Consider the following 56678-nt stretch of genomic DNA (forward strand, 5'->3'; position numbering starts at 1 on the left):
GGTTTGATCGCGGGCAGCCTGGGCAAGTTGGGGCGCGATATCAGCCTGTTGATGCAGACCGAAGCGGCAGAGGTCTTCGAACCTTCGGCGCCGGGCAAGGGCGGCTCGTCCACCATGCCGCACAAACGTAACCCGGTGGGCGCGGCGGTGCTGATCAGCACCGCCACCCGTGTGCCGGGCCTGGTATCGACGATGTTCAGTGCCATGCCCCAGGAGCACGAACGCAGCCTGGGCCTGTGGCATGCCGAATGGGAAACCCTGCCGGAGATTTGCCGCTTGGTGTCCGGTGCGTTGCAACAGGCCTTGCTGGTGAGCGAAGGCTTGGAAGTCGACCCGCAACGCATGGCGCAAAACCTCGACCTGACCCAAGGGCTGGTGCTGGCCGAAGCCGTCAGCATCGTGCTCGCTCAACGGCTGGGGCGCGAAACGGCGCACCATCTGCTGGAGCAATGTTGCAAACGCGCCGTCGCCGATGGGCGCCATCTGCGCGCGGTGCTGGCAGATGAACCGCAGGTCACCGCCGAGCTGTCGGCGGCCGAACTGGACCGCCTGCTCGACCCGGCCCACTACTTGGGCCAGGCGCACACTTGGGTGACCCGCGCTGTGACCGAACACTTTGCATTGACCGCCTAAGGAGGCCGCTGTGGCATTTGTACAACTCGCCGAGGGCGAACTGCATTACCAATTGGATGGGCCCGTGGATGCGCCAGTGCTGGTGCTGTCCAACTCGTTGGGCACCGACCTGCATATGTGGGACATCCAGATCCCGGCCTTCATCAAGCATTTTCGTGTGTTGCGTTTTGACACCCGTGGCCATGGCAAATCCCTGGTCACGGCGGGGCCCTACAGCATCGAGCAACTGGGGCACGATGTGCTCGCACTGCTGGATGCGCTGGCTATTCAGCGCGCACATTTCTGCGGCCTTTCCATGGGCGGCCTGATCGGCCAATGGCTGGGCATCAACGCCGGCGAGCGTCTGCAGCGCCTGGTGGTGTGCAACACCGCCGCCAAGATCGGTACGCCGGAGGTGTGGAACCCGCGCATCGAAACGGTGTTGCGTGATGGCGCGGCGGCGATGGTCGCGCTGCGCGATGCATCGATTGCGCGCTGGTTCACCGCCGATTTCGCGGCGGCCAACCCGCACCAGGCCAAGCAGATTACCGACATGCTCGCGGCGACGTCGCCCGAAGGTTATGCCGCCAATTGCGCAGCGGTGCGCGATGCGGATTACCGTGAGCAATTGGCCCGGATCAAAGTACCGACCCTGGTGGTCGCCGGCACCGAAGATGCGGTCACCCCGCCTGCTGGCAGCCACTTTATCCAGAACCATGTGCAGGGCGCCGAATACGCCGAGTTTTATGCGGCGCACCTGTCGAATGTGCAGGTCGGCGCGGCGTTCAGTGACCGTGTGCTGGCATTTTTGCTGGCGCACTAAACCTGTGGCGAGGGCGCTCACCACCAGTAATCGATGTGAATACGGAGAGTTTTTTTGGACGAGAAACAACGTTATGACGAAGGCCTGCAGGTGCGCCGCGAAGTGCTGGGCGACGCCCATGTCGACCGCAGCCTCAACGCCCTGACCGAGTTCAACAGCGAGTTCCAGGAAATGATCACCCGCCACGCCTGGGGTGATATCTGGACCCGCCCCGGCCTGCCGCGGCACACCCGCAGCCTGATCACCATCGCCATGCTGATCGGCATGAACCGCAGCGAAGAACTCAAGCTGCACCTGCGCGCCGCCGCGAGCAATGGCGTGACCCGCGCCGAGATCAAGGAAGTGTTGATGCAAAGCGCGATCTACTGCGGGATTCCGGCGGCGAATGCGACGTTCCACCTGGCGGAGTCGGTGTGGGATGAGCTGGGCGTCGAGTCGCGCCAACCAGACTGAATTGAAGTGCAGTCAAAAACGTGGGAGCGGGCATCAGACGTCAGTGAGAATCGGCGTCCCACACCCAATTCCACACACCCGGCAGATGCACAGGCTCGCTGACATCCTTTACCGTCCTCGCCAGCGCCGCGCGCTGAAGCTGGGCAGTGTTGGTATAGAACGGTTCAACGGCGGTCTTCATGCCGTTGATCCGCGCGCTGTTCAGCAGGATCTGCAAATATTCCTGCATATGCCGGGCGGTGTAGCGGTTGATGTCGTGGAAGGTCACCACCACAGGTATCACCCCGTCCACCGTGGGCAACTCCCCCAGGGCGATGCGCTCGCGCACCACCGAGAGTTGCCGGTACAAGTTGGCCCGGCGGCGGGGGCTGCCGTTGAAGCCCCAGATCTTGCCGTCATTGGCGCTCAAGTCCGTCAGCAACACCTGCATGCCATGACGCTGGTAAGCGGCGAAGGTACGGCGGTCGTAATTCCAGAACGGCGGTCGGACCAGTACGGGCGGTGAGCCCGTGATCGCGGCAATGTCGGCGGCGCCCTGGGTGAGGGTGCGTTCCAGCTCGGCGTTGCTCAGCCAGCGGTGGTTGGTATGAAACGCGGTGGCGGTGTGGAAAGCCAGGATGTGGCCGGCCGCATACTCGCGCTGCATGGTCTTGTGGCCCCGTGAACTGCCGCCGGAGCGTGAGGCTTCGGTCTGCAAAAAGAACACCGCCTTGATCCCCGGCAGCACGGGGTTTTGCGCCAGGTCAGCCACTACTGAGCGGCTCGGGTTGTTATAGCCCGATGCACTGGGGCCGTCGTCGAAGGTCAGCAGGAAACGGATCGGCGCCTGGTTTTGCAGGCGTTGTGCGGTCTGCGGGGTAAGGGCGATGGGCGCGCTTATGCAACCGCTGAGCAGAATCGACAGAATGACAATCAGGTATTTCATGGCGGCCTGGGTAAAAAGGTGGTCATCCGTGTCGCTAAGTTCCCTGTGCCGGGTAAAGGGCGCGTGCACGATACAGCATGATTGCGCCTGTCATCATCGGTAAATCCCGCCGTTGGTCTTAAGGCGGGGCGGGCCGCTGCGTGAGCCCGCTTTCAGGTGTCAGTAGCGTTGTCGCAATGGCGTGCCCATTTCGTGGTTAAGCGAGTTCTCAGTAAACGGCGCGGGGTTGGTCGAGGTGGGGGGCGTGGAGGGGTCGTTATCGAAGTCGAACGGCGGCGCATTGGTTGCCAGGCCCACGGCTTGCAGTTCCGAGTTGGGTGGGCCGGGAAGCTCAGGATGCGCTGCGGTCGGATCGCTCAGGCCTGGCAGGAATGTGCCATTGGCGCCGTTCCAGGCGTGCGCCATCTCATGGTAAAGGAGCAACAGCGGCAAGAGCAGGTCGCCGCCCTCGTAGATATGAGCTGGGTTGTAGGAAATCGTGGCTCTATTCGCGCGCGCCCCGGCTACCCCGTCCTTGATGAAACCGTACATTGGGGCATTTGGCTCATAGGTAAGCTGATGAGCGTCTTTCAATGTTTGCAGATCAGTGTTCCAGTAATCGTAATAATCGTTGCTCTCTGCGAATGGCACAATGTATACGGGGGCACCATTTTGCACCGCGGCCTTGTCCAAAGCCTCGAGCATTTTTTGCCCTTGGGGCGATGCGCGAAGCAGCGCCAGGTCGTCTTCGACTCGCTGAATGAAATCGGGTGCCCCGTCGATAACGAAGGCGAGTCGTCCCGCGTCGGAAGGCTTCACGTAGGTGACAGTTGAACCTTGGGTGCCGATCAGACGATCCGTCTCTTGTGCATAGATACGTGCCTGAGTGGTGTTGGTCACGACTGTGTCGCGTCCCTCACCGGTGTAGAAGGTGGTGTGGGTGTAGCCAACCAACGTGTCGTCACCCTGGCCGCCATTGAGTACCGAATACCCATCGCCCGCGTAGAGCTTGTCGTCGCCCGTACCGCCATCGAGGTGGCTGTGTTTACTGTTCGGTCCGTGACTTGCGTACAGGCGATCGTTGCCATTGTTGCCGTACATGACCGCGTGGCCGGTGCCTCCAATTATCGTGTCGTCGCCCTCATTGCCTTCTGCATAGCCTATGCCGCTGCCAAGGCGGATATGGTCATTGCCGCGCCCGCCATAGATGCTGGTGTTGCCGCCACCTGCCTGGATAACGTCATCGCCGTCTTCGGCTTCGATCTCCACGGGTACGGTGACAGTGGGGTCGATGGTAATACGGTCGTCACCCGCCCCGGTTTTGATGTGGAGAAAGGTCGGAACGTTTGAATGGCCGTCACCGGTATTGAAGGTGTAGTCGCGACCGTTCACTTGCGCGTACAGCTGGCCGTCAGGGCGTTGGCTGATATGGATCTGGTCCGATTTTTCGCCGGTTTCGAGGTACAAAATGTTAGCCAGCGTTTCTGGCCGTTCAGGGTTCTTGAGACCCTGGGTCAACAGCTGGCCTGCACGTAGGTTGCCGTCATCCACCAGCATTTTTCTTTGGGTTTGAGTACGGGGTGCGTCGGGGGGGTCAGAGGGGGGATTGCTGGCAGAAGGGTGGGGGGATGGTGGCATAGAGTGGTTTTGAGGTGGGTTTATTGCGCTCACGGACGGTCACCTTTCTGTCAGATTATGTGATCTTTGTCGCCAGCATTTACCGCGCAGGCGCACCTATCCTTCTGTCGAGCGAGCACAGGTAAATGTTCCTATTCCAATTGAGGCCAGTTGCTACAAAAGCAGCCGCGATCAATCAGGGCGCGGCTGTACGTGGGCAGCCCAGTTCGCCGGCGCGGGCGCTGCGGTCTTCCTTGCCGCAGAAAAAGCCGAGGTTGGCGCCCGGGGTCCAGTCGCCGATGGGCTGACAAACGCCATCGGGTTCATCCTGCGTATTGTTTGCGCAGTGGCCTACCCATTTCTTCGTTCAAGGCGTTTTCGGTGAAGGCCTTGGGGTTGCTCGCGGTCGGTGGGGTGGCCGGGTCATTGTCGAAATCAAACGGTTGCGCGGTAGTGGGCAGCCCCACTGCTTGGCGTTCACTGTTGTGGATGTCGTGGGGCTGGCCTTCAACGTCTTCCTGCGTGGTGCCTGTGAAGGTTGTGCCATTGCCGGCGTTATAGGCGTGGACCATTTCGTGGTAGAGCCCGACGATGGGCAACTGAGTCACGCCCGCCAATACGTTCAGGTGTGACCGGTTGTAGTGAATCTGAGCGCGGTCCGCACGAGACCCCGGCACACCGTTGATCATGAATCCCCATTTTGGATCCTCGTCGGACACGGGCGCGCGTTCGTCCTGCAGCAACGCCTTGAGTTCCTGGCTGCCATAGACGTAGCTGGACTCCGTGTCGCTCGGGTCTTCCACGATCGTCACCGGGGCGCCATTGCGCAGCGCAACGGCCTCCATCTCGGCGAGCATCTGCTGGCCTTGGGGGGAGGTGCGAAGTAACGCCAAGTCGTCTTCGACGCGTTGGATGAAGTCGGCAGACCCGTTGATCACAACACCCAGGATCGGGCCGTCATGGGCAGATACAGCGGTCAACACCGATCCATTGAGGTGCTTGATCGTGTCGCTGGGTGTGGTGTAGATCGCGTCGCCTGGGCAATTGGCGATGACGGTATCGGCGCCGATGCCGGTGTAGAAGGTCGTCTGGTCGTGGCCGATCAACCGATCATTTCCGGTGCCGCCCTGCAAGACGGTATGGCCGTTGCCGGCGTAGAGCTGGTCGTTGCCATTGCCACCGTCCATATAGCTCTTTTTGTGGCGGGGGCCCGCACCGGCATAGAGGCGGTCATTGCCATTATTGCCATAGACCACATTATCGCCGGGGCCGCCCATGATGATGTCGTCACCGTCGTTGCCTTCGGCATATCCCATGCCGCTGCCCAGGCGCACGACATCGTTACCGTTGCCGCCGAACACGCGGGTATAGCCGCCACCGGCCCTGACCCAGTCATCGCCGTCACCGGTTTCAATCGTGATGGGCTGCATGACGTTGGCGTCAATGCTCACGTTGTCATTGCCGCCGTGGGTTTTCAGGTGGAACTTCAACGCTTGGCCTTCTTTATCGTGGCTGGCGAAGTGGTACAACTGTTCGTTGACCCGAATATTCAACTGACCGTAGTGAGTTTGGCTGATGTGGACCTGGTCCGCCTGATCGCCGGTTTCAAGCACCAGGCGTTGGTTGAGGGGGGAGGGATAACCGTGTTCCCATAACGATTGCCCACTGGCTTTCACATTGCCGTCATTCAGAAACACATGTTGATGGGCCTGGATCGGCGGGACTGTGTGGAATTTTAGATGGGGTGGTTTGGCGAGCCCGTAGTGACGGTCGTCAAAGGTCGCTACGGGGGCTTGCGATACGCGCACGTTGCCGTGCGCAAGGGGCGAGGGAGAGCGGGTAAGGCCGTTCGAAACGTCCATGGGTGATCCTACGTTGAGAGACCGGTGTTATTCATGCCCATGGACAGTGGCCGCCCGCGCCAAAACGTTCCCTCCAAGCTGTCAGTCGGCTTTACAACAGACTGATCGGGTAACTGACGATCAACCGGTTCTCATCGAACTCGTTGTTGCTGTAGTCGCGACGCATGCTGGAATTGCGCCAGCGCACGTTTAGGTTTTTCAGGCTGCCGCTTTGCACGGTATAGCCCAGTTCGCTTTCGCGGCCCCACTCCTTACCGTCGGTGATTGAACCTGTATGCACGTTGCTGCCGCTGATATAGCGGTTCATCAAGGTCAGGCCAGGCACGCCAAGGGCGACGAAGTTGTAGTCGTGGCGCACTTGCCAGGATTTCTCCTGAGCGTTGTCGTAGCTGGCGTTGTAGCTGTCGTTGGCCAGGGTGCCGCCGCTGGTGCCGTTGACCCGCATCCAGGCACTGCTGCCGGTGAGTTTTTGCAGGCCGACGTAGAAGGTGTTGCCGCCGTATTTGGCCGAGAACAGGCCGGACCAGGTCTTGTTGTCCAGGTTACCGGCGCGGGCGCTGCCGTCTTCCTTGCCGTAGAAAAAGCCGAGGTTGGCGCCCAGGGTCCAGTCGCCGATGGGCTGGCTGTGGATCAAGTTGACGAACTGTTGGCTGTAGATGTCCTTGAGTTGCGCGTTCCATAGGCCGATCTGGGTGCGCTTGTCGTTGAACGCGTATTCGCCGCCCTGGAAGTTGAAACGGTCGGAGGTGAAGGCGGTTTTACCGACCATCGACATGTCCGTCATGCTGCTGTCGTCACGCGGGCTGTTGGCGCGGAACTGGCCGCCGTAGAGGGTCAGGCCGTCTATTTCCTTGGACGTTATCTGGCCGCCCCGCAGGGTTTGCGGCAGGGAGCGGCCGTCGTCCGAACGCAGGATCGGCAGCACCGGCATCCATTCGCCAACCTTCACTTCGGTCTTGGAAATACGCGCCTTGAACGCTACGCCCAGACGCCCGAACTCATCGGCGGGGCGGCCGTCACGGTCCAGCGGCAACAGTTGGGTACCCCCGGTGCCGCGCCCGCCATCCAGCTTCAACGCGTACAGACCGAGCACATCCACACCGAAACCCACGGTGCCTTGGGTAAAGCCGGATTTGGCGTCGAGGATAAAACTCTGCGTCCACTCCTGCGCGCCGCCCTGGGCCTTGGTGGGGTTGGTGAAGTTGCGGTTGAAGAAGAAATTGCGCAGGTTGAGGTTGGCGCTGGCGTCTTCGAGAAAGCCGTGTTCTTCGGCGACGACGGGCAGGGCAAGACTGGCGACAGCGGTGGCCAGCAGCAGCCGGCGCGGGTGGAAAGTATTCATGGCGTAAGGACCTGTTGTTATTGGGTTTATGCAGGTGGCGGCCATGGTGCGGGGCGGTGCGGGGGCGATGAAAGTAGGGCGGGGCGGGTTGTGGGCGATGATCGAACGCAAGTTGCCGGGCGCTCGGGCCCGGCATGAGGGGTTAGCGCTTGGGCAGGTCGAAGTGGGTCCAAGGCACTTGCGGCAAGTAGTGCTGCGCAGCCACGATCAGCGCCACCATCGCCAGCAGGAACACCGCTTGCAACGGGCTCCAGAAGGCCCAGTGCAAGCCATTCAGCCACGGGTAGCCTTGGCTGAATTTAACGCTCATGTGACCGATGCGTTTTTTGTGCAGCAGGTTGATCACGACCATGCCGGCGTAGGTAACCATACCCAGCACGCCAAGCATCAAGCCGCAGACTCCCAGCATGACCAACTGTGGCACGCCGTGGCGAATCACCAACCAGTAGTCGTTGGGGTTGAGCTGTTTGGGGATCAGGTACTCGCTCAGCCACACATCCACAACCCGGTAGGTAGAGCTCATTGTGGCCCACAGTTGAGTGACGCGAAAGCCAATGGCCGCTAGCACGAACGCCATCAGCATGAAAATCACCAGTGACATCCCATCCATTCGGTCGGGGTTGTCGTGGGCGATGCTCAGGCCAAGCCCCAAGGCGAAAACGGCCCACAGCCGGATGAACACCTGGGTGTAGATCGGCCGGGGTACGTATTTGCGCCAGAAGAACAGGTCGGTCCGGGGCAGGCGCTCGACCAGTTGCGGGTAGCGCCAGGTCAGGGTTTCGGCCAGGTGCTGGCAGGCATTCCACTCGTTTTCGCCAAACCCGTCGATCATGCGTTTGTGTTGGGTGGCGGTCATGGGCGTCAGTAACAAGCGCGCCGCCAGGGCATCGGCTGAGGTGCGCCGCGGGTCCTGTGCTTTCTCCTGCAAGTGGGCGTAGAAACTTTCCTGCTCACAGCGCGACACCAATTCGCGCCACATCCACGCCGGTTCCGGGTACACACCTTTCTGGTCGTCCCAGCCGAACGCCTGGCACACGCGTTCGAACAGCGGCACGCTCCACTGTGTGTCATGCAGCAGCTGCAGGAGGATGCGTTGCCACTGCTGCTGCAGGTCGAACACCCGCAGCCAGGGCTGGTTGTTGTACTGCGTCAGTTGGGTGATGAACTCGCGCTCGGCCTTTTGCTCCAGCAGTTCCTGCAAGGTGCGGCGGTAGTCCTGCAGCAGTTCGCCGCTCAGCGCGTCGTGCTGCCACGGCGTCATGGCGACCTGTTGCCAGGGCGTCAGCCATTCCAGATGGTTCGCTGCCCAACGGGCGATGGCGCTGCGTTCGCCTGGCGCTTCGAAACAATGGCGCAACAGGCCGGCCTGGAACGCATCGGCACAATTTTGTTGCCGGGCCTGGGCCCAGCGTTCATCGAGGTTGTGCGCGTTAAGGCCGTCGAGCAACGCCTGGGCCGGGTCCGGTGCGGGCGTCTGGAAAGGCGCAGGGCTGACGGGGCTGATGTTCATCAGCTCGGCCAGGTCATTCAGGTTGCCGTAGGTTGCTTCGACCACGGGCGCCTGGACGCTCTCTTGCTCTTCGTCACAGTCAGCCCGCCAGCGTGCGTAGGCCAGTGCTTGTTCATAGGCTTCGCGCAGTCGCTGGAAGCCGGCCGCATCGTCATCCGGGCGGCAGTTTTTCAACAGCCGCGCATAGGTGCGCTTGATGGTGCGCTCGTCGGCGTCTTCCGGCAGTTGCAGTACGGTCCAACACTCCATGTCGTATTCCCTCAGCGCCAGAACCCGTTGTCGAGCTGCTCAAGTTGTCGGGTCAGTTCGCTGCGGGCTTCGCGGATGCGGCGTTCGTCCTGGGTGTCGAGCACTTGCTGGAACTGTGCGGCCCAGTGCCCGAGCTGCTCGCGCAGTTCGCCGAGATTTTCCTGGTAGAGGCGTTCGAGGCGCGCCGTCAGCACGGTGTTGACCTGCTGGTCGCGCGGGTGAACCTTCAACTGCGCCAGCGCTTGCAGGCGTTGCTGGATCTCGTCGGGGCTGAGCACGCCGGGGTTGTTCTCGATCACCAGCGAGTGCTGCTCGCCGGTCAGCGGGATATTCACCTGGGCTTCCAGCAGACCGTTGTTGTCGTAGGTGAAGCGCACGTCCAACGACACTTCACCGGCCTTGCGCTTGGGCACTGGGATGTCCAGTTGGCCCAGCTCGATGTTGTCTTTGACCAGGCGGCTTTCGCCCTGGTAGATCTTCAGCAGGACGCGGGTCTGGTCGTCGTACAGGGTGACCACGCTTTTGACCCGGCTCACCGGCACGCTGCTGTTGCGTTCGATCAGCGGCAGGTAGTGGCCGCTTTCGATATGGCCGCCGTACTGGTTCGAGGTTTCGATGCCGAGGGTATAGGGGCAGACGTCGGTCAGCACCACTTCTTCCAGTGCTGCGGAGCGCGCCTTGAGTGCCGCTTGGATCGCGGCGCCGTGGGCGACCACTTGGTCCGGGTCGAGGCTGATGGACGGGAAGCGGCCGAACAGACCGGCGGCGAGCTTGCGCACCAACGGCATGCGCGTGGTGCCGCCCACCAGCAGGATTTCATCCAGGTCGCTGACACGAATCCGCGCATCCCGCAGGGCCCGCTCAATCGGCGCACGCAGGCGCTCCAGCAGCGGCGTGTAGAGCTTGGCCAGCTCCTGCTGGGTGATGGTTTTTACCCACTGCTGGCCGTCGACACGCAGGGCGAACTCGGCGCTGTCATCCTGGCCAAGGGCTTTGCGCACGCGTTCGGCTTCGCGGCGCAGGGCTTGCAGCACGCTGCTGGTGGGCGGGAAGCCTTGGGCATTGCGTTGGCTGTCGACGAAGTGTTCCAGCAACAGGGTGTCGAAGTCTTCGCCGCCGAGGAAGTTGTCACCGGCGCTGGCGCGCACTTCCATCACGCCGTCGAACAGCTCGATGATCGACACGTCGAAGGTGCCGCCGCCGAGGTCGAAGACCAAGAACGAGGTTTCTTTATCGCGCTGATGCAGGCCGTAGGCGAGGGCGGCAGCGGTGGGTTCGTTGATCAGTTTTTCAACGTTGAGCCCCGCCAGTTCACCGGCAATGCGTGTGGCTTTGCGTTGGCCGTCGCTGAAATAGGCGGGCACGCTGATCACGGCGTCGGTGACGGTGTGGCCGTAGGTGCGCTCGATGTCCTCCTTGAGGCTTTTGAGCACCAGCGCGGAGAGTTCTTCCGGGCGAAACGAGCGATCGCCCAGGCGCACTTCGGTGGCACTGCCCATGTAGCGCTTGAACAGCGAAGTGGTCAGGTGCGGGTGGGTGTGCAGGCGCTCTTTGGCTGCCTGGCCTACCAGGACACGGCCTTGATCATCCAGCCCGACCACGCTGGGGGTCAGCAACTGGCCAAGGGCATTGGGCACTAATTCGGCGGCATCACCGCGCCAGACGGCCGCGAGACTGTTGGTGGTCCCCAGGTCGATTCCTACGATCATTACGACAAGCTCCCTCTGTGGTCTGTAAGAATCTGTAACCAATTTTATCCTGAAAGGTTGGGCGAAAAGCAAGGCAACCTGCGTTCGCGCCAAAAACGGGCATAAAAAAACCGCTTCCGGTGAAGGAAGCGGTTTTTTGTTTACGCCAGCATCAGAACAACTTCATTGCCGGTGCTTCTTCTTTCAACGGCTCGTTCTTCGCGGTCTGCTCGTTCCAGCCACCGCCGAGGGCCTTGTACAGGTTGACCTCGCTGGTCAGCTGCGCCAGGCGGTCGGTGATCAGCGATTGCTGGGCACTGAACAGTTGGCGCTGGGCATCGAGGAACGTCAGGTTGCTGTCGACACCAATGCGGTAGCGACGCTCGGCCAGGCGGTAGTAATCCTGGTTGGCCGCGACGAAGCCACGCTGGGCCTCCAGCTGCTGCTTGTAGGTTTCACGCGAGGCGAGGCCGTCGGAGACTTCCTGGAAGCCGGTCTGGATCGCCTTCTCGTAGTTCGCCACGTTGATCTCTTTCTGGATCTTCGAGTAGTCCAGGCTGGCGCGCAGGCTGCCGGCGTTGAAGATCGGGATGTTGATCTGCGGGGCGAACGACCAGGTGCCCGAGCCGCCTTTGAACAGGCCGCCGAGGTCCGGGCTCAGGGTGCCGGCGTTGGCCGTCAAGCTGATGCTCGGGAAGAACGCGGCACGGGCCGCGCCGATATTGGCGTTGGCGGCCTTGAGGTTGTACTCGGCCTGCAGGATGTCGGGACGACGTTGCAGCAGGTCTGACGGCAACCCGGCCGGCACTTCGCTGAGCAGGTCATCCGACAGCGGCTTGCTGGCGATATTCGCCGGCAGGCCGGTGCCCAGCAGCAGGATCAGGCTGTTTTCATCCTGGGCGACCTGGCGGGTATACCGGGCAAGCTGCACGCGGGCGTTTTCCACCGAGGTACGCGCCTGGCTCAGGTCGAGGGCCGAGGCCACGCCGACTTCGTTGCTGCGCGAGGTGAGCTTGAAGCTCTGCTCGAACGCGCCCAGGGTGTCCTGGGTCAGCTTGAGCAGTTCCTTGTCGGCCTGCCAGGTCAGGTAGGCGTTGGCCACGCTGGCCACCAGGCTGATCTGGGTGCTGCGGCGTGCTTCTTCAGTGGCGAAGTACTTCTGCAGCGCTTCTTCACTCAGGCTGCGCACACGGCCGAACAGGTCCAACTCATAGGAGCTGATCCCGAGGGTGGCCGAATACTGGCTGGTGATGTTCGCTTCGCCGGTCTGCGAGGCCCGTGCCGGCACACGCTGGCGGCTGCCGCTGCCATTGGCCGACACGGCCGGGAACAGGTCGGCACGCTGGATGCGGTACTGCGCGGCATACGCGTCGATGTTCAGGGCCGCGACGCGCAGGTCACGGTTGTTCACCAGCGCGGTCTGGATCAGCTGTTGCAGGGCAGGGTCATGGAAAAACTGCTTCCAGCCCTGCTCGGCAGCGGCCTGGCTCGGCGCCTGGGCCGACGAATACGCCGGCCCCTGCGGGAACTGTGCCGCTACCGGCGCTTCAGGGCGCTGGTAGTCAGGTATCAGCGAGCAGCCACTGAGCACGAATGCCGTGACGGCTAGGGAAAGTAGCGACTTGCTCATTGGCCAGCCTCTTTAGGAGTTTGCTTGGTTTCTTTCGGTTTACGGTCGCCGATGGCGGACACGGTTGCGAAGAACAACGGTACCCAGAAGATCGCCAACACAGTAGCCGTGATCATACCGCCAATTACGCCAGTACCGATTGCGTGCTGGCTGCCTGAACCGGCACCCGAGGAGATCGCCAGCGGCAGTACGCCGAGGACGAACGCCATGGAGGTCATGATGATCGGGCGCAGACGCATGCGGGATGCTTCGATGGCCGCCTCGACGATGCCTTTGCCTTGTTCGTGGAGTTCTTTGGCGAACTCCACGATCAGGATGGCGTTTTTCGCCGCCAGGCCCACCGTCACCAACAAGCCCACTTGGAAGAACACGTCGTTGGACAACCCGCGCATGCTGGTTGCCATCAACGCACCGACAACCCCTAGCGGCACTACCAAAATCACCGCAATCGGGATCGACCAGCTTTCGTACAGTGCTGCGAGGCACAGGAACACCACCAGCAGCGACAAGGCGTACAACGCAGGTGCCTGGGAGCCGGACAAACGTTCTTCGTACGACAGGCCGGTCCACGCATAACCAATACCCGCAGGCAGTTGCTTGGCGATACGCTCGACTTCGGCCATGGCGTCACCGGTACTGTAGCCCGGTGCCGGGGTGCCGAGGATTTCCATCGCCGCTACCCCGTTGTAGCGTGAGAGTTTCGGCGAACCGAAGATCCACTTGCCCGACGCGATGGCCGACAGCGGCACCATCTTCCCGGAGTCGCTGCGCACGTACCATTTGTTCAGGTCTTCAGGCGACATGCGGCTGGCGGCTTCACCTTGCACGTACACCTTCTTCACTCGACCACGGTCGATGAAGTCGTTGACGTAGCTGCCACCCAAGGCAATCGCCAGGGTCTGGTTGATGTTCGACAGCGTGATGCCTTGGGCGCTGGCCTTCTCGTCGTCAACAGTGAGCTCGTATTGCGGCTCATCGTTGACGCCGTTAGGGCGCACACCGGCCAGGATCTTGCTCTGGGCCGCCATGCCCAGGAACTGGTTACGGGCCGCCATCAATTTTTCATGGCCGACGCCGCCCTGGTCTTGCAGGAACACGTCGAAACCGGTGGCGTTGCCCAGTTCCAGTACAGACGGCGGAACGATGGCAAATACCATGGCGTCCTGGAATGTCTGCATGAAGTAGCCCTGGGCGCGCTTGGCAATCTCGAACACCGAGTTGGACGCATCGCGTTCATCCCACGGCTTGAGCATCACGAAGGCCAGGCCCGAACTTTGGCCACGACCGGCGAAGTTGAAGCCGTTGACGGTAAACACGGACTTAACGCCTTTGCCTTCGCCCGGCTCGCCTTCCTTGTCATTGAGCAGGTAGGCGCGCATGTCGTCGATGACTTTTTGCGTACGCTCAGCCGAGGAGCCGACCGGTGTCTGTACCTGGGCAAAGATCACGCCCTGGTCTTCGTCCGGCAGGAACGCGGCAGGAATGCGCATGAACAGCCAGATCATGCCGACGATGATCAGCGCGTACACCAGGAACGCTGGGATCTTGTGCTTGATCATGTTGCCCACACCGCGCTCGTAGCTCAGTACGCCACGGTCGAAGGTGCGGTTGAACCAGCCGAAGAACCCACGCTTGGGCTGGCCGTGTTTTTCCGGATCAATCGGCTTGAGCATGGTGGCGCACAGGGCCGGGGTGAAGATCAGTGCAACCAGTACCGACAACGCCATAGCCGAAACGATGGTGATGGAGAACTGCTTGTAGATCACACCCGTGGAGCCGCCGAAGAACGCCATGGGCAGCAGTACCGCCGACAGCACCAGGGCAATACCTACCAGGGCGCCCTGGATCTGGCCCATGGACTTGACCGTCGCCTCCTTGGGCGACAGGTGTTCCTCGGCCATGACCCGCTCGACGTTTTCCACCACGACGATGGCATCGTCCACCAGCAAGCCGATGGCCAGGATCATGCCGAACATGGTCAAGGTGTTGATGGTGAAACCGAACGCCGCCAGGATCCCGAAGGTACCCAGCAATACCACCGGTACGGTCATGGTGGTGATGATGGTGGCGCGGAAGTTCTGCAGGAACAGGAACATCACCAGGAACACCAGTACGATCGCTTCGACCAGGGTGTCCACTACGCCGGAGATCGATTCCGTCACTACCGGTGTGGTGTCATAGGGCACCACCGCCTTCATGCCTGGCGGGAAGAACGGTTCGAGCGACGCAACGGTTGCACGAATGGCCTTGCCGGTGTCCAGGGCGTTGGCGCCCGAGGCCAGCTTGATCGCCATACCGGACGCCGGCTTGCCGTTGAACTGCGCACTGATGCTGTAGTTCTGGCCACCCAGTTCGATACGGGCGACGTCATGCAGGCGAACCTGGGAACCGTCGGCATTGACCTTCATCAGGATGTTGCCGAATTGCTCGGCCGTCTGCAGACGGGTCTTGCCGATGATGGTTGCGTTCAGCTGGTTGCCGGGCAGGGCAGGCAGGCCGCCCAATTGACCGGTGGCGACCTGGACGTTCTGCGCGGAGATGGCGGTGCTGACGTCGACCGGGGTCAGCTGGAAGTTGTTCAGCTTGGCCGGATCCAGCCAGATACGCATGGCGTACTGCGAGCCGAAGACCTGGAAGTCACCCACACCCGCGGTCCGCGAGATCGGGTCCTGGATGTTGGACACGATGTAGTTGGACAGGTCGTCCTTGGTCATGCTGCCGTCTTCCGACACCAGACCAATCACCATCAGGAAGTTCTTCACCGACTTGGTGACGCGGATACCCTGCTGCTGCACCTCTTGCGGCAACAGCGGCGTCGCCAGGTTCAGCTTGTTCTGCACCTGAACCTGGGCGATGTCCGGGTTGGTACCCTGGTTGAACGTCGCGGTGATGGTCATGCTGCCGTCGGAGTTACTGTCCGAGGCGACATAACGCAGGTTGTCGATACCGTTGAGTTGTTGCTCGATCACCTGCACCACGGTGTCCTGCACGGTTTGTGCGGACGCGCCTGGGTAGGTCACCTGGATATCGATGGCGGTTGGCGCGATGGCCGGGTACTGGTTGATGGGCAACTTCAGGATCGACAGTGCCCCGACCAGCATGATCACCAGGGCAATTACCCAGGCGAAAATGGGACGGTCGATAAAAAATTTCGACATGGATTACTCCCCTTTGCCAGCAGCGGCAGCGGGAGCAGCAGTACCGGCAGGCTTGGCGTTGTCAGCCTCCTTGACCTTGACCTCGGCGCCCGGCTTGACGTACTGCAAGCCTTCGGTGATCACACGGTCACCGGCGTTCAAGCCTTTTTCCACCAGCCAGTAGGCGCCGGCGGTACGGTTGGCCACCAGTTCACGCTGCTCGACCTTGTTGTCGGCATTGACGATCAGCGCCGTCGGGGTGCCCTTGAGGTCGCGGGTCACGCCCTGCTGTGGCGCCAGGATGGCCTTGCTGTTCACGCCGGCTTGCAACTGGGCGTGCACGAACATGCCCGGCAGCAGGGTGTGGTCAGGGTTGGGGAACACAGCGCGCAGGGTCACGGAACCGGTGGTCTGGTCGACCGACACTTCGGAGAACTCCAGCTTGCCGTCCTGGCCGTAGTCGCTGCCGTCTTCCAGGGTCAGCTTGACCTTGGCGGCATTGGCGCCGGCTTTTTCCAGTTGGCCGCTTTCCAGGTCGCGGCGCAGCTTCAGCATTTCAGCGGAAGACTGCGTGACGTCGACGTAGATCGGGTCCAGTTGTTGGATGACGGCCATAGAGTCGGCCTGGCCGTTGCTGACCAGCGCGCCCTCGGTCACCGAAGAACGGCCGATACGCCCGGAGATCGGCGCGAACACTTTGGTGTAGCGCACGTTGATCTGGGCGGTTTGAACGTTTGCTTCCGCGGTCATGCGGTTGGCGACGGCGGTGTCGTATTCCTGGCGGCTGACGGCTTGCTCATCGACCAACTGCTTGTAGCGGTCGGAGATGGACTTGGTCTGCGTCAGGCTGGCCTGTGCGCTTTTCAGGGTGGCTTCATACACCGACGGGTCGATCTGGTAGAGCTGTTGCCCTTCCTTCACGTCCGCGCCTTCCTTGAATAGACGCTTGAGAATGATGCCGTTGACCTGCGGGCGAACTTCCGCGATGCGATAGGCCGTGGTGCGGCCTGGCAACTCGGACGTCAGGGTAAAGGCTTGCGGTTGAATAGTGACCACGCCGACCTGAGGGGTTTGAGCGGGCGGAGCCGCTTCTTCCTTTTTACATCCGCTGAGCAGCGATGCCAGGGCGACGGCAGTGACCAGAGCGGTAACAGCTGGCTTAAGTTGCATGAAGATCCTCGGGTCAGGCGCGCAGGGTGCGCACAAGAAGTGTGGAAGGGTAAAAAACAAGCTGTGAGTGGATAAGTAGCTTGCTACGCAATATACTTACGTTCATGGTTGTTTGTAAACTCTTGACAGGCTTCGCGGAGTGTTGACAAAGCAACGCCCGAAGCCTCGATTCCATTACGTTCGGCACCCATGACGGTGTCGTCCCACAAATATTCGGATGATCGTTTACGTCTATTAACGTTGCGTTAACGATAGCCCCCAGTGTCCTGATTGAGGTTTTACTGCCATGGTTCGTCGCACCAAAGAGGAAGCTCAGGAAACGCGCAGCCAAATTCTCGACGCCGCCGAGCAAGCCTTCTATGAACGCGGCGTTGCGCGCACCACGCTGGCGGACATTGCCGCGCTGGCCGGTGTGACGCGGGGCGCCATCTATTGGCATTTCAGCAATAAATCCGATCTGTTGCAGGCGCTGCTCGATACCTTGCATGAGCCGCTGGACGAACTGGCCCGCGCCAGTGAAAGCGAGGATGAACTCGACCCGCTGGGCTGCATGCGCAAGCTGTTGATTCATCTGTTCCATCAAGTGGCCCTGGACCCGAAAACCCGGCGCATCAATGAGATCTTGTTTCATAAGTGCGAATTCACCGATGAAATGTGCGACATGCGCCGCCAACGCCAGACCCACAGCCTGGAATGCAACCTGCGCATCGGCCTGACATTGCGTAACGCGGTCCATCGCGGGCAACTTCCGGAAAACCTCGATACCACCCGTGGCGCGGTGTGCATTCACGCCTACATCAATGGGCTGATCGGCCAGTGGCTGCTGGTCCCCGACAGCTTCCAGTTACATCAGGAGGCGGAACGCTGGGTGGATGCAGGGCTGGACATGCTGCGCTGGAGCCCCAGCCTGCGCAATTGAGACAAAATGCGTAATTGCATCAGGGTGTGTCAACAGTAAAGCCCAAGGACCGTCAATCGTCCTTCTGCCTGATGGTGGGGTGACTTTATATACGGGCTGGCGGGCGGTTGATAGGTAGCCGCCTAAGTATTTTGTAGCGATTTTGTTGCAGGGCTGTGAAGGAGTGTTTCCAAGGGCAACAGAGTGTCAAACATGTGGGAGGGGGCTTGCTCCCGATGGCTAGGGTTCAGTGAGAACATCTCTGACTGACACACTGCCATCGGGAGCAAGCCCCCTCCCACATTTTTTTTGCGTCTAAGGCGATTACAGCGCCAGGGTCGGGTAGTCGATGTAGCCGACCGGGCCTTTGCTGTAGAAGCTGTCCGGACGTGCTTCGTTGAGCGGCGCATCGGCTTTCAAACGCGCTGGCAAATCCGGGTTGGCAATGAACGGCACGCCCCAGGCCACGGCATCGGCTTTACCTTCGGCCAACCAAGCGTTGGCGCTGTCCTTGGTGAAACGTTCGTTGGCGATGTACGCGCCGCCGAAGGCTTTTTTCAGTTGTGGGCCGAGGCTGTCGGCGCCTTCTTTTTCACGCGAGCAGATGAAGGCGATACCACGTTTGCCCAGTTCACTGGCGACGTAGGTGAAAGTTTCCGCCAGGTTGTCGTCGCCCATGTCGTGGGAGTCGGCACGGGGTGCCAGGTGCACACCAACGCGGCCGGCGCCCCAGACTTCGATGGCCGCATCGGTCACTTCCAGCAGCAGGCGTGCACGGTTTTCCAGGGAGCCGCCGTACTGGTCAGTGCGCTTATTGGTGCTGCTCTGCAGGAACTGGTCGAGCAGGTAACCGTTGGCGCCGTGGATTTCCACGCCGTCGAAGCCGGCGGCCTTGGCGTTCTCGGCTCCGGTGCGGTAGGCGTCGACGATGTCGGCGATTTCAGCGGTCTCCAGGGCGCGTGGGGTCGGGTAGTCGGCCAGAGGGCGCACCAGGCTGACGTGGCCTTTAGGCTGGATCGCGCTGGGGGCAACCGGCGTTTCGCCGTTCAGGTAGGACTCATGGGAAATACGGCCCACATGCCACAGTTGCAGGAAGATCTTGCCGCCCGCGCCATGCACCGACTTGGTCACGTTGGCCCAGCCGCGCACTTGGTCGTTGGACCAGATGCCCGGGGTGTCCGGATAGCCCACGCCCAGCGGCGTCACCGAGGTGGCTTCGCTGAGGATCAGCCCGGCGGAAGCGCGCTGCACGTAGTACTCGGCCATCAGCGCGTTGGGCACGCGACCGGCGTCGGCACGGCAGCGGGTCAGCGGCGCCATGATGATGCGGTTCGACAGTTCCAGGTCGCCCAGTTTGATCGGATCGAAAATAGTCGTCATGGGATAACACCCTTCTCTTTAAGTGGTTGATCAGTGGGTCGCAGGGGCCAGGTCGGCATCGCCGCTCTGACGGAAAGTAATCAAGGTCACCAGCAGCGCGAGAATCGCCAGGGCCGCTGCGGCCAACGGCACGCTGGTCAGGCCGAAACCGTGGGCGATCACACTGCCGCCGACCCAGGCGCCGAGGGCATTGCCGATGTTGAAGGCGCCGATGTTAAGGGTGGACACCAGGTTCGGTGCGGCTTTGCCGAAGGTCACCACGTTGATCTGCAGCGCGGGTACGGCGGCGAACGAGGCGGTGGCCCAGAGGAACAGGGTGATTTCGGTCGGAATCACCGCGACGCTGGTCCAGGTCAGGGCCGTCGAGACCACCGCCATGCTGACGAACACGCCGATCAGGGTGGCCGCCAGGCGCTTGTCCGCCAGCTTGCCGCCGATGATGTTGCCGACGGTGAGGCCCAGGCCGATCAACAGCAGCGTCCAGGTCACGCCTTTGGGCGACACGCCGGTGACGTCGCCCAGCAGCGGCGCGACGTAAGTGAAGAGGGTGAACATCGACGCGGCAAACAGCGCGGTCATGCTCAGCGACAGCCAGATACCGGCGCCCTTGAGGGCTGCCAGTTCGGCGCGCATGTCGAGTTTCTCTTCATCACGTTTGGCGGGCAGGAAGCGGATCAGGCCGATCAACGCCACCACACCAATCACCGTCACCGCCCAGAAGGTCGAGCGCCAGCCGGCTTCCTGGCCGAGCGCGGTGCCCAGCGGTACACCGAGCACGTTGGCCAGGGTTAAACCGGTGAACATCAAGGCCACGGCCGAGGCACGCTTGTTGGCCGGTACCAGGTTGGCGGCGACCACCGATCCAATACCAAAGAACGCACCGTGGCATAGCGCGGTGACCACACGGGCAAACATCAGCACGTTGTAGTCACTGGCCAGGGCGCAGAGCAGGTTGCCGATAATGAAGATGCCCATCAACGCTACCAGGGCGGCCTTGCGTGGCAGCTTGGCGGTGGCCAGTGCCATGAAAGGTGCACCGATGGCCACGCCCAGGGCGTAGCCGGTGACCAGCCAGCCGGCGCCGGGAATCGACACGCCGAGGTCCGCCGCAACATCGGGCAGCAGGCCCATGATGACGAACTCGGTGGTGCCGATGGCGAAGGCGCTGAGGGCCAGTATGAGTAGCGAGAGGGGCATTATCGTTTCCTTGTTACAGCGCTGCGTTGTCGTCGGCGCTGAGTTCAGTGGTGAGCGCGGCGAGGAACGCCTGGATGGTTTCCTCGTTGCGTTTGAAAAAGTGCCACTGCCCGGCCTTCTGGCTGCTGATCAATCCCGCCCGTTGCAAGGTCGCCAAGTGAGCCGACACCGTTGACTGGGACAGGCCGCAACGCTGGTCGATCTGCCCGGCGCAGATGCCGTACTCGTGGTTGTGCAGTTGCTCGGGGAACTGCACTTTCGGGTCTTTGAGCCAGGTGAGGATGTCTCGTCGTACTGGGTGCGCCAGTGCTTTTATTATTTCGTCGAGGTCGATGGACATGGCAGGTGCTCGGTGTGGTGCAGCGTTATATCGCGATGAGGCGAACCTTAAATCGTTGTATCCCGATATACCAATATGATTTTGCTCTGAGGACAGGCCAAATCGGTATATCGGGTTATAACGATACATTGTCGGCAGTGGTAGACTGCGCGCCATGAATTATCTCGCACATCTGCACTTGGGCGGCCAACTTCCTGCGCAACTGCTGGGCAGTCTCTATGGCGACTTCGTCAAAGGGCGCCTGCAGGGCCAGTTCAGCCCGCAAATCGAAGCGGCGATCCAACTGCACCGCTCGATTGATCGTTTTACCGACAGCCACCCGCTGGTGGGGGAGGCACTGTCGCGCTTCAGCCTGACTCGCCGGCGCTATGCCGGAATCGTCCTCGATGTGTTTTTCGACCACTGCCTGGCGCGGGACTGGGCGCTGTATGCCGACCAGCCGTTGGAGCGCTTCACCTCGCAGGTGTACCGCGTGCTGGCGGCCGAGCCGCAATTGCCGGGGCGCCTGGCGCAGATTGCGCCGTACATGGCGGCGGATGATTGGTTGGGTTCTTACCGTGAGTTCGCGGTGATGGAGCAGGTGTTGCGGGGGATTTCGCGGCGGCTGACACAGCCGGAAGAGCTGGGGCATGCGATGCAGGAGTTGCGGGTGTTATATGAGCCGTTGAGTGAGGACTTCCGGCGGTTCTATCCAGAGCTACAAAAATTTGCCCAATTCCAACTGGGCTCGCAGAGGTAAATGTGGGAGGGGGCTTGCTCCCGATAGCAGTACTTCAGTCAGCACATGCCGTGACTGACACACCGCTATCGGGAGCAAGCCCCCTCCCACATTTGCAACAGTGTTTAGCTCATATCAGGCGGCGAATGCAGGTCTGGCAGCCACGTGTTCAACCTCCGGCACCGGCCCAAACAAGGCCTTCTGCACCGCCTGCTGCGCCTGGTACGCCAGCGCCGCGCGTTCCTGCCCGGCGCAGGCAATCGGCTTGAGCACATGGATTTCCACATCGCCCTGATCATTGGCAAACAGACGCATCAGGTGCGAGAGCAAATCATCATCGCCAATAAACGGTGCCAGCGGGTCTACCTGGCCATCACGCAAATAACGGATCGCCACCGGTTGCAGCGACACATCGGCATCGATCGCACTGGCCAGCAAGCGCCCGTGGAACGTACGCAGGCTGCGCCCGTCGGTGGTGGTGCCTTCGGGAAACATCAACAGCGGGTGCTGTTGTTCCAGATGGCGGGTCATCTGCTTGCGGATCAACTGGCTGTCGCCCGACCCTCGGCGGATAAACAAGCTACCGGCCTTGGCTGCCAACCAGCCCGCCACCGGCCAGGTACGCACTTCGGCCTTGGACAAAAATGACATCGGCGCCACGGCGCCCAGCAACGGAATGTCGGTCCATGACACGTGATTGCTCACCCACAGCATCGGCTGCGTCGGCAGCTCACCGTGCACCGTCACACGAAAGGGCAGGGCATTGGTCAGCCGCGCCATGAAAAACCGCGACCAACGCTGGCGCCGCACCATCGAGTTGGCCACGCCCAGACGCTCAAACAGCCCGAACACGCTGGCCATGCTCAAGCCCAGCGCCACCACCAACAACACGCGGGCGATGCGCCCGTAAATCCGCAGGCGACTCATCACATCGCCGCCTTGAAGTGACGGGCGTAACGTGGGCACAACTCATCGCGCTTGAGCAGGATGAACACGTCGGCCACCTGGAAATCTTCATCCCAGCACGGCTCGCCGCAGATCTTCGCACCCAGGCGCATATAAGCCTTGAGCAGTGGCGGCATCTCGGCGATCACGTTGGATGGCAGGTCCAGCGCCGGCAACGGTTTTTTCGGTTCGGCGCGCAGGTGTTCATTGCACAAGTAGCGTTCGCGCAGGCGTTGCATGATCGCGTGGGCCTGGATGCCGCCGTCGTGCATCGGGATGCTCGCGCAGCCCATCAGGTAGCTGTAGCCGCCCTGGTTGAGCACTTCAGCCAACTCGCCCCATAACACGGCGATGGTGCCGCCATTGCGGTAGGCCGGGTCGACGCAGGTACGGCCGATTTCCAGGATTGGGCCCTGCAAATGCAGCAGGCCATGCAGGCTGAATTCTTCTTCACTGTAGAACCGGCCCAGGGTGCTGGCGGCCTGGTGGTCGAGCAAACGGGTGGTGGCGACGAGTCGACCGCTGTTCAAGTCCCGCACGCCGATGTGGCTGCAGTGAACATCATAGTCATCCATGTCCAGGCCCAGCTCAGCGCCTTTCAGCTTGGCGTTGAACTCGCCGCTGAACACGTTGAACCGCAGGGCCTGGGCTTCCTGCAACGCCTGCGCGCCAACCAGGCGTTCGGCTTGCAGACGGCGTTCATTGCCGGTGTCGCTGATGCGGGCGATCTGAGTCATGGCGAGTCTCCGAGTGCCGGCCACGATTTCGGCCGGTCGACTTTGTTGTCCAAAGTCAGGCTATGTAGGCTCGGTGTCATCTCCATGAAGTTATGGTGACGCTTGGATGACAGCCCATCCTGTCGCAAATCTGTCATCAGCCTCGGCTAGGCTCGCGCACTTGAATGCCCCCTTGAGTTTGCGTCCATGGTCAGAGGCCTGCTGTGCGTTGCCTTGCTGTTCGTTACCGTTGTCGCCCACGCCGAAACCTGGCCCGATAAAGAATGGGCCAAGGGCACGCCACTCTCAGGTCCTGCTGTCGATGCCTTGGACGCCTACGCGTTCCCGGTGCGGGACGACGCTACCCGCCAAGGCATTCGCACCGACGCGTTGCTGGTGATCCGCGACGGCGAGGTCATCTATGAACGTTACGCCGCGCCCACCACGGCCAGCACGCCACACCTGACCTGGTCCATCAGCAAAAGCCTGATGGCCACCGTATTGGGTGTGGCCTACGGCGATAACCGTTTCAAATTGTCCGACCCGGTGGCGCGTTTTTACCCGCCCATGAAACAGCACCCGAGCGTGACCATGGCCGACCTGCTGCACTGGGCCTCGGGCCTGGACTGGCAGGAAGACTACGAATATGCGCCGCTGAAATCTTCGGTGGTGGCGATGCTCTACACCCGCGGTCGCGGTGACATGGCCGACTTTGCCGCAGACACCGCAGCGGCCAGCCCTCCGGGCCAGGCTTTTCGATATTCCAGCGGCGACAGCACTATTTTGTCCGCCGCCCTTAAAGGCATGCTCGGTCACAAGGCCTACGTGAGTTACCCGTGGGATGCGCTGTTCAAGCCGCTGGGCATCCGCAACGCCACCTGGGAAACCGACGCCGACGAGACCTTCGTCGCCTCGTCCTACGCCTACCTCACCGCTCGCGACCTGGCGCGTGTCGGCCTGCTGATGGCACGGGAGGGGCGCTGGGGTGATCAACAGTTGCTGCCCAAAGACTGGGTCGCCTTCAACCGTCAGCCGTTCGATAAATACAAAACCGGCCAGGACGAAGCCGTTCCCGGCGGCCACTGGTGGCTTAACCAAGGTGCGCCGCGGCCCTGGCCAGACGCGCCCGCCGACACTTTTGCGGCCCTCGGCCATTGGGGCCAGGCGCTGTTTGTGATGCCTGACGAACACCTGGTGATCGTGCGCTACGGCGATGACCGCGACGGCAGCTATCGCCACAATGAACTGCTCAAACACGTGCTTGCGGCGGTGCAGCCATGATCCGTCGTCGTCCGTTTATCAGCCTGTTTTTGTTGCTGTTGCTCGCCCTGCTGGGGTGGATCTGGCACGAGCGCGTCAACCTGCAAGCCTTCCCCGACATCATCGCGGCGTATACGGCCAAGGAGTATTGCTCGTGTCGGTATGTGATGAATAATCCGGCGGAGTATTGCCGTGGGTATGTGAAGCAATACGTGCCGACCAGCGCGTTCCTCGATAACCCGGAGCGCAGTGAAGTGACGGCGAGCGGGTTGGGGCGTACCCACAGTGCACGGTGGTTGGGGGAGCGGCAGGGGTGTCGGCTTAATCCCTGACCCACCTGCTTCCACAGTTGATCGGCGTTGTCAGTTCCATTGCGCCCGGCACACGGCACAGTTAAGGTTCCTGCAGGTTTTTTGCCTCATGAGTCTTTATGTTCAATGTCAAACCACTGGCCTTCACACTGTTGACCTGCGCCGCCGTGCCCGCCCATGCCGACTGGTACCTGGACAATGAGTCCTCGCGCCTTTCCTTCGTCACCACCAAAAACACCGAGATCGCTGAGGTGCAGCGCTTCCTGGTGCTGCACGGCAAAGTCGACAGCAAGGGCGCTGCGCAATTGGAGGTGGAGCTGGAGTCGGTCAACAGCGGCATTCCACTGCGCGATGAGCGCATGCGCAATCAGTTGTTCGAGATCAAGACGTTCCCCGATGCGCTGATCAACGCGCAGATCAACCTGCAACCCATCAACGACCTGGCGCCCGGCGCGCAATTGGAATTGCGTTTGCCGCTGAGCGTCACCCTGCACGGTAAGACCCAGACCTACAGCGCCGAGCTGTTGGCCACGCGCCTCGATGACCGGCGTTTCCAGGTGGTGACCCTGGAGCCGGTGGTGTTGCATGCGGAGGACTTCGACCTGGCGCCGGGCGTGGCCATGTTGCGTAAGGCGGCGGGGCTTAAGTCGATCAGTTTGTCGGTGCCGGTGGGTGCGGTGCTGATTTTTACGGCGCGCTGACGTGAGCGGTGCGGTGTTCCCATGGCGCAGCGCCAACCGGTTCGAGTTGTTGATCGACGGGCCGCGTTTTTTTCCGCAGATGCTGGTGGGCATTGCGCGGGCGGAGCGCCAGGTTGATCTGGAGTTGTATCTGGTCGAAGCCGGAGCCTGCGCCGAAGAAATGGTGAAAGCCCTGGTGCAGGCCGCCGAACGCGGCGTGCGGGTGCGTTGCCTATTTGATGATTACGGCAGCCTGGCGTTTACCCTTGGGTTGCGCAAACGCCTGACCGACGTGGGTGTGGAGTTGCGGTTCTACAATCGCCTGAGCTGGCGCCGCTGGATGCGCAACCTGTACCGCGACCACCGCAAGCTGTTGTTGATCGACCAGGAAATCGCCGTGGTCGGCGGCACGGGTGTCACCGATGAGTTCTGGACGCCAGGGCAAGACACCGCCGATTGGCATGAAGTGATGGTGCAGATCAGCGGCCCGCTGGTGCTGGACTGGCAGGCGTTGTTCGACCGCCAATGGCATGCCAACGCCGCCCGCCGGGAGTGGAAGCCGGCGACCCATTTTGGTTTGCCGCGTTTGCCAAAGGTACCGGCGACCGGGCCGGGGCTTGGTCGGGTGGCCTACGCCGACGCCCGTCAGCACCGCGATATCCTGCAATCGCTGATCCGCGCCTTGAACAACAGCCAGCAGCGTATCTGGCTGGCTACCCCGTATTTTCTGCCGACCTGGGGCGTGCGCCGTGCCTTGCGCCGTGCCGCCGGGCGCGGTGTCGACGTGCGTTTGCTGCTCACCGGCCCGCGTACCGATCATCCGTCGGTGCGTTATGCCGGGCATCGCTATTACCCGCGTTTGCTGCGTGCGGGTGTGCAGATTTTCGAGTATCAGCCGTGTTTCCTGCACTTGAAGATGGTGCTGGTGGACGATTGGGTGAGCATTGGTTCGTGCAACTTCGACCATTGGAATTTGCGCTTCAACCTGGAAGCCAATCTGGAGGCGTTGGACCCGGAGTTGACGTTGGCAGTGGCGGGCAGTTTCGAGCGGGATTTTGCCCAGAGCCAGGCGGTGAGCCTGGAGGCGTGGAAGTCGCGGCCGTTGTGGCGGCGGGTGAAGCAGCGCGTGTGGGGGTGGATTGATCGGTTGGTGGTGAATTTGCTCGATCGACGAGGCTAAAAAATGTGGGAGGGGGCTTGCTCCCGATGGCAGTGGGTCAGTAACCAATATGCTGACTGACCCACCGTCATCGGGAGCAAGCCCCCTCCCACATTTCTAACCGCGTTTGGACTCAGAGCAATTCAAAAGTCTGTTGCTGCACATCCTGGGAGTCCAGCCCGATCTGCACATTGAACTCGCCCGGTTCTGCGGCGAATTTGAGCTGGGTGTTGTAGAACTTCAGGTCTTCTTCGGTGATGGTGAAATGCAGGGTGCGCTCTTCGCCAGCCTTGAGCATGACCTTCTGGAAGTTCTTCAGCTCTTTGATCGGGCGGATCATCGAACCGGCCACGTCCTGGATATACAGCTGCACCACGGTTTCGCCGTCCACCTTGCCGGTGTTGGTCACGGTGACGCTGGCGTCGAGCTTGCCGGTCTTGTTCAGGGTGGTGGAGGACAGCGCCATGTCGGACAGGCCGAACGTGGTGTAGCTCAAGCCATACCCGAACGGGAACAGCGGCCCGGTGGTGTCATCGAAGTACTGCGAGGTGTAGTTGCCCGGCTTGCCTGGCGTGAACGGCCGGCCAATGGTCAGGTGGTTGTAGTAGGTCGGAATCTGCCCCACCGAGCGTGGGAAAGTGATCGGCAGTTTGCCCGACGGGTTGTAGTCACCAAACAGCACGTCGGCGATGGCGTTGCCGCCTTCGGTACCGGCGAACCAGGTTTCCAGGATCGCGTCGGCCTGTTGGTTTTCTTCCAGAATCGACAGCGGGCGGCCGTTCATCAGCACCAGCACCAGCGGTTTGCCTGTGGCTTTGAGGGCCTTGATCAGGTCACGCTGGCTTTGTGGGAGGTTCAGGTCGGTGCGGCTGGAGGATTCGTGGGACATGCCACGGGATTCACCCACGGCGGCCACCACCACGTCCGCATCCTTGGCGGCTTTGACCGCCTCGTCGATCATCACTTGGGCAGGACGGGTGTCATCCACCACTTCCGGTGCATCGAAGTTGAGGAAGTTGAGGTAGTCGACCACGGCCTTGTCGTTGGTAATGTTGGCGCCACGGGCATAGAGGATCTTGCCTTTTTCGCCGATCACCGCGTTGAGGCCGTCGAGCAGGGTGACCGATTGTTCCGGCTTACCGGCGGCTGCCCAACTGCCCATCATGTCGATCGGCGCCTTGGCCAGCGGGCCGACCAGGGCAATGGTCGCGGATTTTTTCAGCGGCAGGGTGTTGTCCTGGTTTTTCAGCAGTACCAGGCTGCGGCGCGCGATGTCGCGCGCGTCGGCGCGGTGCAGGCGGCTTTCCGCGTAGGTGTCGGCCGGGTCATCCTCGGCCTTGCCGATGCGCAGGTACGGGTCCTTGAACAGGCCCATGTCGTACTTGGCGCCGAGCACTTCGCGCACCGCATTGTCGATGTCGCTCTGCTCGATCTCTCCGGACTTGAGCAGCCCCGGCAGTTCCTTGCCGTACAGCGAGTCGTTCATGCTCATGTCGATGCCGGCCTTGATCGCCAGCTTCGCGGCTTCACGCCCGTCCTTGGCCACGCCGTGCTTGATCAGCTCGAATATCGCGCCATGGTCGCTCACGGCCAGGCCCTTGAAGCCCCAGTCCTTGCGCAACAGGTCGTTCATCAGCCAGGTGTTGGCGGTGGCGGGCACGCCGTTGATGGAATTCAGCGCCACCATCACGCCGCCGGAACCGGCCTTGATTGCGGCGTGGTAGGGCGGCAGGTAGTCCTGGTACATCTTGACCGGGCTCATGTCGACCACGTTGTAGTCGCGCCCCCCTTCCACCGCGCCGTACAGGGCGAAGTGCTTGACGCTGGCCATGATGCTGTCGGCATTCGCCGGGCTGACGCCCTGGAAGGCCTTGACCATCACTTCGGCGATGCGCGAGACCAGGTAGGTGTCCTCACCGAAACCTTCGGAGGTGCGGCCCCAGCGTGGGTCGCGGGAGATGTCGACCATCGGCGCGAAGGTGATGTCGAGGCTGTCGGCGGCGGCTTCCTGGGCGGCAATGCGCCCCGAGCGGCCGATGGCCTCCATGTCCCAGCTGGACGCCAGGGCCAGGCTGATCGGGAAGATCGTGCGGTGGCCGTGGATCACGTCATAGGCGAAGAACATCGGGATCTTCAAGCGGCTGCGCATGGCCGCGTCCTGCATCGGACGGTTTTCCGGGCGGGTGATGGAGTTGAACGTGCCACCGATGCGGCCGGCGGCGATTTCCTTGCGGATCAGCTCGCGAGGCATCTCGGGGCCGATGCTGATCAGGCGCAATTGGCCGATCTTTTCGTCCAGGGTCATCTGCTTGAGCAGGTCGCTGACGAAGGCGTCCTTGTCTTTAAGCGCAGCAGGCTTTGTTTCTGCCCAGACGGGGTGGGTGGCCAGAGTGGCAACAAGGCCGAGCAAACACAGCTTTTTCATGAATATCCTTTTTCGGCTCACTGCGCAGCATCAAGGGAACGCTGGCGGCCAAAATGTGGGGAGCGTCTATTGTTGTTCGGGTGTTGTTCAGATAAATGCAGCACACTCTGAACTCTTTTTCGCGCTGGGCATCTTTGTAGCTGATTGGCTCAATGCATTCCAGTGGTGGCGGATTATGCCCCAAGCGCGCGGTGTATAGGGTCACTCGTAACATTCCATCAAGATTGGGCAGGAGAAACACCATGCAAGCAGCACAAGGTTACCGCTGGGGCTTGAAAGCCGCGGTTTTGCTATTGATCAGCACAGTGCTGAGCGGTTGTGGCATCAACAACATCCCGACCCTGGACGAACAGGCCAAGGCTGCCTGGGGCCAGGTGCAGAACCAGTACCAGCGCCGCGCCGACCTGATCCCCAACCTGGTGGAAGTGGTCAAGGGCTACGCCGCCCATGAGCAAGACACCCTCACCGCCGTGATTGAGGCGCGGGCCAAGGCCACCTCGATCCAGGTGGATGCCAGCACCCTCGACAACCCGGAAAAACTCAAGCAGTTCCAGCAAGCCCAGGATGGTTTGAGCGGCGCACTCAGCCGTCTGATGGTGGTGTCCGAGCGCTACCCGGACCTGAAGGCCAACCAGAATTTCCTGGCCCTGCAATCGCAGCTTGAAGGCACCGAAAACCGTATCGCCGTGGCCCGCCGCGACTTTATCCAGGCCGTTCAGGCCTACAACACCGAGATCCGCACTTTCCCTGGCCGCCTGTGGCACAGCGTGATGTACAGCGACTTGCCGATCCGCGCCACGTTTGAAGCCACCAGTGCCGATGCCGATAAAGCGCCGCAAGTGAAGTTCAAATAAGGCTGCACTGAGGTGTCGATGCGTTTATTACGGATAGGCCTGGCGCTGTGGCTGTTGGCCTGCGTCGGCGTGGCCCAGGCCGCACTGAGCTTCCCGGCGCTGAGCGGGCGGGTGGTGGACACCGCCCAGATGATCGACCCGGCGGTGCGCGAGCAGATTACCCAGCAATTGCAGGCACTGGAGCAAACCCGTGGCGACCAGATCGTGGTGGTCACGGTGCCAGACCTGCAGGGCGTGCCCATTGAGGACTACGGTTATCAACTCGGCCGCCAATGGGGCATCGGCCAGAAGGGCAAGGACAACGGCGCGCTGTTGATCGTCGCCCGCGATGAGCGCAAATTGCGCATCGAAGTCGGCTATGGCCTCGAAGGTGTGCTCACTGACGCGCAGTCGTGGGTGATCATCAACCAGGTGATCACACCGTCTTTCAAAGCCGGTCACTACAGCAAAGGCATCAGCGACGGCGTGGCCGCGATGGTGCAGGTGGTCGGCGGTGAACCGTTGGCCGTGCCGGCCCATGTGGCGGACGCCAACTTCGCCAAGGATAATCCGGTTTTTTCCATCGGCTTGTTTATCCTGCTGATCGGTGTGTTGTGGCTGTGCCATCGTATGGGGCTGCCGGTGGGCGCTATCCTGCTGGCGATTCTCAGCAGCAGCGGACGCGGCGGTGGTGGTGGGGGCGGCGGCGGTGGTTTCCGGGGCGGCGGTGGCGGCTTCGGCGGCGGCGGGGCTTCAGGCGGCTGGTGATGATAATAATGAGAGAGCAACGACAACCATGGCATTACTGACTGAACACGAGCAGCGCCAAGTCGCCGAGGCGATCGCCCGGGTGGAAAAAACCACTGACGCGGAACTGGTGACCGTACTGGCCGCTCGCGCGGACGACTACGCCTATATCCCGCTGCTGTGGGCCAGCCTGATCGCCTTGGTGGTGCCCGGTGTGGTGCATTACTTGTCGGGCTACCTGACCATGTACACCTTGCTGCTGGCGCAATGGGCGACGTTCATCGTGTTGTGCCTGGTGTTTCGCCTGCCTAAGGTGACCACGCGCCTCATCCCCCGTTCGGTCCGTCACTGGCGTGCTTCGAACCTGGCGCGTCGGCAGTTTCTGGAGCAGAACCTGCACCACACGGTGGGGAGTACCGGGGTGCTGATTTTCGTCAGCGAGGCCGAGCGGTATGTGGAGATCCTGGTGGATGACGGCATTTCCAAGTGCCTGGATGACAGCAGTTGGGATGCGATCGTCAAGGCGTTCACCCAGCAGGTGAAACAGGGGCAGACGTTGGCGGGGTTTATCAGCTGCATTGAAGCCTGTGGCGAGTTGCTCAAGGTGCATGTGCCGGTGACTCAAACCCGTAACGAACTGCCCAATCGCCTGGTCGTACTCGAATAAAAATTCAACACTGGGATAAAAATGTGGGAGGGGCGGTGCGACGATTCGACTTGCCCCCGATAGCGGTGGATCAGCCAATAAATCGAGTACTGACACACCGCCATCGGGGGCAAGCCCCCTCCCACATTGGGTTTTGTGTCATCCATTCAGAGCACCGCTGATCAAATAACCCCGTGCCCTGAATCACGATCCACCCTAAAATGCCTGGCATTCCCTGCCCGAGGCGTTTTTGTTCATGTCTGTCACTGCTCAACCGGATCATCATGCCCAGTTCATCGAACTGCTGAGCGCAAGCCTCGCGCAGAATGCCTTTATCAAGCTGGTGCTGGCCAAATACGTCGGTGACGAGGTTGAGTTGCAGCGGTTGATCATCAAGCCGGTAACGGTCAAGGAGCAGCCGTGCCTGTCCTTCGTCTACCGTTACAAGACCCGCGATATCACCAAGAACTTTCCTTTGGTAGATGGCGTGACGGCGATTGCCGAGCTGCTGCCGGCCCAGTTCAAGAACGCCCACCTGCTGTCGCTGACCGACGAAGCCCAGCTGGAGTACAGCAAGAAGAACAAAAGCTCGCTGTTCAAAAGCAAACCGCAGCAACTGCGCGAAGCGCCCTCGGCTGAGCATAACCGCGAGAAGAACCGCTTCCTTGACCTGAGCCGGCCGTTCCTCGCCGACCTGGGTGTGACCGACGCCAAGCAGGCGCTGATCCCGTCGATGTCGCGCAAGTGGAAGCAGATCAACAAGTTCATCGAAGTGTTCAGCCATGCGCTGACCTCGTCACCGTTGAAGCTGGACCAGCCGGTGCGCGTCGCCGACTTCGGTTCGGGCAAGGGTTACCTGACGTTTGCGATTCACGACTACCTGCGCAACACCCTCAAGGCCGAGGGCGAGGTGACGGGCGTCGAGCTGCGTGAAGACATGGTGACCCTGTGCAACACCGCCGCCGCCCGCCTGGAACACCCGGGGCTGGTGTTCAAATGTGGCGATGTGCGCAGCGTGGCCCCCAGCGAGCTGGACGTGATGATCGCCCTGCATGCCTGCGACATTGCCACTGACTATGCGATCCACACCGGCATTCGCTCCGGCGCGTCGATCATCATGTGCTCGCCGTGCTGCCACAAGCAGATCCGCCTGCAGATCCAGAGCCCAGTGCTGCTCAAGCCCATGCTGCAATACGGCCTGCACCTGGGCCAGCAGGCGGAAATGGTCACCGACAGTCTGCGTGCGTTGTTCCTTGAAGCCTGTGGCTATGAGACCAAGGTGTTCGAGTTCATCTCGTTGGAGCACACCAACAAGAACAAGATGATCCTTGCCGTGAAGCGCGCCGAGCCGGTGGACAATGCTCAACTGCTGGAGAAAATCCAGGAGTTGAAGGCGTTCTACCACATCACCGAACACTGCCTGGAAACCTTGCTGCGTGCGGAGGGTTACCTGAACTGAGCACCGAACCCCTGTGGGAGGGAGCAGGTCCCTCCCACAATTAGACTGTGCCGGGCTTGGTGGCTGGTGCAGGCTGCACCGCCGTCTTGCGCCCCAGCATCACCGTCACGATCACCCCGCACGCAAACACCCAGGTGATCGGCTCGATATGTTCACCAAAGAACAACGCCGAAAACGCGATGGTGAAGAAGATCTGCAACAGCTGGATCTGGCTGACCCGCGCGATGCCGCCCATGGCCAACCCGGCGTACCAGGCAAAGAACCCGAGGAACTGCGAGAACAACGAGACATAGCCAAACGCCCACCACGCGCGCATCGACACCGCGCCTTGATGCTGCGCCGCCAGGTACCACACCGGGCCGAACAACACTGGTGTCGACAGCACCAGCGCCCAGCAGATCACCTGCCAGCCGCCCATCTCCTTGGCCAACCGGCCACCTTCGGCATACCCCAGGCCACCGACAGCGATCGCACCCAGCATCAGCAGGTCACCGGCTTGGATACTGCCGGCCCCGGTGATCAGCGCATAACTCAACACCAACGCACTGCCCAGCGCGGCACAGGCCCAGAAGGCTTTTGATGGCCGCTCGTGGGACAGCCACGCCGCGTACAGTGCCACGCACAGCGGTTGCAGGCCGTTGACCAGCGCGCCGTGGGACGCCGGCAAGGTTTGCATGGCCCAGGCCGACAGCACCGGAAAGCCGAGAATGACGCCGGCGATCACCAGGCACAGCCCGCGCACCTGGCGCCAGGTGGGCCAGCGCTCGCGGCGCCACAGCAACAGCGCCGCCGCCGGAATCGCCGCGAACAACGCACGGCCCAGGCCGTTGAGCAACGGGTGGATTTCCTGCACCACGATGCGGGTGAAGGGCAGGGTCAGGCTGAAGATGATGACGCCCAGCAGGCCGAGGGCCATGCCGGTGTTTTCGCGCGAGCTCATGGGCGGGATCCGAAATCCAGAGGGCTTCAAGGGAAGCCCATCTAGCCACATCCCCCGCAGAGTGCGGGCCTACAGCTGAGTACGGATTTATCCGTACAGTTGACCACCGCGTCGCCTGCATCGCGGGCAAGCCCGACTCCCACATTGACCGTGCCGGTCTTCAGAAGAAGCGGGTGATGCTGATCTTGGCGTTGCGGCCTTGGCTGTACACACCGGCGCCGCTGAGTGCCGGCCGGTAGTTGCGGTTGAACAGGTTGTCGACGGTGAAGTTGATCTCGGTACCTTTAAGTCCTGCCTGCTGCGGTTTCCAGTTGGCGAACAGGCCTTGGGTGTCATAGCTGGCGTTCTCGTAATGGTCGTAAACGTCGTCGCCCACTGTCGAGTTGATGCCGCGCGCGTAGATATCGCTGGGCACGCGATCGGTCTTGCGCACGAACTGACCCTGCCAGCCAACCTGTGCGTCCCAGCTCGGAATCTTGGTGCCCAGCACCACGACCCATTTGGCCGGCGGAATATCCCGGGCCCACACGTGAAGGTTGGTCGCCCACGGATTGGTGTAGGGATTGTCGCGTTTGCCTGTAGCCCAGGAGTAAGTCAGGGAGCCGAATACATATGTCGAGTCGTAGTAGCTTTCCAGCTCCACCCCTTTGATGGTCATGCCGCCAATGTTGCGATAGTTGGTCTTGGACGCCATGTCGGTGCACAGGGCGCCGACTGAGCCGACCACGGTCATTTGCCGCTCACAGCCGATACCGGTGTTCTTGAAAATCTCGTCCTCGATGCGGTTGTGGAACAGCGTGGTGCGCAACTGCAAGTTGTCGCCGCGAGTGAATACGTCGGAAAAGTGAGTGACGTTACCGGCAGTCATCGCGGTGATGCGCTCCGGGTCGAGGTTCTGGCTGGTAGCGGTGCGTGTGCTGTTGGCGCCCTGGAGCTCATACAGTTCGTCGATCACCGGCGCGCGCCATGTGCGGTTCCAACTGGCGAACAGCGCCACATCCGGGGTGACATTCCAGAACGCCGCCAGACGCGGCGACCAGCCGGTGTAGGTGCGGTCGCTGTAGTCGTGCCCGTAAATCGGGTTCGGGTTGCTGTAGTACGGCGCGTCGTTGGCTTCACCCCGGTTGCGCACATGGTCATAGCGCAGCGAGGGCGTGATGGTCACGTCGCCGATTGTCACGGCGTCCTGCAGATAAAACGCGTTGGTGTCGACTTTGCCGCGTGGCATGAAGTACGGCTGGAAATGCCCGTAGTTGTACTGGGCGGTGTTGTACGGCGCGACGGGCATCCAGCTGTCGGTTTCGCGCTTGTGCTTGTGCAATTGCACGCCGGTCGTCACCGCGTGTTCCAGCGGGCCGGTGGTGAACAGGCTGATGTTGCGCAGCTCAAGGATGCGGTCGGTGTAGGACGTATCCATCTTGCGTCCACCGCTGGTCAGGCTGATGACCGCGTTTGCGGCGCGCTCGTCGGTCTGGTCCGTATTGGATTCCGAGTAGCTGAGCTTCAAGTCGACGAGCGGGTTATCCAGCGGCTGGTATTGGTATTTGCCTGACCAGGTGGTGTCCACGGTCTCGCGATCCGCCAGAAAGCGTTTCACGGCGTTTTCATAGCCATACAGATTGATGGCCGCTTGCGTCGGCGGTGAGGGGTAGGATTTGGCCGAAAACGGTGTCATCCGTTCGCTCAGGGCGCGCGAGTAAGACAACCCTATGCTGTGCTCATCGGTGAAGTGCGCGTTGAATTTGAACAATTTACCCTCCACATCCTGCGCGCTGTTGGGCAGGCGCTTGGGGTTGATCGGATAACTATTGCGAGGGTCGGGCGGTGTGGCGGCGAGTTTGAGGTCGTCGCCATCGCGCTTGGTCAGGTACACCAGGCCATCCATGCGCCCGTCGTCGGTGCGGCCATAGACGGCGCCGCTGTAGACCTGCTCGTGGGTGTTGCTGGAGTAGGTGTATTTGGTCATCGCGCCGACATTACGCCCATCCTTGAGCAGGTCTGCGGCATCTTTGGTGGTCATGTTCACCGTGCCGCCGAAACCGCCATTACCGGTGAACGGTGAGTAGGGGCCTTTCTCCACCTCAATGCTTTTGATCAATTCGGGCTCGATGAACACCGTGCCTTGCTGGTAGCGCTCGAAGCCGCTCTTGGCCGCACCGTCCACGGTCATCGGCACGTCTTCGGCCTCGGCCATGCCGCGAATGTTGATGGTCTGTCCGCCGGGCTTGGGCGAGCCGCCCATGAACACGCCGGGCAGGGTCTGCAACAGCGAAGGAATGTTATCGGGCTGGTAGCGGTCGATATCCGCCTGGCTCAGGGTGGAGCGGCCGACGGTGCTGGAGTCGACCTCGTTACCGGTGCCGATCACGCTCAGTGCATCCAGCTGGATCGCGCCGCTCTGGGTGGTTTTCGCCTCTTCGGGCCTTACCACGTAGGTGCTGCCGATCTTGATCAGGGTGAATTCGCCGTTTTTCAGCAGGGTACGAATCGCCACTTCCGGCGTGAAATCACCGTTGAGCGCCGGCGCTTGCACGTTCTTGAGCAGCGCTTCATCGAACAGCAGCTGGATCTGTGCCTGCTGCGCCACTTGGCTCAGGGACGTGGCCAGCGCCTGGGCGGGTAGTTGGAATGTCTCGGCCTGGGCACTGAGGCTGAACGCCAGGCAGGTGGCGATGAGGGTCGGTCGAAGAAGCAGAAGCGAAGCGTGGCAAGGCGCGCGAAACATGAAATCCCCCGGTGCGGCCAAATGGCCAAAAAGATGTGCGTATCAGGTGCAGACCGGAGGAAGACGGGGCAGGTGAAAAAATCCACACCTGCGAATGCAAAATATTCTCAAGTACGTGTCTTTAGGGATTATTTGCTCGGTTCGATGTGTACGATGCCATCGGCCGACGCCACGGTTTTTACCGGTAGCAGCGCGGGCAGGGCATTGAGCAGGGCGTCGGGGTCGTTTACATCCAGATTGCCCGACACCTTCAGGTGCGCCACGGCGTTACTCACCTGCAGCGGTGCCTGGGGGCGATACAGGCTCAACTCATCGATCAGGCTAGCCAGTTCGCGGTTGCGAAACGACAAGTGCCCGCTGCGCCAGTCAGCGACTTCCTCTGCGGGGAGGGTTTGCTGTTGCAACGTGCCTTTGGCGTAGCTGTAGAGGGCGCGTTGCTGTGCACCCAGCAGGCTGACGGGGCTTTTCGCGTCAGGCGCGAAGGCGACCTGGCCATGGGCGACGCTGACCACCAGTTGCTGCTGGCTGCGCCGCACATCGAAGCCGGTGCCCACCACGCGCACATTGGCTTCGCCCGCCTGCACGAAGAGTGGCCGTTCCTTATCGGCGGCCACGTCGATGTACACCTGGCCCTTTTCCAGGTGCACGATGCGCTGGTACGCCGTGAAATCCACCCGCACGCGGGTGTTGGCATTCACATACAAGGTGCTGCCATCGGGCAGTTCCAGCGTGCGCATGCCTTTGGCGTGGCCCGCGACGTGAGTGTGATACAGCTCGCGGGGCGCGCCAATAGGGGTGGCCAACACCGCGCACAGCAAGGCGGCGGCCACGGCCACGGCGGGGCGCCAGACCGACGGTTTGCGCTTGCCCAGCGCCACCGGTTTGTTCAGTTGCTGCAACTGGGCCAGGTCTGCCCACAGCTGCTCGAATTCGGCATAGGCGCGGGCATGGGCGGGCTCGGCTTGCCAGGCGGCGAAGGCTTTGCGGTCGGCACGCCCCGTGTCATTGCGGTTGCGGGCAAACCAGCTGGCGGCTTGGGCATCGATGGAGTCGCTCTCTTCGATGTCCAGGGCGTCGGTATCGCTCAGGCGGTTCATTCTGGCTGCTCCGTGCCGGGTTCGGGTTGAAGGCGTCGCTTGCAGTGCAGCAGGGCAAACGCGATGTGCTTTTCCACCATGCTGGTCGAAATGCCCATGCGCTCGGCGATCTGCGTTTGGCTCAGGCCTTCGAAGCGGTGCAGCATAAGGGCTTCTCGCCTGCGGGGCGAGAGTTCGGCGAGGACTTCTTTCAACTGTTCCAGGCGTTGCAAGCGTTGCGCGGCGACCATGGGCTCGTTTTGCTCGTCGGTGGCAGGCTCCACGTCCATGTCGGCCTGATCGTGATGGGCGGTCTGCCGTACCTTCTGTTTGCGCCAGTGATCACGCAGCAGGTTGCGCGCCATCTGGAACAGGAACGCCCGTGGCTGCTCGACCTTGGCCCGGTCGCGGTAGTCCAGCCACTGAGTAAAGACATCCTGGGTCATGTCCGCCGCGTCGCTGGCGTTGTCCGTGCGTTTGCGCAGGAAATACAGGATATCTGTATAAAACCCGCGAAAGGCATCGGCCGACAACGGGTCGGGCTTGGGACGAGACATGGATATCCTTCTTGACGAAGCACGACATGGAAAAGTCGCGGATTCTATCGAGAATCATTATCATTTGTCTCTATTTATAGAATGTGCTCGATTTAAAATGTGGAAGGGGGCTTGCTCCCTCCCACATTGGCTCGCGGCTTTAGAGCAGCAATGTTTTCAGCTGTTCGACTCCGGCCTCGCCCAATGGGAACACCGGCAAACGAGGGTCACCCACCTCCAACCCGCTCAAGCGCAGCCCGGCCTTGATCGTCGCTGGCAACCCGCCCTTGAGGATGAACTCCAGCAAGGGCAACTGCGCATAAAACAGTTCGCGCGCCTTGCCCAGGTCATTGGCCAACACTGCCGCGTACAAATCCAGATTCATCTGCGGGATCAAGTTCGGCGCGGCCGTGCACCAGCCCTTTGCACCCGCCGCGAAGGCCTCCAGCGCCAGCGGGTTGCAACCGTTGTAGAACGGCACATCGCTCTGGCGATGCAATTGGTGCATGCGCTGAATATCCCCGGTGCTTTCCTTGACCATGCTCACGTTGGCGACCTGCTTGACGATGCGCAGGATCAAGTCCACCGACATGTCGGTGCCACTGGTGGCCGGGTTGTTGTAGAGCATGATCGGCACGCCAATGCTGTCGCCAATCGCGGCGTAGTGGGCGAGGATTTCCGCTTCGCTGAGTTTCCAGTAAGACGCCGGCAGCACCATCACCACATCGGCGCCATTGGCTTCGGCGTAGCGGGCGCGACGCACGGCTTTGGCGGTGGTCAGGTCCGAGACGCTGACGATGGTCGGTACGCGCCGAGCGATTTTCGCCAGGCTGTAGGCGCTGACTTCATCCCACTCGGCGTCGCTCAAATAGGCACCCTCGCCGGTGCTGCCCAAGGGGGCGATAGCGTGTACGCCGCTGGCGATCAGGCGATCAATGGAACGGCCCAGGGCGTTGAGGTCAATGTGCTGGCCGTCGGCGCTGAACGGCGTGATGGTGTAGCCGATGATGCCGTGAAGGGTGGGGCTGGACATGGACGGTCTCCGGGTAAAAAAAGGCAATCAGTTCAGGCAATCGGCGTGTTGGCGCAGGTTCTGCCGGGCGTAGTAATTGAATGCGGCGCCATGGCGCTTGGGCCGGGAGATCCAGTCATGGGCCTCGCGCCCCAGCTCCGGCAGGATCGGCTTGATGGTGCCGGCCGCCATCGCCAGCAACTGCAACTTGGCTGCGCGCTCGATCAATTGCGCGATCACGCAGGCTTCCTCGATGCTCGTCCCGGTGGACAACTGGCCGTGGTGCGAGAGCAGGATCGCGCGCTTGTCACCCAGTGCCGTGGTGATGATTTCGCCCTCTTCATTGCCCACCGGTACACCCGGCCAGGCCTCCAGAAATGCGCAGTCTTCATAGAGCGGGCAGAGGTCCATGTGCGACACCTGCAGCGGTATTTCCAGCATCGACAGCGCGGCGATGTGCGTGGGGTGAGTGTGGATGATGCACTTCACATCCGGCCGGCCACGGTACACCCAACTGTGGAAACGGTTGGCCGGGTTGGGGATGCCGTGGCCCTCCAGGACTTCAAGGTCTTCATTCACCAACAGCAGGTTGCTGGCGGTGATCTCATCAAACCCCAAACCCAGTGGCTGAGTGTAATAGGTGCCCGGTTGCGGCCCGCGCGCGGTGATCTGCCCGGCCAAGCCGGAGTCGTGGCCGTTCTCGAACAGGATGCGACACGTCAGCGCCAGCTTTTGCCGGTCGGTCCACGTATTATCCGCGAGGGTGTTTTGCATCTGGATCAGCGCTTGCTTGACCAGCTGGTCTTTCGGGAGTGCTAATGTCTTGGCCATATCGGTGTCCTTTGGGGGGTTCAATGGACGTCTTGGTTTGCTGTCTCCCGCTGCTCGCAAGGTCGTTGGGTGAACGCAAATGACACTAAAGATGCTATATGACACATTGTGTCATTGGCAAGCACAGCTCATCGCTTACTGCATGGATTAATCGCAGCGCATGTCTATCCGTTTGAAATTATTGAGAAAAAAACTTGGCGTGACCTTGGAAGCGCTGGCTGAAAAGTCCGGCATGACCAAGAGCTACCTGTCCAAGGTCGAGCGCGGGCTCAACACGCCGTCGATTGCCGCCGCGTTGAAACTGGCCAAGGCGTTGAACGTGAAGGTCGAAGAGCTGTTCAGCGAAGACAGCGTGAGCCTCGACAGCTACAGCCTGGTGCGCAGCCATGAGCGTCCGGACACCTCACCGGGTTACGCCGTGCTGGCCCATCAGGTCAGCGAGCGCAGCCTGCTGCCGTTCATCATCTACCCGCCGGCGGAGTTCACCGACAAGACCTTCAAGGAGCACGTGGGGGAAGAGTTTCTGTTCGTGCATGAAGGCCAGGTGGAGGTGGATTTCATGAACGAACGGGTGATCCTGGAGCGTGGCGACGCGCTGCACTTCAATGCGCAGAAGCCTCATCGGTTGCGCTCGGTGGGGCCGGTGCAGGCGCAGTTGCTGGTCGTGGTGCACAGTACCGAAGACTGACCACGATGCCGGGTTGAAATGCAGTCCAATGTGGGAGCGAGCAAGCCCGCTCCCACACTGTTGATCAGCGTTCGACGGGGACTGACAGTGCCGGATTGCCCAATGGATGCGTCCGCCCCGCAAAAAATTTCAGCTCCACCCCAGAGCCATCAAACAACTCCGAATACCGCCGCTTCTGCTGACGAATAAACCCGTCAGTGCGCCCCGACACCGAGATCGCCAGCGTCGTCACGTTGGCCTGGCGAATCGCGTCCACCAGATGCTTGTCCTGCGCCCCCAAATCATGGCCGAAGACGCACAGCGCACCTTCATGACTCAGCAACTGCTCATAACAGAACGACAGGTAATCCGAACTGCGGATGGTCTTGAGCTTTTCTTCCACCTTGCCCTCGCTGACAAACAGCGGCACGTCATCCAGGGTCTTGAGGGTGTTATTGATCGCAAAACTACTGAGCAAGGTACTGTCGGTGGTCGGCAATTTGCGCGCGGTGCCATCCAGGTTGCGCACCAGGTGCAGGCCCCCGTGCAAGTACAAAATGCGCGTGGTGTCGGTACGCGTATTGCGCAGATCGAAGCTGGCGTCGGCGCTGCGGAATAAGTCGTCGATGCCGGGGGCATGCAGGATCGCCCAGTAGTTCAGCAGGTCGTAATTGGTGGTAAACACCGTGGGGTAGTTCGCCAGCTCGCTGTTGATCGTCGCCAGCGTCGACGGTTGCACCAGGCGCCATGGGATATGCACGGTGTGGATAGTGTTGATCAACGCTTCCTTGATCGCGTAGTAGCGATTGCGCGGTGCCGCCGAGCTGACCGCCAAGGCCTTGTTGACCCGGCTGGTGGTCTTCAACGCGCCCAGGGCCTGCTCGAAACTGCGGGTCTGCAGGGCGTCGAACACGCTGAGTTCGGATTGGCTCAGGGGTTTCTCTTCGACGGTGCGGGCGTTTTCGAACAGCGAGTCGTAGGCGAAGTCTTCCCAAATCGTGCGGCTTGCGCCGTTGCCGATCAGAATCCCGCTGAAGTCGAGGGTCGCGCGCAGTGCGCTCCAGTCTTCAAGGTGGGCGTCAATATCCTGGAAATCCTTCATTGCGGCGGGTCTACTCGAAATCGGCTGGACGGTGACTTTATCACGGGTTGGCGTTGATCCTGATCAAGATGCCGCAGGCAAGTGAGGTGGATGCTGTAGGCATAAACGTCATCCGAGGATTCGCCATGAGCAGCACCTTCTTCATCCCCGCCGTTAACATCATGGGCACCGACTGCCTCGACGAAGCCATGATCGCCATCCGCAACTATGGCTTTCGCAAAGCGTTGATCGTCACCGACGCGGGCCTGGCCAAGGCCGGTGTGGCCAGCATGATCGCCGAGAAACTGGCGATGCAGGACATCGACTCGGTGATCTACGACGGCGCCAAGCCCAACCCCAATGTGGACAACGTCGAAAAAGGCCTGGCGTTGTTGCAACAGAGCGAGTGCGATTTTGTGGTCTCCCTGGGCGGCGGCTCGCCCCATGACTGCGCCAAGGGCATCGCCCTGTGCGCTACCAACGGCGGGCATATCGGCGACTACGAAGGCGTCGACCTGTCCAGCAAGCCACAGCTGCCACTGGTGGCCATCAACACCACCGCCGGCACCGCCAGTGAGATGACCCGCTTCTGCATCATCACCGACGAAACCCGCCACGTGAAAATGGCCATCGTCGACCGCAACGTCACGCCGTTGCTGTCGGTCAACGACCCAAGCTTGATGGTCGGCATGCCCAAGGGCCTCACCGCCGCCACCGGCATGGATGCACTGACCCATGCCATCGAAGCCTATGTGTCCACCGCCGCCACACCGATCACCGACGCCTGCGCCATCAAGGCCATTGAACTGATCAGCGCCAACCTGCGCCTGGCGGTACGCGACGGTAGCGACAAGGTCGCGCGGGAAAACATGGCGTATGCGCAGTTCCTTGCCGGCATGGCCTTCAACAATGCGTCGCTGGGTTTCGTGCACGCCATGGCCCACCAGTTGGGCGGTTTCTACGACCTGCCGCACGGTGTGTGCAACGCGGTGTTGCTGCCCCATGTGCAAAGCTTCAACGCCAGCGTCAGCGCCAAACGCTTGAGCGACGTGGGCCGTGCGTTGGGTGCCGACATCAAGGGCGTCACCGACGAAGAGGGCGCCCAAGCCGCCATCGCCGCCATTCGCAGCCTGGCCCATGACGTTGAAATTCCTGCCGGATTGCGGGAGCTGGGCGCCAAGTTGCAGGACATTCCCTTGCTGGCGACCAATGCGCTCAAAGATGCGTGTGGTTTGACCAACCCACGGCGGGCGGATCAGCGTCAGATCGAGGAGATCTTTCGCAGCGCGTTTTGATCCGACCGGCAGCGGGCGACGCACATTGATGCGGCGCCTGCCAACGCCACACATAAAGCTGCTAACGGCCACGCCTGCGGACTCACCAGCAGGCTCGCCATGCCGCCGATCAATGCGGCCATCAACTGATGCATAAAGCCGCTCAAGGCCATGGCATAGGAGCCGTTCACCGGCGATTCATCGTTGGCCACGGATAAACTGATCGGGTAACTCATCGACTGCCCCAGTACGGCCACGCAATACGGTAGCCACAGCAGGATGGCGAGCCCGCCAGCAAACACACTGCCCAGCAGCATCACGGCCGTCCCCGTCAGCACCAGGGTCACACCCCAGCCCATCATCTTCAGCCGCCCCGTGCGAGCCACGAAGCGGTTGACCATCAATGCCCCCGCCAGATACGCCGCGCTGATTGGCCAACCCAGCCAGCCATATTGCGCCGCGCTCCACTCGAAACGTCCTTGCAGAATCAACGGTGCGCAGGTGTTGAAGGCGATGATTACTCCATAACCCAGGCCACCGGCCAAGGCTGCATGCAGAAACGGCGGATGCCGCACGATCGTGGCGTAAATGCGCCAGGCGGATGCACAAGCGTCGGCTTTCACCCGTGCCGGGAACATCACTCGCTGCAACACCAGCATCAACATGACCGCGCCAATCGCCAACCCGTAGAAGATCGCCTCCCAGCCGAAGATCACCTGCAACAACGACCCAACGAATTGACCGATGCCCAAAGCGATCACGAACGTCATGCCCAGCCACGACAACCCTTTTGCCAGCAATGCACCGCTGAAACTGTCGCGCACCAACACCCGCGCCATCACCGAAACGCCGCCCGCGCCCAACCCTTGAATCAGCCGCAATGACAGGAAGGCTTCAACGTTGAATGCCGAGGGGATCGCCGCACTCGCCAACGCGTACACGGCAAGCGCCGCCAACAGCACAGGCTTACGCCCAAAACGCTCGCCCAGGCTGCCCCACAGCAACATCGGCAACGCCATGCCGACCAGGTAGATCGCCAGGGCTAGCGCGACGTGGTCTTCAGCCGCCGAGAGGGCGCGGGCGATGGCGGGGACGGCGGGCAGGTAGCTGCTGATGCCGACTTGGGCGAGGAAGGCGGCGCTGCAGGCCAGGGCGAGGGTGGTGGTATTGTTCAAGGGCAGGCTTTTCCTTTTTCAGCGGTAAACTACAAGCTGATAGTGTGTTTGTCTCTAACGTGCGGCTAATCGTTTGTAACCAAGGAACCAACCCATGAGAGTTCTGTTATTCGGCGCCACCGGCATGGTCGGCCAGGGTGTCCTGCGCGAGTGCCTGTTGGCCGCTGACGTTCAGGAAGTCGTCGCCGTCGGCCGCACGGCCTTGACCCAAGAGCACGGCAAGCTGCACCAGGTGTTGCACGGTGACATGCTGGATTTCCAGCCCTTGGAGAACCTGTTGCAAGGGTTTGATGCGTGCTTCTTCTGCCTCGGTGTCTCATCGGCGGGGATGAATGAAACCAAATACACCCACCTCACCTATGACCTGACACTGGTCGCCGCCAGCACGCTGGCGCGGCTCAATCCGCAGATGACCTTTATCTACGTGTCCGGCGCCGGGACCGACAGTTCCGAGGCGGGCAAGTCGATGTGGGCGCGGGTCAAGGGCAAGACCGAGAACGCCTTGCTGCGCCTGCCGTTCAAGGCGGTGTATCTGTTTCGGCCGGGGGTGATCCAGCCGTTGCATGGCGTGCGGTCGAAGACGCCGTTGTACCAGTCGTTCTATTCCGTGCTCGGGCCGTTGCTGTCGTTGGCGCGTCGGCTGAAACCGGGTTGGGTGGTGAGTACCGAGACGGTGGGGCGGGCCATGTTGCAGGCGGCCAGTCATGGCGCGCCGCAGCCGGTGGTGGAACAGGCCGAGATCAATCGGCTGGCCAGCGAGCGTCGCTGATGCTGCACAAGAGCCTGGTACGTCGGCTGGACCTGATCACATTGCAGCTGTTCGTTGCGGTGTTTGAGGAAGGCACGCTGACCCGTGCCGCCAACCGTGAAGCCATTGCCGTGTCGGCTGCCAGCAAGCGCTTAATGGAGTTGGAGCAGGTGCTGGGCGTCAGTCTGTTCGTGCGGCGTGCCAAGGGCATGGACTTGACGGCGGCTGGCGAAACCCTGTTGCACCATGCGCGACAGATGCTGTTCAACGTCGAGAAGATGGGCCTGGAACTGGGCGAGCATAGTCACGGTGTGCGCGGTTATGTGCGGATGCTGGCCAATCTGTCGGCGATCATTCAGTTCCTTCCGGAAGACCTACGGGACTTTTCTGAATTGCACCCCGAAGTGAAAACCGACCTCGAAGAGCGTCCCAGCAATGGTGTTGTGCAAGGCGTGCTGGATGGCGTGGCGGACCTGGGGATCTGCTCCAGCGACACCGACACCAAAGGCCTGCCCAGCGTGACTTATCGCCACGACAAACTGGTGGTGTTGATGCCGAAGGATCATTCGTTGGCCTCCCGCGAAAGCCTGGCCTTCGCCGAAACCCTCGACAGCGATTACGTCGGCCTGCACGCCGCCAGCTCTATCAATATGCGCACCCACGCCGCCGCGCGTGAGGCGGGCAAGATGCTGCGCCTGCGCATTCATGTGCCCGGGTTTGATGCGATGTGCCGGATGGTCCAGGCGAATATGGGCATCGGTGTCCTTCCGCAGAAGGCCTATGAATTGTTCGGCCGCGCACTGGGTTTGCATGCCGTGCCGCTGACGGATGACTGGTCGGATCGCAGCCTGATTCTGGTGGTGCGCGACGAGGCGCAGTTGTCACCCGTGAGCCGGTTACTGTTCGATTATTTGAGTGTTCGCGTTTAGCGAACGCTCCTTGCCAACTGACGGTTGGATTTCTCCTGCGCCGCCCCTCTAGTCTTGGCAGCACATTCCAAAAACAAGAGGTACACCCCATGACGGCTCCCCTGAGCGGTATCAAGGTGATCGAGATCGGCACCCTGATTGCCGCGCCGTTCGCCGCCCGGCTGATGGCCGAGTTTGGCGCCGAGGTGATCAAGATCGAAGCCATGGGGCAGGGCGACCCACTTCGCAAATGGCGAAAGCTGCACGAAGGCACGTCACTGTGGTGGTACCTGCAATCGCGTAACAAGAAGTCCTTGGCGCTGGACCTCAAGTCGCCGGAAGGCCTGGACCTGATCAAGCAATTGCTCGGTGACGCCGACGTACTGATCGAAAACCTGCGCCCCGGCGGCCTGGAAAAACTCGGCCTCGGCTGGGACGTGTTGCACGCCCTCAACCCCAAGCTGACGCTGGTGCGCATCTCGGGCTACGGTCAGACCGGCCCGTATCGCGACCGCCCCGGCTTCGGTGCCATCGGCGAGGCGATGGGCGGCATCCGCTACACCACCGGCAACCCGGACTCGCCGCCGGCGCGGGTCGGCGTGAGCCTGGGGGATTCCCTGGCGTCGCTGCACGGCGTGATCGGCGCACTGATGTCGCTGCTGCGGGTCAAGACGGGGCAGGGCGACGGGCAGATTGTCGATGTGTCGTTGGCCGAAAGCGTGTTCAACCTGATGGAAAGCCTGGTGCCGGAATACGACATGCTCGGCCATGTGCGTGAACGCAGCGGCGGCGCCTTGCCTGGCATTGCGCCCTCCAATACCTACCTGACGGCCGACGGCGCCTATGTGGTGATCGCCGGCAACAGCGACCCGATCTACAAGCGCCTGATGACCACCATTGGTCGCACCGACCTGGCCGAAGCACCCGAGTTTGCCCATAACGATGGCCGCGCCGCCAAGAGCGGGTTGCTCGACGCTGCGATTACGCACTGGACCAGCAGCCTGCCCATCGAGCAGGTGCTTAGCGCCCTGGAAGCGGCTGAAGTGCCCGCCGGGCGTATCTACTCCGTGGCCGATATCGTCAGCGACCCGCACTACCAGGCGCGTGACATGTTGCTCAATGCCGAGCTGCCGGGCGGTGTGTCGGTGAAGATGCCCGGCATCGTGCCCAAACTCTCGGAAACCCCCGGCGGCGTGAACTGGCAGGGTCCGTCCCTGGGGCAACACACCGACGAAATTCTCGGCAGCCTGGGCCTGGCCGGCGCGGATATCCAACGCCTGAAAACCTCGGGGGTGGTGCAATGATCACAGACTATTCAGACCCGCTGATCGTGCAGGAAGTGTCCCCGCGCGATGGCCTGCAAATCGAGCCGACCTGGGTCGAAACGACGGATAAGATCGCCTTGATCGACCAGCTTTCCCAGGCCGGTTTCTCGCGGATCGAAGCAGGCTCGTTCGTCTCGCCCAAGGCCATCCCGGCATTGCGCGATGGCGAGCAAGTGTTCCAGGGCATCGAGCGCAAGCCGGGTGTGATCTATGTGGCGCTGATCCCCAACCTCAAGGGCGCCCAGCGTGCCATCGAGTCCCGCGCTGATGAGTTGAACCTGGTGATGTCCGCCAGCCAGACCCACAACCTGGCCAATATGCGCATGCGCTGCGAGGCGTCGTTGGCGGCGTTTGGCGATATCACACGCTTTGCCGCCGACCACCCGGTAAGGCTCAACGGCAGTATCGCCACCACCTTCGGTTGCCCGTTCGAGGGCAAGATCGCTGAAGACCGCGTGCTGCAGATTGTCGAGGCGTACCAAGCGCTTGGAATCACCGGTATCAGCCTGGCCGACACCACCGGCATGGCCAACCCGCGACAGGTCGAGCGCCTGGTCAAGCGCGTGTTGCAGCGCGTGTCCGCCCGCGATCTGACCCTGCATTTCCACAACACTCGTGGCCTGGGTCTGTGCAACGTGCTGGCGGCTTATGAGGCCGGCGCCCGTCGTTTTGACGCAGCGCTCGGTGGGTTGGGCGGTTGCCCGTTTGCGCCGGGGGCGTCGGGCAACATCTGCACTGAAGATTTGGTCAACCTGTGCGAGGAGGTCGGGATTTACACCGGTATCGACCTGCCGCACCTGCTGCACATGTCCCGTCGCTTGCCGGCCCTGTTGGGTCACGAACTGCCCGGCCAGGTGGCCAAGGCCGGGCGTAATTGCGACCTGCATGCCCCCCCGGCCTACATCGCCGCGCTGTAACACAGCACCAGACAACAAAAACAATCGGGCGCCAATGAGCAGCCCGCTGGAGAGAAAGCATGAGCACTAATACGTTGGAGGCCGGCGTGCGCCCGGCCGCTGAAATCGATGCCGAAAAAGCCCTGGTCAGCAAGGTCGCCTGGCGCCTGATGCCGCTGATCATGGTGTGCTACCTGTTCGCGTTTTTTGACCGTATCAATATCAGCTTCGCAAAGTTCCAGCTGCAGGCGGACCTGAGCCTGAGCGACACCGCCTATGGCTTGGGCGCGGGGTTGTTCGTGGTGGGTTATGTGATCTTCGAAGTGCCGAGCAACATGATGCTGTACAAGGTCGGTGCCCGGCGCTGGATTGCGCGCATCATGATGTCGTGGGGCCTGGCGACGGCGGCGATGGTGTTTGTCACCGCCGAATGGCAGTTCTATGGCCTGCGCTTCATCATCGGTGCGATGGAGGCGGGTTTCGCGCCCGGCGTGCTGTATTACCTGACGTTGTGGTTCCCGCAGCACTTCCGGGGGCGTATCACCTCGATGCTGTTCCTGGCGTCGGCGTTTGCGGGCCTGGTGGGCGCGCCGTTCTCCGGCCTGGTGCTGGAGCACCTCGACGGCGTCTTCCAGATGCGTGGCTGGCATTGGCTGTTCCTGCTCGGTGGCTTGCCGTGCATCGGCCTCGGGTTCCTGGTGCTGACATTGCTCAAGGACCGTATCGAAGACGCCCATTGGCTGACGCCGGCGGAGAAGGCCTTGCTGGCCAGCCGTATCGCCAAGCATGAGCCGAACTCGCATGGAGGCTCGCTGCTGTCGGCGATCCGCATCCCTGGGTTCCTGATGCTTGGGTTTATCTACTTCCTGATTCAGGTGGCGTCCTACGGCCTCAACTTCTGGGCCCCGCAACTGATCCGCAGCGCCGGCACCCAGAGCCCGGTGATGATCGGACTGCTCACGGCGATTCCTTATGTGTGCGGTGCCATCAGTATGGTGGTGATCGGGCGACTGTCGGATGCCACCGGCGAGCGGCGCAAGTTCGTCTGCGGCCTGGTCGTGCTGGGGGCGGTGGGCTTCTTCTGTGCGGGCATTTTTGCCGACCACACCACCTTCCTGATCATTGCCCTGGGCATGTTGGGCGCGGGCATCATCGCTTCGATCCCGACCTTCTGGACCCTGCCTCCCAAGTTGCTGGCCGGTGCCGGGGCAGGCGCGGCGGGCGGTATTGCGGTGATCAATACCCTCGGGCAGTTCGGTGGCATCGTCAGCCCGGTGATGGTAGGGCGGATCAAGGACCTGACCGGCAGCACCACCCCGGCGCTCTATGTGATCGGCGTATGTGCGCTGTTGGCCGCGGCGCTGTTGTTGTGGGGCCTGCCACAAAAGCTGCGCACCCTCGATAAGGGCTGATCAGCCAGCGGTCGCCAAGGCGCGGGCGGGCGTGGTGCTGAACTGAATCAACGCTACGCCCCCGATCAACAACAACGCGCCAAGAATCCGGGGCGTTGTCAGTTGACGCTCCACCAGGCCGAACAGGCCAAAATGATCAAGCGCCAGCGAGGCCAGAATCTGCCCGGCCATGGCCAAGGCGATAAAGCCCGACGCGCCGAGTTTGGGCAGCAGTATCAACGCCAGGGAAATAAAGCACACGCCAAACGCGCCGCCCGCCCACATCCACAGCGGCGCCTTGCTGATAAACGCCAGGCTTGGCAACGGCAAGCGCAGCGCGATTATCACCGGCAGCAACACGAGGATGCTCACCAGCAATGACGCCAGCGTGGCCCACAGCGGGTGACCCAGCCCGCGCCCGAGGTTGGCGTTGATCGCACTCTGGAACGGCACCACTGCCCCGGCGACGACCGCCAGTGCCAATAAACCCAGCCAATGCAACGTGGTCATTTTGAATCTCCTAGAGGTTTTGCTGGACTCTAGGCTATTCGTCGCGCAAATTTAAATTCCAAGTTCTTATGCCGAGCATGCAGCTGATGAATGATCTGCGCCGCATCGACCTCAACTTGCTGGTGATTCTTGACGCCTTGCTCAGCGAGCAACAGGTCACCCGCGCCGCCGAGCGTTTGCACCTCAGTCAACCGGCGGTCAGTCATGCGCTGGCGCGCTTGCGTGATCTGCTCGGTGATCCGCTGCTGGTGCGTCAGGGCGGCAGGCTGGTGCCAACCGCTCGCGCGCTGGAGCTGGCCACGCCACTGGCTGAAGCCCTGGCCCAGGTACAGGCCTTGCTGGCGCCCAATCGCTTCGACCCGGCGTCGGCCAAACGCCGGTTTCGTCTGGCGATGTCTGACTACAGTGCGGCGATTTTCCTACCTGACCTGGTGCGTACGTTGCGCCGTGAAGCGCCGGGTATTGACCTGCAGATTATCCAGGCCAGCCGTGAAGGCATGGTGGAGGGCGTGCTCAATGGCGACCTCGACCTGGCTGCCGGTGTTTTCCCCGACATGCCTGCCGAACTGAATACTACGCCGTTGTTCGACGAGCACTACACCTGCCTGGTGGACCGCAACAGCCTGCCGGCAAGCGGCATATTGGACCTGCCCACCTACCTGTCACGTCCCCATGTATTGCTGGAAATGCGCGGCAGTGGCACGCCGGAAATCGAACGGGCGCTGACGGCGATTCGTCAGCGTCGGCACGTGGCGATCAGCCTGCCGCACTGGGGTGTGGCGCCGCAGCTGATTCAAGGCACCGACTTGATTCTTACCGTGTCGTCGCGTGGCTTGCTGAATATTGATCACGCGCACTTGCTGGCCGTACCGCCGCCGTTTCATATTCCGTCTTTTGCGTTTGAGCTGGCATGGCACGCAAGGCGGGGCGGGGATGCGGGTTTGCAGTGGTTGATTGGACGGGTGCAGGGGGGGTTAAGTGATTGAACATCCGCTACGAGGATGCGGGTGGCTGGCGCCGCGTATGGAAAATCCGCATGACTTGTAATCGTCCCTCTCAGATACGGTACGGAACGATGTAGGGCCATCGAGGCATAACCCTCTTGCGTGTTCCAAGTGCAACATACTACCTCGTCACCGCCACCATGATTTGTCCCGTTCGTGAGGGGCGCGCGTTCTGAACGTGAAAAGGATATTCCCATGCTTTGCGGCTTCAACCACCTGACCCTGGCTGTCACCGACTTGGACCGCAGCGTCCGCTTCTATCATGAGTTGCTGCAACTTCAGCTGGATGCCACATGGGACTCCGGCGCGTACCTCTCGCTGCCGGGTCTATGGCTGTGTCTGTCACTCGATCCACTGCGCGACGTCAAGCCAGCGGCCGATTACAGCCATTATGCGTTTACCGTCGCGGCGGCCGATTTCACCGCGTTGGTCGCACGCCTGCGAGCTGGTGATGTGCAGGAGTGGCGTGACAACCGCAGCGAAGGGGCGTCGTTCTATTTTCTCGATCCCGATGGCCACAAACTCGAAGCTCATGTCGGTGACCTGGCCTCGCGGCTGCAAGCGTGTCGCACCAAGCCCTATGCCGGAATGAAGTTTTACCCGTAGCCTTGGAACGTGCAGAATCCCAGCACCTCTTGACCCTCTGTTTGAGTCGCGCCCATGACCCCATCCTTGTTACTCGCCGTCCTCGCATCTGGATTTATCTACGGTATTACGCCTGGACCGGGCGTGTTGGCTGTGTTCGGCATCGGCGCCGCCCGTGGTCGCCGCGCAGGGGCGGGTTTCCTGTGCGGGCATTTGCTGGGGGATGTGGTGTGGTGCTCGACGGCATTAATCGCCATCGTTGGCGCGCGGGAAGTGGGCAGCAGTGCGTTTGATGTGCTCGGCGTGCTCAGCGGCCTGTACCTGTTCTGGCTCGGCTGGCGTGCGATTCGCACTCAGCGTCGCAGCGGCGATACACCTCAGGGCGCGGCACGGCATCCGTTCTGGCACGGCATTCTGTTCGGCCTGACCAACCCCAAGGCGTACCCCGTGGCTGTGGCGACGTTTACGGCGTTGCTGTCCAGCCGTGCCGAGTTGCTGACCTGGTCGATGCTGCCTTCGCTGATCTTCCTGAGCTTCATTGGCGGCGTGCTGGCCTACGCGATCCTGATCGGCGTGGTCGGCGCCCAGCGGGTGCGCACGGTGTATCAGCGGCACGAAATCCTCATCACCCGGCTCTGCGGTGTGATGTTCATCGGTTTCGCCATCAATGCCCTGGCGCACGCGTTGCCAGGCCTGTTCGGCAGCAGACCCACCTGAATTGAGGACGACCGTTCGTCGCACTGGCGAGTTTTTTCTAAACCTTTGCCGCGCATAAAATTCGAATCCAGGGCGGGGTGTGTTCCCTCGCACTTATTTTTACCCTGGAGGAACCCATCATGAGCCGCATGGCTATCCGGTTACGCACCGCCAGTTTCGCGATGCTGCTGGGCCTCGGCGCCAGCAATGCTTTCGCCCAGTCACCTGCTGAATTCATCGAGCAGGCTTCGGCCAAAGGGATGGCTGATATCGAAACCAGTCGCATGGCCCACGCCAAAACTTCGTCCCAGGAAATCAAGGACTACACCATCGAGGTGATCAACGAGCGCACCCTGGCCAACCAGCATTTGGCAGCCATTGCCAAGAAGCTCGACCTGCCGGTGGCGCCGCGCGAGAAGATCGTCGATAAAGCCGAAACCCTGATGCCCGAACTCAAGGACGGCGACTCCTTTGACGCCGCCTACACAGCGCAACAGGTGAAGGAAAACGAAGACGCTATCGCCCTGTTCAAAAAGGAAGGTGCAGCGTCGGATGTACCGGAAATAAAGGCCCTTGTGGATGAGACGTTGCCTAAGTTGGAGGAGCGTCTGCAGAAAGCCCGCGCATTGGCCTCGACTTACGGCAAGGGACATCAAGGTGACGGTTGAGTCTGTCACCTGAACTGAAAAACGGCGGTTGGAGCTTCTCCAACCGCCGTTTTTTCATGCCTGGTTCAAATCGGTTTTGATCGGCGCCGCATCGTCGACGTGCTCGCCGCAACTGCTATTGAGACTGACGTTGCCCGTCGCGCCGATGCTGCGGTATTCCTTGCGCAGTTTCTCCAGTTCTTTACGGTCCAGCCCATCCAGGCTCAACACCGCATTCTGCGCATCCTTGGAAACGCGCAGCAGTTCATCGATCTTGATATGCAGGATGTCGTTGTCGCGGTTCTGCGTGTTCTGGATCAGGAACACCATCAGGAAAGTGATGATGGTGGTTGAGGTGTTGATGATCAGCTGCCAGGTGTCGTTGTAGTGGAAATATGGCCCGCTCAGGCTCCACGCCAGGATCAACGCCATCGCCGCGTAGAACGTACGCGGGCTGCCTGCCCAACGGGACAGGGACTGGGAGACTGCAGAGAATTTCATGACCGCTTTTCCTTTGGAAGGGGGGTGATGAAAGAGTGGACCGCAGCGCGTCTTTGAAATTTCTTTTTACATTTGGCGTGATGAGCAACGTGGAAAGTTTTGTCGTCGGCGACCTTAAAAAGCCAATTGCGCCTGGCCGGTGCCTTCCAGTGCCAGCAAATACTGCTTGGCTTGCAACCCTCCGGCGAACCCGGTCAGCCCGCCTGATGCACCAATCACCCGATGGCACGGCGCAATGATCGAAATCGGGTTACGTCCATTGGCGGCACCTACCGCACGTACGGCTTTCGGCTTGCCGATCTGCTGCGCGATCTGGCTGTAGCTGCGGGTTTCGCCGAACGGAATCGTTAGCAGCGCCTGCCAGACCTGCTTCTGAAAGTCGGTGCCCGAGAAATCCAACTCCAGCTCGAATTGGTGGCGGGTACCGGCGAAATACTCCTTCAGCTGGCGCTCGGTTTCCAGCAGCACCGGGCTGTCATTGGCCTCGCGCAATTCACCCAGGCGCACACGGTTGGCGCGCTCGTTTTCCCACAGGATGGCGCCGAGTCTGCCGTTGCGCGCCACCAGGGTGAGTTGGCCAACGGGGGAGGGCATGAGCGTGTATTCGTAAGGCATGGGCGTAATCCGCGACTCTGTATGGCGCCAGTATCCGTCTTGCGTGCCTTGGGGAAAACTCGTTTCTTGCGATGGAATTCTACACGGGCTAAAAACGCCAGTGAATCCAGTTGCCTGACCCATAGACCCAGGAAACCAGGAAGACAAACCAGATTACCGAGGGCGTTGACAGTGCAACCACTGAGCCTAGGTTGAGTAGAGCAATGATGGCCGCGCCGATTGTCAGGCCTCGGCTGGCATGTTGCCTTGCGTACCATGCGCCATAGAAGGACCCGGCAACGGCCGCTATCGATGCAACGCGTCCCAGGCCAAAAGGGATCGGCGTCAGTGGGAGCAGTAGCGGGATTATCAGCACTAACCCCACGACTTTTCTAAGAACCTGCCTCGACGTTTTTTGTCCACGCGGGAGCATTCTGCTGTGTCCTGTGGCTGGGTAAGGTGCTTGCGATGCTGATAGGCGAACGATGAAGCCTCTGTAGGGATTGGCTTAATCAATGTTCCTGCTGAAGCACTTTCAGCGCCGCTGACGCCAGAAACCCCGAACGGCTTTTTTCTTCCGGGTGGTGCAGCACATAGTCGTCGATGCGGTTCAGCAGATAGCCGGGTAACGTGATGTTGAGCTTCTGCGCCTTGCCCAGGTACTTGGTGACATCAATGTCCACTACGGCCCAGGTGCAGCCTGCGTATTGAGGGTTGGCGGCATGTAAAGTGACCTTTTGCGCACTGGGAATCGGTGCACCGTCTTCGGATGGGGAATCGTCACCAGCCCCGGCTTTGTCGGGTGCTTGAAGTGGTGGTGACTATAACCACTGATTTGGAATTATCAATACTCTACCTCCCAGCGGTCGATGACCGGCATTCTGGTAGGCGGTAAAGGGAGTGTATGAGCGCCTCAGAATGGCGCCGGAGATAGGTATTGCGGGGTTTTGCTAAGACGTTACTGAGTATGTAGCGTCTGTGCAATGACGGCGAGAAACGCATCCACCAGCACACTTTTTGTTTCAGTTCGGGTCAGTGCCAGCAACTTTGCACACGCATCCCCCTCCACCAGCGGCCTGTACGTCACGCCTTTATTCATCAGACTCTGCGTGCACGCCGGTACCAATGCCACACCTTGACCGGCCGCCACCAGTGCAATGATCGATGTGATCTGCCGCCCGGTCGGGCCGGGGCGCATGGGTTGGCCGTGGTGTCGGTAAAGCTGTTCGATGGACCGGTTGAGCCCCGATCCATAATCGGCTGGAAACAGAATCAACGGGTAGGCACTGAGCTGCGCCAGGTTGACGCTCGGCTGACTGGCCAGCGGACTGCCACTGGACACGGCGGCCACCAAGCGTTCTTCGCCCAAGGACAGCGCTTGCACCTCGTCGCGCTGTGGTAACAGGCGACTCAGCCCGATATCCAGCCGACCGTCCGCGACCTGCGCGCCCAGGCTGCCTGAGGCACACTCCACCAGGGTCAACTGCACATCGGGAAACCGCAGGGCAAACGCCTGGATCGCCTGGCTGAACAGATCCGACAGCGCGATCGAGCTGACATACCCCAGCGCCAACTGCCCGGCAGTGCCCGCCGCCAGCTTGCCGGCGATCACTTGCGCCAATTCCACCTGCTCCAGCACGCCGCGTGCGTAGGGCAGGAATGAACGACCTTGAGCGGTGAGGGTGACGGTGCGGCTGGTGCGATCAAACAGCTTGAAGCCCAGCTCGGTCTCCAGCGCCGAAATCTGCCGCGTCAGCGGCGGCTGCGCCAGGTGCAGCCGAATGGCCGCGCGACCGAAGTGCAGTTCTTCGGCGACGGTCAGAAAGTAACGCAGCTTGCGTAGGTCGAGCATCCTGGTCCTTGGGTATTGATCGGTCCGAAATCGGTATTGGTTCAGGACCCACCGGCCATTCTATAAAGACCTCACAAAATAAAACGAGAGGTTTCATGAAACCGCGCCTGCATTGTGCCCGCCTTGCCCTGTTCCTGTGTGGCTGCGCGGCGTTCCTCAACCTGTACGCCACCCAGAGCATTCTCCAGACCTTTGCCACGCAGTTTCAGATCAGCGCCAAGGCAGCAGGGTGGAGTATCACCGTGACAACGTTGGCCGTGGCAATGACTGCGCCGTTTGTCAGCCGGCTGACCGGGCGCTTTGAGCAACACACGGTGATCAGCATGGCGGCCTTGCTGCTGGCGGTGCCGGCGCTGATGACTGCCTATGCCGACAGCTTTGCCGAAGTGCTGGTGTGGCGGTTTGTCGAGGGTATGTTGATCCCTGTGGTGTTCGCCACCAGCGTGGCGTATATCGGCGACCGCTGGAGTGGCGGCACGGTGACGGAAGTCACCAGCCTTTATGTGGCGGGCACTGTGTTGGGTGGCTTTGCCGGGCGCTTTGTCACGGGGGTGATGACCGAGTACGTGGGCTGGCGCGAAGCCTTTGAATGCTTGGCGGTGTTGAGCCTGATGGTGGGCGGGTTTATTCAGTTCTTGTTGCCTGTGAGTCGTGCGCGCTCGGCGAAGGTTCAGTCCCCATTTTCGGCTGTTTTTCGCAAGCCTTTGCTGGCGGCCTACGCAGTAGGATTTTGTGTGCTGTTCTCCCAAGTTGCAGCGTTTACCTACGCAGGTTTGTACCTGGGATTACCGCCATTCAATCTCGGACCTGCGGCGTTGGGCACGCTTTACATGGTGTTCCTGCTGGCGCTAATCGTGATCCCCATCGCCGGTCGCCTCAGCAAGTCGCGGCCTCACGCCGAACTTCTAAGCGTTGCTGCGCTGCTCGGCATCAGTGGCTCAGCGCTGACGCTGGTGCCTTCGTTGTGGTGCATCGTGGTGGGCCTGGCCCTCA

The 56678-nt window shown here is 61.3% G+C and carries 52 protein-coding genes and 1 pseudogene (2 of these 53 cut by a window edge); 25 read left to right on the top strand and 28 right to left on the bottom strand.

Annotation, left to right across the window (positions count from 1 at the left end; translation table 11 throughout):
- The 3 genes in view from ACI512_RS10785 to pcaC are tightly spaced (at most 54 nt apart) and all read left to right on the top strand, a layout consistent with a single transcriptional unit that may run on beyond the window.
- Window positions 1-633, top strand: the final stretch of a protein-coding gene (locus ACI512_RS10785) for a 3-carboxy-cis,cis-muconate cycloisomerase (protein WP_236378759.1). 732 nt of this gene lie to the left of the window's left edge; only the last 633 of its 1365 coding nucleotides appear in the window; its start codon lies off the left edge, out of view; the stop codon is at window positions 631-633.
- 10 nt (window positions 634-643) lie between these two features.
- Window positions 644-1435 carry a 3-oxoadipate enol-lactonase gene (gene pcaD / locus ACI512_RS10790; RefSeq protein ID WP_231808025.1) on the top strand — a complete coding sequence of 264 codons (792 nt, stop codon included), beginning with the start codon at window positions 644-646 and terminating at the stop codon, window positions 1433-1435.
- A gap of 54 nt (window positions 1436-1489) precedes the next feature.
- Window positions 1490-1888: a 4-carboxymuconolactone decarboxylase gene (gene pcaC / locus ACI512_RS10795; protein WP_236378757.1), complete on the top strand. Its 399-nt coding sequence runs from the start codon at window positions 1490-1492 to the stop codon at window positions 1886-1888.
- A 40-nt stretch (window positions 1889-1928) separates the two neighbouring features.
- Here pcaC and ACI512_RS10800 read toward each other — a convergent pair whose 3' ends face one another.
- The 9 genes from ACI512_RS10800 to ACI512_RS10840 form a co-directional block, all read right to left on the bottom strand.
- Window positions 1929-2813, bottom strand: a complete 885-nt coding sequence (locus tag ACI512_RS10800) for a polysaccharide deacetylase family protein (protein WP_236378755.1) — start codon at window positions 2811-2813, stop codon at window positions 1929-1931.
- Between the two features lie 159 nt (window positions 2814-2972).
- Entirely contained in the window at window positions 2973-4349 is a 1377-nt protein-coding gene (locus tag ACI512_RS10805) for a M91 family zinc metallopeptidase (RefSeq protein WP_236378824.1), read from the bottom strand.
- 383 nt (window positions 4350-4732) lie between these two features.
- The gene (locus ACI512_RS10810) at window positions 4733-6271 is read right to left on the bottom strand and encodes a M91 family zinc metallopeptidase (RefSeq protein ID WP_405121761.1); all 1539 of its coding nucleotides are present in this window, start codon (window positions 6269-6271) and stop codon (window positions 4733-4735) included.
- 91 nt (window positions 6272-6362) lie between these two features.
- Window positions 6363-7613, bottom strand: coding sequence for an OprD family porin (locus ACI512_RS10815; RefSeq protein WP_236383858.1), 1251 nt, complete (start codon window positions 7611-7613; stop codon window positions 6363-6365).
- A gap of 142 nt (window positions 7614-7755) precedes the next feature.
- Window positions 7756-9372: a J domain-containing protein gene (locus tag ACI512_RS10820; protein WP_236381150.1), complete on the bottom strand. Its 1617-nt coding sequence runs from the start codon at window positions 9370-9372 to the stop codon at window positions 7756-7758.
- 11 nt (window positions 9373-9383) lie between these two features.
- On the bottom strand, window positions 9384-11081 hold the full coding sequence (locus tag ACI512_RS10825; RefSeq protein WP_064055010.1) for a molecular chaperone HscC: 1698 nt from the start codon (window positions 11079-11081) through the stop codon (window positions 9384-9386).
- 151 nt (window positions 11082-11232) lie between these two features.
- Complete coding sequence (adeC, locus tag ACI512_RS10830; RefSeq protein WP_236381151.1) at window positions 11233-12690, bottom strand: AdeC/AdeK/OprM family multidrug efflux complex outer membrane factor; 1458 nt, start codon at window positions 12688-12690, stop codon at window positions 11233-11235.
- The gene (locus tag ACI512_RS10835; RefSeq protein WP_064055011.1) at window positions 12687-15848 is read right to left on the bottom strand and encodes an efflux RND transporter permease subunit; all 3162 of its coding nucleotides are present in this window, start codon (window positions 15846-15848) and stop codon (window positions 12687-12689) included. Before ACI512_RS10835 ends, adeC begins: the two co-directional genes overlap by 4 nt.
- A gap of 3 nt (window positions 15849-15851) precedes the next feature.
- Window positions 15852-16997, bottom strand: coding sequence for an efflux RND transporter periplasmic adaptor subunit (locus ACI512_RS10840; protein ID WP_012722685.1), 1146 nt, complete (start codon window positions 16995-16997; stop codon window positions 15852-15854).
- A gap of 286 nt (window positions 16998-17283) precedes the next feature.
- On the opposite strand from ACI512_RS10840, the gene ACI512_RS10845 reads away from it, so the two are divergent.
- The gene (locus ACI512_RS10845; RefSeq protein WP_012722686.1) at window positions 17284-17916 is read left to right on the top strand and encodes a TetR family transcriptional regulator; all 633 of its coding nucleotides are present in this window, start codon (window positions 17284-17286) and stop codon (window positions 17914-17916) included.
- A gap of 303 nt (window positions 17917-18219) precedes the next feature.
- Here the strand turns inward: ACI512_RS10845 and ACI512_RS10850 are convergent, their stop codons facing one another.
- The 3 genes from ACI512_RS10850 to ACI512_RS10860 are packed head-to-tail and all read right to left on the bottom strand — an operon-like array spanning window position 18220 to window position 20812.
- Entirely contained in the window at window positions 18220-19275 is a 1056-nt protein-coding gene (locus tag ACI512_RS10850) for an alkene reductase (RefSeq protein WP_231808019.1), read from the bottom strand.
- Window positions 19276-19305: 30 nt separating this feature from the next.
- Window positions 19306-20472 carry an MFS transporter gene (locus tag ACI512_RS10855; RefSeq protein ID WP_012722693.1) on the bottom strand — a complete coding sequence of 389 codons (1167 nt, stop codon included), beginning with the start codon at window positions 20470-20472 and terminating at the stop codon, window positions 19306-19308.
- 13 nt (window positions 20473-20485) lie between these two features.
- Window positions 20486-20812, bottom strand: coding sequence for a helix-turn-helix transcriptional regulator (locus ACI512_RS10860; RefSeq protein ID WP_012722694.1), 327 nt, complete (start codon window positions 20810-20812; stop codon window positions 20486-20488).
- A 154-nt stretch (window positions 20813-20966) separates the two neighbouring features.
- Between ACI512_RS10860 and ACI512_RS10865 the strand changes: the two genes are divergently transcribed.
- Window positions 20967-21551 (top strand): ACP phosphodiesterase, encoded by a 585-nt coding sequence (locus tag ACI512_RS10865; RefSeq protein WP_231808017.1) that lies wholly within the window; start codon window positions 20967-20969, stop codon window positions 21549-21551.
- A 114-nt stretch (window positions 21552-21665) separates the two neighbouring features.
- Here ACI512_RS10865 and ACI512_RS10870 read toward each other — a convergent pair whose 3' ends face one another.
- Entirely contained in the window at window positions 21666-22457 is a 792-nt protein-coding gene (locus ACI512_RS10870; RefSeq protein ID WP_064055014.1) for a lysophospholipid acyltransferase family protein, read from the bottom strand.
- Window positions 22457-23212 carry an L-ornithine N(alpha)-acyltransferase gene (olsB, locus tag ACI512_RS10875; RefSeq protein WP_003172415.1) on the bottom strand — a complete coding sequence of 252 codons (756 nt, stop codon included), beginning with the start codon at window positions 23210-23212 and terminating at the stop codon, window positions 22457-22459. The genes ACI512_RS10870 and olsB overlap by 1 nt, the downstream gene beginning before the upstream one ends.
- A 186-nt stretch (window positions 23213-23398) precedes the next feature.
- Between olsB and ACI512_RS10880 the strand changes: the two genes are divergently transcribed.
- From ACI512_RS10880 to ACI512_RS10895, 4 genes are all read left to right on the top strand, one after another.
- Window positions 23399-24472 carry a serine hydrolase gene (locus tag ACI512_RS10880; protein ID WP_236381152.1) on the top strand — a complete coding sequence of 358 codons (1074 nt, stop codon included), beginning with the start codon at window positions 23399-23401 and terminating at the stop codon, window positions 24470-24472.
- Window positions 24469-24783 carry an amidase gene (locus ACI512_RS10885; protein WP_236381153.1) on the top strand — a complete coding sequence of 105 codons (315 nt, stop codon included), beginning with the start codon at window positions 24469-24471 and terminating at the stop codon, window positions 24781-24783. The genes ACI512_RS10880 and ACI512_RS10885 overlap by 4 nt, the downstream gene beginning before the upstream one ends.
- Window positions 24784-24881: 98 nt before the next feature.
- Window positions 24882-25463: a YceI family protein gene (locus ACI512_RS10890; protein WP_064055017.1), complete on the top strand. Its 582-nt coding sequence runs from the start codon at window positions 24882-24884 to the stop codon at window positions 25461-25463.
- A 1-nt stretch (window position 25464) separates the two neighbouring features.
- On the top strand, window positions 25465-26622 hold the full coding sequence (locus ACI512_RS10895) for a phosphatidylserine/phosphatidylglycerophosphate/cardiolipin synthase family protein (RefSeq protein WP_236381154.1): 1158 nt from the start codon (window positions 25465-25467) through the stop codon (window positions 26620-26622).
- 112 nt (window positions 26623-26734) lie between these two features.
- Here the strand turns inward: ACI512_RS10895 and bglX are convergent, their stop codons facing one another.
- Window positions 26735-29026 carry a beta-glucosidase BglX gene (bglX, locus tag ACI512_RS10900; protein ID WP_236381155.1) on the bottom strand — a complete coding sequence of 764 codons (2292 nt, stop codon included), beginning with the start codon at window positions 29024-29026 and terminating at the stop codon, window positions 26735-26737.
- A 242-nt stretch (window positions 29027-29268) separates the two neighbouring features.
- Between bglX and ACI512_RS10905 the strand changes: the two genes are divergently transcribed.
- The 4 genes from ACI512_RS10905 (at window position 29269) to ACI512_RS10920 (ending at window position 32711) form a co-directional block, all read left to right on the top strand.
- Complete coding sequence (locus ACI512_RS10905; RefSeq protein ID WP_046034499.1) at window positions 29269-29880, top strand: LemA family protein; 612 nt, start codon at window positions 29269-29271, stop codon at window positions 29878-29880.
- Window positions 29881-29898: 18 nt separating this feature from the next.
- Window positions 29899-30627 carry a YgcG family protein gene (locus tag ACI512_RS10910; protein ID WP_043204939.1) on the top strand — a complete coding sequence of 243 codons (729 nt, stop codon included), beginning with the start codon at window positions 29899-29901 and terminating at the stop codon, window positions 30625-30627.
- Window positions 30628-30655: 28 nt separating this feature from the next.
- Window positions 30656-31273, top strand: a complete 618-nt coding sequence (locus tag ACI512_RS10915; protein ID WP_064055021.1) for a TPM domain-containing protein — start codon at window positions 30656-30658, stop codon at window positions 31271-31273.
- 235 nt (window positions 31274-31508) lie between these two features.
- Complete coding sequence (locus ACI512_RS10920) at window positions 31509-32711, top strand: SAM-dependent methyltransferase (protein ID WP_236381342.1); 1203 nt, start codon at window positions 31509-31511, stop codon at window positions 32709-32711.
- Between the two features lie 40 nt (window positions 32712-32751).
- Here ACI512_RS10920 and ACI512_RS10925 read toward each other — a convergent pair whose 3' ends face one another.
- From ACI512_RS10925 to ACI512_RS10950, 6 genes are all read right to left on the bottom strand, one after another.
- Window positions 32752-33651 (bottom strand): DMT family transporter, encoded by a 900-nt coding sequence (locus ACI512_RS10925; RefSeq protein WP_236381341.1) that lies wholly within the window; start codon window positions 33649-33651, stop codon window positions 32752-32754.
- Window positions 33652-33811: 160 nt separating this feature from the next.
- A complete protein-coding gene (locus ACI512_RS10930; RefSeq protein ID WP_236381339.1) occupies window positions 33812-36376 on the bottom strand; it encodes a TonB-dependent receptor in 2565 nt (854 codons plus the stop codon).
- A 128-nt stretch (window positions 36377-36504) separates the two neighbouring features.
- Window positions 36505-37473 carry a FecR domain-containing protein gene (locus tag ACI512_RS10935; protein WP_236381338.1) on the bottom strand — a complete coding sequence of 323 codons (969 nt, stop codon included), beginning with the start codon at window positions 37471-37473 and terminating at the stop codon, window positions 36505-36507.
- Complete coding sequence (locus tag ACI512_RS10940; protein ID WP_236381337.1) at window positions 37470-38009, bottom strand: RNA polymerase sigma factor; 540 nt, start codon at window positions 38007-38009, stop codon at window positions 37470-37472. Before ACI512_RS10940 ends, ACI512_RS10935 begins: the two co-directional genes overlap by 4 nt.
- Window positions 38010-38148: 139 nt before the next feature.
- Window positions 38149-39021, bottom strand: coding sequence for a dihydrodipicolinate synthase family protein (locus tag ACI512_RS10945; protein ID WP_236381336.1), 873 nt, complete (start codon window positions 39019-39021; stop codon window positions 38149-38151).
- 27 nt (window positions 39022-39048) lie between these two features.
- Window positions 39049-39831 (bottom strand): aldolase, encoded by a 783-nt coding sequence (locus ACI512_RS10950; RefSeq protein ID WP_236381335.1) that lies wholly within the window; start codon window positions 39829-39831, stop codon window positions 39049-39051.
- A 160-nt stretch (window positions 39832-39991) separates the two neighbouring features.
- Here ACI512_RS10950 and ACI512_RS10955 point away from each other — a divergent pair, with 160 nt between their 5' ends.
- A complete protein-coding gene (locus tag ACI512_RS10955; protein ID WP_236381334.1) occupies window positions 39992-40519 on the top strand; it encodes a helix-turn-helix domain-containing protein in 528 nt (175 codons plus the stop codon).
- Between the two features lie 64 nt (window positions 40520-40583).
- On the opposite strand, the gene ACI512_RS10960 is transcribed toward ACI512_RS10955, so the two are convergent.
- A complete protein-coding gene (locus ACI512_RS10960) occupies window positions 40584-41600 on the bottom strand; it encodes a DUF4917 family protein (RefSeq protein ID WP_012722714.1) in 1017 nt (338 codons plus the stop codon).
- Between the two features lie 125 nt (window positions 41601-41725).
- Between ACI512_RS10960 and yiaY the strand changes: the two genes are divergently transcribed.
- Window positions 41726-42874 (top strand): L-threonine dehydrogenase, encoded by a 1149-nt coding sequence (gene yiaY, locus ACI512_RS10965; protein ID WP_236381333.1) that lies wholly within the window; start codon window positions 41726-41728, stop codon window positions 42872-42874.
- On the opposite strand, the gene ACI512_RS10970 is transcribed toward yiaY, so the two are convergent.
- Window positions 42841-44028, bottom strand: coding sequence for an MFS transporter (locus ACI512_RS10970; protein ID WP_236381331.1), 1188 nt, complete (start codon window positions 44026-44028; stop codon window positions 42841-42843). The genes yiaY and ACI512_RS10970 overlap by 34 nt on opposite strands.
- A gap of 94 nt (window positions 44029-44122) precedes the next feature.
- Here ACI512_RS10970 and ACI512_RS10975 point away from each other — a divergent pair, with 94 nt between their 5' ends.
- The 5 genes from ACI512_RS10975 (at window position 44123) to ACI512_RS10995 (ending at window position 49317) form a co-directional block, all read left to right on the top strand.
- The gene (locus ACI512_RS10975; protein WP_102061787.1) at window positions 44123-44797 is read left to right on the top strand and encodes an NAD(P)H-binding protein; all 675 of its coding nucleotides are present in this window, start codon (window positions 44123-44125) and stop codon (window positions 44795-44797) included.
- Complete coding sequence (locus tag ACI512_RS10980; protein WP_236381329.1) at window positions 44797-45705, top strand: LysR family transcriptional regulator; 909 nt, start codon at window positions 44797-44799, stop codon at window positions 45703-45705. Before ACI512_RS10975 ends, ACI512_RS10980 begins: the two co-directional genes overlap by 1 nt.
- Before the next feature lie 89 nt (window positions 45706-45794).
- Entirely contained in the window at window positions 45795-46988 is a 1194-nt protein-coding gene (locus ACI512_RS10985) for a CaiB/BaiF CoA-transferase family protein (RefSeq protein WP_093543954.1), read from the top strand.
- Window positions 46985-47926 (top strand): hydroxymethylglutaryl-CoA lyase, encoded by a 942-nt coding sequence (locus ACI512_RS10990; protein WP_236381327.1) that lies wholly within the window; start codon window positions 46985-46987, stop codon window positions 47924-47926. Before ACI512_RS10985 ends, ACI512_RS10990 begins: the two co-directional genes overlap by 4 nt.
- A 59-nt stretch (window positions 47927-47985) precedes the next feature.
- Window positions 47986-49317 carry an MFS transporter gene (locus ACI512_RS10995; RefSeq protein WP_236381325.1) on the top strand — a complete coding sequence of 444 codons (1332 nt, stop codon included), beginning with the start codon at window positions 47986-47988 and terminating at the stop codon, window positions 49315-49317.
- Here ACI512_RS10995 and ACI512_RS11000 read toward each other — a convergent pair whose 3' ends face one another.
- Window positions 49318-49806 (bottom strand): DMT family transporter, encoded by a 489-nt coding sequence (locus ACI512_RS11000; protein ID WP_231808003.1) that lies wholly within the window; start codon window positions 49804-49806, stop codon window positions 49318-49320.
- Between the two features lie 77 nt (window positions 49807-49883).
- Here ACI512_RS11000 and ACI512_RS11005 point away from each other — a divergent pair, with 77 nt between their 5' ends.
- The 4 genes from ACI512_RS11005 (at window position 49884) to ACI512_RS11020 (ending at window position 52759) form a co-directional block, all read left to right on the top strand.
- Window positions 49884-50792 (top strand): LysR family transcriptional regulator, encoded by a 909-nt coding sequence (locus tag ACI512_RS11005; RefSeq protein ID WP_405121762.1) that lies wholly within the window; start codon window positions 49884-49886, stop codon window positions 50790-50792.
- 213 nt (window positions 50793-51005) lie between these two features.
- Window positions 51006-51416: a fosfomycin resistance glutathione transferase gene (gene fos / locus ACI512_RS11010; RefSeq protein ID WP_236379692.1), complete on the top strand. Its 411-nt coding sequence runs from the start codon at window positions 51006-51008 to the stop codon at window positions 51414-51416.
- A 54-nt stretch (window positions 51417-51470) separates the two neighbouring features.
- On the top strand, window positions 51471-52112 hold the full coding sequence (locus ACI512_RS11015) for a LysE family translocator (RefSeq protein WP_236379691.1): 642 nt from the start codon (window positions 51471-51473) through the stop codon (window positions 52110-52112).
- A gap of 119 nt (window positions 52113-52231) precedes the next feature.
- Window positions 52232-52759 carry a DUF4142 domain-containing protein gene (locus ACI512_RS11020; RefSeq protein WP_005785958.1) on the top strand — a complete coding sequence of 176 codons (528 nt, stop codon included), beginning with the start codon at window positions 52232-52234 and terminating at the stop codon, window positions 52757-52759.
- A gap of 54 nt (window positions 52760-52813) precedes the next feature.
- Here the strand turns inward: ACI512_RS11020 and ACI512_RS11025 are convergent, their stop codons facing one another.
- The 4 genes and pseudogenes from ACI512_RS11025 to ACI512_RS11040 all read right to left on the bottom strand — a co-directional run bounded on the left by ACI512_RS11025 (window position 52814) and on the right by ACI512_RS11040 (window position 55685).
- Complete coding sequence (locus ACI512_RS11025; protein WP_046034509.1) at window positions 52814-53239, bottom strand: low affinity iron permease family protein; 426 nt, start codon at window positions 53237-53239, stop codon at window positions 52814-52816.
- A gap of 114 nt (window positions 53240-53353) precedes the next feature.
- The gene (locus ACI512_RS11030) at window positions 53354-53854 is read right to left on the bottom strand and encodes a methylated-DNA--[protein]-cysteine S-methyltransferase (RefSeq protein ID WP_046034510.1); all 501 of its coding nucleotides are present in this window, start codon (window positions 53852-53854) and stop codon (window positions 53354-53356) included.
- Between the two features lie 491 nt (window positions 53855-54345).
- Window positions 54346-54603, bottom strand: a pseudogene (locus ACI512_RS11035) (type II toxin-antitoxin system HicB family antitoxin); the annotation flags it as partial.
- A gap of 188 nt (window positions 54604-54791) precedes the next feature.
- Window positions 54792-55685 (bottom strand): LysR family transcriptional regulator, encoded by an 894-nt coding sequence (locus ACI512_RS11040; RefSeq protein ID WP_236379690.1) that lies wholly within the window; start codon window positions 55683-55685, stop codon window positions 54792-54794.
- Between the two features lie 95 nt (window positions 55686-55780).
- Between ACI512_RS11040 and ACI512_RS11045 the strand changes: the two genes are divergently transcribed.
- Window positions 55781-56678 carry the 5' portion of an MFS transporter gene (locus tag ACI512_RS11045; protein ID WP_236379689.1) on the top strand. It continues 266 nt past the right edge of the window, so the window shows 898 of its 1164 coding nt (coding positions 1-898); the start codon lies at window positions 55781-55783; its stop codon lies off the right edge, out of view.

It is taken from the genome of Pseudomonas petroselini, from assembly GCF_045037875.1.
In the GTDB taxonomy this organism is placed as follows: Bacteria; Pseudomonadota; Gammaproteobacteria; order Pseudomonadales; family Pseudomonadaceae; genus Aquipseudomonas; species Aquipseudomonas petroselini.

Bases quoted from the DNA above. Each gene is read 5' to 3' on its own strand.
- ACI512_RS10800 (WP_236378755.1), bottom strand. From the start codon at position 2,813: ATGAAATACCTGATTGTCATTCTGTCGATTCTGCTCAGCGGTTGCATA.
- ACI512_RS10805 (WP_236378824.1), bottom strand. From the start codon at position 4,349: ATGCTGGTGGATGACGGCAACCTACGTGCAGGCCAGCTGTTGACCCAG.
- ACI512_RS10810 (WP_405121761.1), bottom strand. From the start codon at position 6,271: ATGGACGTTTCGAACGGCCTTACCCGCTCTCCCTCGCCCCTTGCGCAC.
- ACI512_RS10815 (WP_236383858.1), bottom strand. From the start codon at position 7,613: ATGAATACTTTCCACCCGCGCCGGCTGCTGCTGGCCACCGCTGTCGCC.
- ACI512_RS10820 (WP_236381150.1), bottom strand. From the start codon at position 9,372: ATGGAGTGTTGGACCGTACTGCAACTGCCGGAAGACGCCGACGAGCGC.
- ACI512_RS10825 (WP_064055010.1), bottom strand. From the start codon at position 11,081: ATGATCGTAGGAATCGACCTGGGGACCACCAACAGTCTCGCGGCCGTC.
- adeC (WP_236381151.1), bottom strand. From the start codon at position 12,690: ATGAGCAAGTCGCTACTTTCCCTAGCCGTCACGGCATTCGTGCTCAGT.
- ACI512_RS10835 (WP_064055011.1), bottom strand. From the start codon at position 15,848: ATGTCGAAATTTTTTATCGACCGTCCCATTTTCGCCTGGGTAATTGCC.
- ACI512_RS10840 (WP_012722685.1), bottom strand. From the start codon at position 16,997: ATGCAACTTAAGCCAGCTGTTACCGCTCTGGTCACTGCCGTCGCCCTG.
- ACI512_RS10845 (WP_012722686.1), top strand. From the start codon at position 17,284: ATGGTTCGTCGCACCAAAGAGGAAGCTCAGGAAACGCGCAGCCAAATT.
- ACI512_RS10850 (WP_231808019.1), bottom strand. From the start codon at position 19,275: ATGACGACTATTTTCGATCCGATCAAACTGGGCGACCTGGAACTGTCG.
- ACI512_RS10855 (WP_012722693.1), bottom strand. From the start codon at position 20,472: ATGCCCCTCTCGCTACTCATACTGGCCCTCAGCGCCTTCGCCATCGGC.
- ACI512_RS10860 (WP_012722694.1), bottom strand. From the start codon at position 20,812: ATGTCCATCGACCTCGACGAAATAATAAAAGCACTGGCGCACCCAGTA.
- ACI512_RS10865 (WP_231808017.1), top strand. From the start codon at position 20,967: ATGAATTATCTCGCACATCTGCACTTGGGCGGCCAACTTCCTGCGCAA.
- ACI512_RS10870 (WP_064055014.1), bottom strand. From the start codon at position 22,457: ATGAGTCGCCTGCGGATTTACGGGCGCATCGCCCGCGTGTTGTTGGTG.
- olsB (WP_003172415.1), bottom strand. From the start codon at position 23,212: ATGACTCAGATCGCCCGCATCAGCGACACCGGCAATGAACGCCGTCTG.
- ACI512_RS10880 (WP_236381152.1), top strand. From the start codon at position 23,399: ATGGTCAGAGGCCTGCTGTGCGTTGCCTTGCTGTTCGTTACCGTTGTC.
- ACI512_RS10885 (WP_236381153.1), top strand. From the start codon at position 24,469: ATGATCCGTCGTCGTCCGTTTATCAGCCTGTTTTTGTTGCTGTTGCTC.
- ACI512_RS10890 (WP_064055017.1), top strand. From the start codon at position 24,882: ATGTTCAATGTCAAACCACTGGCCTTCACACTGTTGACCTGCGCCGCC.
- bglX (WP_236381155.1), bottom strand. From the start codon at position 29,026: ATGAAAAAGCTGTGTTTGCTCGGCCTTGTTGCCACTCTGGCCACCCAC.
- ACI512_RS10905 (WP_046034499.1), top strand. From the start codon at position 29,269: ATGCAAGCAGCACAAGGTTACCGCTGGGGCTTGAAAGCCGCGGTTTTG.
- ACI512_RS10910 (WP_043204939.1), top strand. From the start codon at position 29,899: ATGCGTTTATTACGGATAGGCCTGGCGCTGTGGCTGTTGGCCTGCGTC.
- ACI512_RS10915 (WP_064055021.1), top strand. From the start codon at position 30,656: ATGGCATTACTGACTGAACACGAGCAGCGCCAAGTCGCCGAGGCGATC.
- ACI512_RS10920 (WP_236381342.1), top strand. From the start codon at position 31,509: ATGTCTGTCACTGCTCAACCGGATCATCATGCCCAGTTCATCGAACTG.
- ACI512_RS10925 (WP_236381341.1), bottom strand. From the start codon at position 33,651: ATGAGCTCGCGCGAAAACACCGGCATGGCCCTCGGCCTGCTGGGCGTC.
- ACI512_RS10930 (WP_236381339.1), bottom strand. From the start codon at position 36,376: ATGTTTCGCGCGCCTTGCCACGCTTCGCTTCTGCTTCTTCGACCGACC.
- ACI512_RS10935 (WP_236381338.1), bottom strand. From the start codon at position 37,473: ATGAACCGCCTGAGCGATACCGACGCCCTGGACATCGAAGAGAGCGAC.
- ACI512_RS10940 (WP_236381337.1), bottom strand. From the start codon at position 38,009: ATGTCTCGTCCCAAGCCCGACCCGTTGTCGGCCGATGCCTTTCGCGGG.
- ACI512_RS10945 (WP_236381336.1), bottom strand. From the start codon at position 39,021: ATGTCCAGCCCCACCCTTCACGGCATCATCGGCTACACCATCACGCCG.
- ACI512_RS10950 (WP_236381335.1), bottom strand. From the start codon at position 39,831: ATGGCCAAGACATTAGCACTCCCGAAAGACCAGCTGGTCAAGCAAGCG.
- ACI512_RS10955 (WP_236381334.1), top strand. From the start codon at position 39,992: ATGTCTATCCGTTTGAAATTATTGAGAAAAAAACTTGGCGTGACCTTG.
- ACI512_RS10960 (WP_012722714.1), bottom strand. From the start codon at position 41,600: ATGAAGGATTTCCAGGATATTGACGCCCACCTTGAAGACTGGAGCGCA.
- yiaY (WP_236381333.1), top strand. From the start codon at position 41,726: ATGAGCAGCACCTTCTTCATCCCCGCCGTTAACATCATGGGCACCGAC.
- ACI512_RS10975 (WP_102061787.1), top strand. From the start codon at position 44,123: ATGAGAGTTCTGTTATTCGGCGCCACCGGCATGGTCGGCCAGGGTGTC.
- ACI512_RS10980 (WP_236381329.1), top strand. From the start codon at position 44,797: ATGCTGCACAAGAGCCTGGTACGTCGGCTGGACCTGATCACATTGCAG.
- ACI512_RS10985 (WP_093543954.1), top strand. From the start codon at position 45,795: ATGACGGCTCCCCTGAGCGGTATCAAGGTGATCGAGATCGGCACCCTG.
- ACI512_RS10990 (WP_236381327.1), top strand. From the start codon at position 46,985: ATGATCACAGACTATTCAGACCCGCTGATCGTGCAGGAAGTGTCCCCG.
- ACI512_RS10995 (WP_236381325.1), top strand. From the start codon at position 47,986: ATGAGCACTAATACGTTGGAGGCCGGCGTGCGCCCGGCCGCTGAAATC.
- ACI512_RS11000 (WP_231808003.1), bottom strand. From the start codon at position 49,806: ATGACCACGTTGCATTGGCTGGGTTTATTGGCACTGGCGGTCGTCGCC.
- ACI512_RS11005 (WP_405121762.1), top strand. From the start codon at position 49,884: ATGCAGCTGATGAATGATCTGCGCCGCATCGACCTCAACTTGCTGGTG.
- fos (WP_236379692.1), top strand. From the start codon at position 51,006: ATGCTTTGCGGCTTCAACCACCTGACCCTGGCTGTCACCGACTTGGAC.
- ACI512_RS11015 (WP_236379691.1), top strand. From the start codon at position 51,471: ATGACCCCATCCTTGTTACTCGCCGTCCTCGCATCTGGATTTATCTAC.
- ACI512_RS11020 (WP_005785958.1), top strand. From the start codon at position 52,232: ATGAGCCGCATGGCTATCCGGTTACGCACCGCCAGTTTCGCGATGCTG.
- ACI512_RS11025 (WP_046034509.1), bottom strand. From the start codon at position 53,239: ATGAAATTCTCTGCAGTCTCCCAGTCCCTGTCCCGTTGGGCAGGCAGC.
- ACI512_RS11030 (WP_046034510.1), bottom strand. From the start codon at position 53,854: ATGCCTTACGAATACACGCTCATGCCCTCCCCCGTTGGCCAACTCACC.
- ACI512_RS11040 (WP_236379690.1), bottom strand. From the start codon at position 55,685: ATGCTCGACCTACGCAAGCTGCGTTACTTTCTGACCGTCGCCGAAGAA.